This is a genomic window from Shewanella sp. SR44-4 (genome assembly GCF_014163715.1).
In the GTDB taxonomy this organism is placed as follows: Bacteria; Pseudomonadota; Gammaproteobacteria; order Enterobacterales; family Shewanellaceae; genus Shewanella.
Genome location: NZ_JACJDU010000043.1, coordinates 1 through 44,634, shown reverse-complemented (window position 1 = coordinate 44,634; position 44,634 = coordinate 1). Strand labels below are relative to the sequence as shown.

The 44,634-nt window shown below is 41.5% G+C and carries 44 protein-coding genes; 24 read left to right on the top strand and 20 right to left on the bottom strand.

Going from position 1 to position 44,634, the window contains the following annotated elements:
* Nucleotides 1-555: 555 nt before the first annotated feature.
* From H5125_RS17205 to punC, 7 genes are all read right to left on the bottom strand, one after another.
* Entirely contained in the window at nt 556-2,091 is a 1,536-nt protein-coding gene (locus H5125_RS17205; protein WP_162022493.1) for an MFS transporter, read from the bottom strand.
* A gap of 282 nt (nt 2,092-2,373) precedes the next feature.
* On the bottom strand, nt 2,374-2,712 hold the full coding sequence (locus H5125_RS17200) for a PBPRA1643 family SWIM/SEC-C metal-binding motif protein (RefSeq protein ID WP_011636389.1): 339 nt from the start codon (nt 2,710-2,712) through the stop codon (nt 2,374-2,376).
* A 218-nt stretch (nt 2,713-2,930) separates the two neighbouring features.
* Nucleotides 2,931-5,837 (bottom strand): valine--tRNA ligase, encoded by a 2,907-nt coding sequence (locus H5125_RS17195; RefSeq protein ID WP_182744839.1) that lies wholly within the window; start codon nt 5,835-5,837, stop codon nt 2,931-2,933.
* A gap of 33 nt (nt 5,838-5,870) precedes the next feature.
* Nucleotides 5,871-6,320: a DNA polymerase III subunit chi gene (locus H5125_RS17190; RefSeq protein WP_011636391.1), complete on the bottom strand. Its 450-nt coding sequence runs from the start codon at nt 6,318-6,320 to the stop codon at nt 5,871-5,873.
* Between the two features lie 466 nt (nt 6,321-6,786).
* Entirely contained in the window at nt 6,787-7,479 is a 693-nt protein-coding gene (locus H5125_RS17185; protein ID WP_182744838.1) for a hypothetical protein, read from the bottom strand.
* A gap of 234 nt (nt 7,480-7,713) precedes the next feature.
* Nucleotides 7,714-8,496 (bottom strand): ABC transporter substrate-binding protein, encoded by a 783-nt coding sequence (locus H5125_RS17180; protein WP_182744837.1) that lies wholly within the window; start codon nt 8,494-8,496, stop codon nt 7,714-7,716.
* 190 nt (nt 8,497-8,686) lie between these two features.
* Nucleotides 8,687-9,970 carry a purine nucleoside transporter PunC gene (punC, locus tag H5125_RS17175; protein ID WP_101085825.1) on the bottom strand — a complete coding sequence of 428 codons (1,284 nt, stop codon included), beginning with the start codon at nt 9,968-9,970 and terminating at the stop codon, nt 8,687-8,689.
* 203 nt (nt 9,971-10,173) lie between these two features.
* Between punC and punR the strand changes: the two genes are divergently transcribed.
* On the top strand, nt 10,174-11,076 hold the full coding sequence (gene punR, locus H5125_RS17170; protein WP_101085824.1) for a DNA-binding transcriptional activator PunR: 903 nt from the start codon (nt 10,174-10,176) through the stop codon (nt 11,074-11,076).
* A 110-nt stretch (nt 11,077-11,186) separates the two neighbouring features.
* Here the strand turns inward: punR and pepA are convergent, their stop codons facing one another.
* Nucleotides 11,187-12,695 carry a leucyl aminopeptidase gene (pepA, locus tag H5125_RS17165; protein WP_101085823.1) on the bottom strand — a complete coding sequence of 503 codons (1,509 nt, stop codon included), beginning with the start codon at nt 12,693-12,695 and terminating at the stop codon, nt 11,187-11,189.
* 272 nt (nt 12,696-12,967) lie between these two features.
* Between pepA and lptF the strand changes: the two genes are divergently transcribed.
* Nucleotides 12,968-14,080, top strand: coding sequence for an LPS export ABC transporter permease LptF (gene lptF, locus H5125_RS17160; protein WP_101085822.1), 1,113 nt, complete (start codon nt 12,968-12,970; stop codon nt 14,078-14,080).
* Complete coding sequence (gene lptG, locus H5125_RS17155; protein ID WP_101085821.1) at nt 14,077-15,135, top strand: LPS export ABC transporter permease LptG; 1,059 nt, start codon at nt 14,077-14,079, stop codon at nt 15,133-15,135. Before lptF ends, lptG begins: the two co-directional genes overlap by 4 nt.
* Nucleotides 15,136-15,268: 133 nt before the next feature.
* Here the strand turns inward: lptG and H5125_RS17150 are convergent, their stop codons facing one another.
* The 4 genes from H5125_RS17150 to H5125_RS17135 all read right to left on the bottom strand — a co-directional run bounded on the left by H5125_RS17150 (nt 15,269) and on the right by H5125_RS17135 (nt 17,295).
* A complete protein-coding gene (locus tag H5125_RS17150; protein ID WP_101085820.1) occupies nt 15,269-15,778 on the bottom strand; it encodes an RDD family protein in 510 nt (169 codons plus the stop codon).
* A 27-nt stretch (nt 15,779-15,805) separates the two neighbouring features.
* A complete protein-coding gene (locus tag H5125_RS17145; RefSeq protein ID WP_011636402.1) occupies nt 15,806-16,060 on the bottom strand; it encodes a DUF2960 domain-containing protein in 255 nt (84 codons plus the stop codon).
* A gap of 72 nt (nt 16,061-16,132) precedes the next feature.
* The gene (locus H5125_RS17140) at nt 16,133-16,408 is read right to left on the bottom strand and encodes a DMT family protein (RefSeq protein WP_277949081.1); all 276 of its coding nucleotides are present in this window, start codon (nt 16,406-16,408) and stop codon (nt 16,133-16,135) included.
* A gap of 392 nt (nt 16,409-16,800) precedes the next feature.
* A complete protein-coding gene (locus H5125_RS17135; RefSeq protein WP_101085818.1) occupies nt 16,801-17,295 on the bottom strand; it encodes a GNAT family N-acetyltransferase in 495 nt (164 codons plus the stop codon).
* Between the two features lie 115 nt (nt 17,296-17,410).
* Here H5125_RS17135 and H5125_RS17130 point away from each other — a divergent pair, with 115 nt between their 5' ends.
* Nucleotides 17,411-17,983 (top strand): DsrE family protein, encoded by a 573-nt coding sequence (locus tag H5125_RS17130; RefSeq protein WP_101085817.1) that lies wholly within the window; start codon nt 17,411-17,413, stop codon nt 17,981-17,983.
* A gap of 18 nt (nt 17,984-18,001) precedes the next feature.
* Here H5125_RS17130 and H5125_RS17125 read toward each other — a convergent pair whose 3' ends face one another.
* From H5125_RS17125 to H5125_RS17115, 3 genes are all read right to left on the bottom strand, one after another.
* Nucleotides 18,002-18,745 carry an ABC transporter substrate-binding protein gene (locus H5125_RS17125; RefSeq protein ID WP_101085816.1) on the bottom strand — a complete coding sequence of 248 codons (744 nt, stop codon included), beginning with the start codon at nt 18,743-18,745 and terminating at the stop codon, nt 18,002-18,004.
* 51 nt (nt 18,746-18,796) lie between these two features.
* On the bottom strand, nt 18,797-19,441 hold the full coding sequence (locus H5125_RS17120) for a DUF2913 family protein (RefSeq protein ID WP_101085815.1): 645 nt from the start codon (nt 19,439-19,441) through the stop codon (nt 18,797-18,799).
* 157 nt (nt 19,442-19,598) lie between these two features.
* Nucleotides 19,599-20,132: a DUF4136 domain-containing protein gene (locus tag H5125_RS17115; protein ID WP_182744841.1), complete on the bottom strand. Its 534-nt coding sequence runs from the start codon at nt 20,130-20,132 to the stop codon at nt 19,599-19,601.
* Between the two features lie 238 nt (nt 20,133-20,370).
* On the opposite strand from H5125_RS17115, the gene H5125_RS17110 reads away from it, so the two are divergent.
* On the top strand, nt 20,371-20,682 hold the full coding sequence (locus H5125_RS17110; protein ID WP_182744840.1) for a DUF1289 domain-containing protein: 312 nt from the start codon (nt 20,371-20,373) through the stop codon (nt 20,680-20,682).
* A 9-nt stretch (nt 20,683-20,691) separates the two neighbouring features.
* On the opposite strand, the gene H5125_RS17105 is transcribed toward H5125_RS17110, so the two are convergent.
* Together H5125_RS17105 and H5125_RS17100 are read right to left on the bottom strand one after the other, a co-directional pair.
* Nucleotides 20,692-21,279, bottom strand: a complete 588-nt coding sequence (locus H5125_RS17105; RefSeq protein WP_162022504.1) for a TetR/AcrR family transcriptional regulator — start codon at nt 21,277-21,279, stop codon at nt 20,692-20,694.
* 163 nt (nt 21,280-21,442) lie between these two features.
* Nucleotides 21,443-22,864 (bottom strand): coniferyl aldehyde dehydrogenase, encoded by a 1,422-nt coding sequence (locus H5125_RS17100; protein WP_182744836.1) that lies wholly within the window; start codon nt 22,862-22,864, stop codon nt 21,443-21,445.
* Between the two features lie 257 nt (nt 22,865-23,121).
* Here H5125_RS17100 and H5125_RS17095 point away from each other — a divergent pair, with 257 nt between their 5' ends.
* A complete protein-coding gene (locus tag H5125_RS17095) occupies nt 23,122-23,553 on the top strand; it encodes a universal stress protein (protein ID WP_101085810.1) in 432 nt (143 codons plus the stop codon).
* Nucleotides 23,554-23,594: 41 nt separating this feature from the next.
* Here the strand turns inward: H5125_RS17095 and H5125_RS17090 are convergent, their stop codons facing one another.
* Genes H5125_RS17090 through H5125_RS17080 form a run of 3 tightly spaced genes read right to left on the bottom strand, consistent with a single transcriptional unit; the run spans nt 23,595 to nt 26,566 of the window.
* Nucleotides 23,595-24,155, bottom strand: coding sequence for a DUF924 family protein (locus H5125_RS17090; protein ID WP_182744835.1), 561 nt, complete (start codon nt 24,153-24,155; stop codon nt 23,595-23,597).
* A gap of 4 nt (nt 24,156-24,159) precedes the next feature.
* Nucleotides 24,160-25,842 carry a PH domain-containing protein gene (locus H5125_RS17085; protein ID WP_182744834.1) on the bottom strand — a complete coding sequence of 561 codons (1,683 nt, stop codon included), beginning with the start codon at nt 25,840-25,842 and terminating at the stop codon, nt 24,160-24,162.
* Nucleotides 25,835-26,566 carry a PH domain-containing protein gene (locus H5125_RS17080; RefSeq protein WP_182744833.1) on the bottom strand — a complete coding sequence of 244 codons (732 nt, stop codon included), beginning with the start codon at nt 26,564-26,566 and terminating at the stop codon, nt 25,835-25,837. Before H5125_RS17080 ends, H5125_RS17085 begins: the two co-directional genes overlap by 8 nt.
* 252 nt (nt 26,567-26,818) lie before the next feature.
* Here H5125_RS17080 and H5125_RS17075 point away from each other — a divergent pair, with 252 nt between their 5' ends.
* The 18 genes from H5125_RS17075 (at nt 26,819) to bfr (H5125_RS16990) (ending at nt 44,133) form a co-directional block, all read left to right on the top strand.
* A complete protein-coding gene (locus tag H5125_RS17075) occupies nt 26,819-27,145 on the top strand; it encodes a winged helix-turn-helix domain-containing protein (RefSeq protein ID WP_182744832.1) in 327 nt (108 codons plus the stop codon).
* A 40-nt stretch (nt 27,146-27,185) separates the two neighbouring features.
* A complete protein-coding gene (locus H5125_RS17070; RefSeq protein WP_162022509.1) occupies nt 27,186-28,154 on the top strand; it encodes a magnesium transporter CorA family protein in 969 nt (322 codons plus the stop codon).
* Between the two features lie 111 nt (nt 28,155-28,265).
* Entirely contained in the window at nt 28,266-28,844 is a 579-nt protein-coding gene (locus H5125_RS17065; RefSeq protein WP_194956155.1) for an alpha-ketoglutarate-dependent dioxygenase AlkB, read from the top strand.
* A 361-nt stretch (nt 28,845-29,205) separates the two neighbouring features.
* Nucleotides 29,206-30,627 (top strand): DASH family cryptochrome, encoded by a 1,422-nt coding sequence (locus H5125_RS17060; protein ID WP_182744831.1) that lies wholly within the window; start codon nt 29,206-29,208, stop codon nt 30,625-30,627.
* Between the two features lie 119 nt (nt 30,628-30,746).
* Nucleotides 30,747-31,046, top strand: a complete 300-nt coding sequence (locus H5125_RS17055) for a BolA family transcriptional regulator (protein WP_101085802.1) — start codon at nt 30,747-30,749, stop codon at nt 31,044-31,046.
* A gap of 163 nt (nt 31,047-31,209) precedes the next feature.
* Nucleotides 31,210-32,334: a TRAP transporter substrate-binding protein gene (locus H5125_RS17050; protein ID WP_162022512.1), complete on the top strand. Its 1,125-nt coding sequence runs from the start codon at nt 31,210-31,212 to the stop codon at nt 32,332-32,334.
* Between the two features lie 87 nt (nt 32,335-32,421).
* On the top strand, nt 32,422-32,931 hold the full coding sequence (luxS, locus tag H5125_RS17045; protein WP_011636421.1) for an S-ribosylhomocysteine lyase: 510 nt from the start codon (nt 32,422-32,424) through the stop codon (nt 32,929-32,931).
* A gap of 201 nt (nt 32,932-33,132) precedes the next feature.
* Nucleotides 33,133-35,208 (top strand): TonB-dependent receptor domain-containing protein, encoded by a 2,076-nt coding sequence (locus H5125_RS17040; RefSeq protein WP_182744830.1) that lies wholly within the window; start codon nt 33,133-33,135, stop codon nt 35,206-35,208.
* A gap of 458 nt (nt 35,209-35,666) precedes the next feature.
* On the top strand, nt 35,667-37,001 hold the full coding sequence (locus H5125_RS17035; RefSeq protein ID WP_101086299.1) for a Na(+)-translocating NADH-quinone reductase subunit A: 1,335 nt from the start codon (nt 35,667-35,669) through the stop codon (nt 36,999-37,001).
* Entirely contained in the window at nt 37,001-38,200 is a 1,200-nt protein-coding gene (locus H5125_RS17030; protein WP_101085799.1) for an NADH:ubiquinone reductase (Na(+)-transporting) subunit B, read from the top strand. The genes H5125_RS17035 and H5125_RS17030 overlap by 1 nt, the downstream gene beginning before the upstream one ends.
* Entirely contained in the window at nt 38,193-38,978 is a 786-nt protein-coding gene (locus H5125_RS17025) for a Na(+)-translocating NADH-quinone reductase subunit C (RefSeq protein WP_101085798.1), read from the top strand. The genes H5125_RS17030 and H5125_RS17025 overlap by 8 nt, the downstream gene beginning before the upstream one ends.
* Nucleotides 38,978-39,610, top strand: coding sequence for an NADH:ubiquinone reductase (Na(+)-transporting) subunit D (locus H5125_RS17020; protein ID WP_101085797.1), 633 nt, complete (start codon nt 38,978-38,980; stop codon nt 39,608-39,610). The genes H5125_RS17025 and H5125_RS17020 overlap by 1 nt, the downstream gene beginning before the upstream one ends.
* 5 nt (nt 39,611-39,615) lie before the next feature.
* The gene (nqrE, locus tag H5125_RS17015) at nt 39,616-40,224 is read left to right on the top strand and encodes an NADH:ubiquinone reductase (Na(+)-transporting) subunit E (protein WP_101085796.1); all 609 of its coding nucleotides are present in this window, start codon (nt 39,616-39,618) and stop codon (nt 40,222-40,224) included.
* A gap of 46 nt (nt 40,225-40,270) precedes the next feature.
* On the top strand, nt 40,271-41,518 hold the full coding sequence (nqrF, locus tag H5125_RS17010; RefSeq protein ID WP_101085795.1) for an NADH:ubiquinone reductase (Na(+)-transporting) subunit F: 1,248 nt from the start codon (nt 40,271-40,273) through the stop codon (nt 41,516-41,518).
* Between the two features lie 122 nt (nt 41,519-41,640).
* On the top strand, nt 41,641-42,654 hold the full coding sequence (locus H5125_RS17005) for an FAD:protein FMN transferase (protein ID WP_182744829.1): 1,014 nt from the start codon (nt 41,641-41,643) through the stop codon (nt 42,652-42,654).
* Nucleotides 42,655-42,724: 70 nt separating this feature from the next.
* Nucleotides 42,725-42,949, top strand: coding sequence for a (Na+)-NQR maturation NqrM (nqrM, locus tag H5125_RS17000; RefSeq protein ID WP_011636430.1), 225 nt, complete (start codon nt 42,725-42,727; stop codon nt 42,947-42,949).
* Nucleotides 42,950-43,182: 233 nt separating this feature from the next.
* Entirely contained in the window at nt 43,183-43,653 is a 471-nt protein-coding gene (gene bfr, locus H5125_RS16995; RefSeq protein WP_101085791.1) for a bacterioferritin, read from the top strand.
* A 12-nt stretch (nt 43,654-43,665) separates the two neighbouring features.
* Complete coding sequence (gene bfr / locus H5125_RS16990; RefSeq protein WP_059746496.1) at nt 43,666-44,133, top strand: bacterioferritin; 468 nt, start codon at nt 43,666-43,668, stop codon at nt 44,131-44,133.
* Nucleotides 44,134-44,634 lie beyond the last annotated feature (501 nt).

Sequence of the window (44,634 nt, the reverse complement as noted above, 5' to 3'; positions counted from 1 at the left end):
CTCAAACTCAAACTCAAACTCAAACTCAAACTCAAACTCAAACCAATTTAACCGAGTCTAATCAATCCCAATGTAATCAATCCAACCAATGCCAGTAGCTTTAGTTATCGCTATTTAATCGACCATTGAAGAGGTTAATGACATTTCAACGTCAACTTAACCATCTAACCTAGTGGCGCTTTATCTAAACTGATTATGACTTAATGGGCCAGACACTTCGGCATGTAAATCGTTGAGACTGCTGACACATTATGTCTGTTATTTGGTGTGTCATTTGATGTATATGGGCTACCAATTGGCAATGGACTGTGTAGATAATAAACAGAGTAGGTAATAAATAGAGTAGGTAATAAATAGGGTAGATAATAAACCATAGTCGGTAATAACAACGGAGTTAATGCGTTATAAGTTAATGAGAGGTAAGTTAACGAGGGGTTGTATTATTGCTTCATTAAAACCTATTAACCTATTTTGGATGAAAAACAAAAGGGAAGCATTGCTGCTTCCCTTATATCAAATCGGTACTTTATGGTAAATACTCTACAGTCTGCTCAACTAAGCTACTTGTTGGCGCTGCATCCTTAATAGCCATTTTCCGTAGATGAAAATACCTACTGCAGAAATAATCCCAATGGCGGCGATAATATACCAAGCCATGCCGATATTGTTGGCTTGATATAAAGCTTGGGTTAATGCCTGTGGGTCTTGACCTGTGGTACTGACTAAGCGACTAAATGCTTCACCTTGAGGGATGTTAGCAATATCGGTTAAGTTCATACCATGTTCAGATAGCGCTTCACGGGCGATGCGTTCTTTTGACGCGTACATGTCATAAAGCTTAGGGCCGAAATAACCTTCTAACGTCCAACCTATGCCTTGAGGAAGCATGACAAAGCCTAAATACATGGCTTTTTTACCTTCAGGTGCGATGTTACCCATAAACTCGTTTTTCTTTGGGCTGATCATCATTTCGCCGACAGAGAACATGGCAATAGCCAATACAATCATCCAAGCCGCATTAAATGCACCGACCAAGGCAATGGCTAAAATACTCAATAAGCAACCGACAAACATGGTGGTGGTAATGCGATATTTAGCCGTAAGCGCAGCAACAATAAAGCAAGTGGTCATGATCATCCCCGCGTTGAGGTTAAGCATGCCCTCTGGCATCACTTTGGTACCGTCATTATTCAACCCTAGCCAAAACTGCAATATGCCGCTGCTGGTGCCTTCTGGGCCAAATAAGGAGGTGACAATGACGCTGGTATCAACCCATTCCGCAATGTGAATAGGCAGTACATCAAATAATGAGTTGTATAAAAACCAAAAACCGGCAAACACCAGCATGTAGTAAATCACCACAGGTTTCTTTAGTTCTCTTAAGGCATCCTTCCACAGTGCTTCTTGTGTGATTTCACCATTTTTCACTTGGCGTGCGCGCTCTAAGCGCTCAGCTTTGCCGGGCTCTTTGTAAGCCAATAAGAATAAAAAGTTAAACGAAATAATGGCTGCACAGGCGTAAAACACGTTATCCCAAGATAATTGACGCATATGTACCGCCACCAATGGACCTAAAAATCCACCGATGTTAACCACTTGGTAAAAAATGCCCCAAGCCATTGAAGTATTATTTCGGTTGGTTGACAGTACTAAAGTGCCTTGAATACCAGGTTTGAATACCCCTGTACCCATGGCTAGCAACATGGCGCCAGCGAGAAAACCCCAGAAGCTAGGGAAGAATGCCATGGTTAAATAGCCACAGATTTTGATGATGGTAGAAACGAAAATGGTTTCTTTGTAACCGACACGGTCAGAAATTCCGCCAGTTAGCACAGGTACGAAGGTTTGTAGCAACGCCCACACGGATATAATAATACCGTAATCGCTTAAATTAATGCCCAGTCCGCCTTGTGATACTGGCGCTTTAGCGTATAAGCCAGCACTGGCTTTGACACCATAATAGGCAATGCGTTCTATTAGCTCCATACCACCGACAAGCCAAAATATATAGCCTAAACTGGTGATCGCGGCCCACATGCCTAACTGTTTTACTTCACTCAAATCATTGTCTGAGTGCGAATTAGTGCTCATAAGTCACCCTTTTATTTTATGGTCTGTTTCATTTTTATAACAAAGGCTGACACTTTACCTAAGTTCGTGATTAATACCAAACCCTATCCATAAGTGATCCGCCAAGAGTGCCGCTCATTTGTGAATTTGTGATGTGGTTACATAGGTAAGCCTCGATTGTTAAGTGTATACAACGTTAACGTTAACAATCTAAAGGCAATAAAAAAGCGGATCGTAAGATCCGCTTCAATATTTAATCATTGGTCCGTTAGTGACCAACGAGCCTAACGTTGGTATTTTGGTTTAAGCACCGCAACACTTTTTGTACTTTTTACCACTGCCGCAAGGGCAAGCATCATTGCGGTTTGGCTTAGCTTCAGAAGTAACCGCTTTGGGTTTATTCAATAAACCAGTTAAATCAACAATGTTTTCAGGCTTATCTGCATCAATAGTGATATTAGCAAAGAGTTGCTGTTCAGCGACCATAGCAGCCACTTCATGTTGGCGAGCTTCGGTTTGAACTGACAATATTAACGGTAACGCTTCCGTGCCCAGTTTGGCGGCACGTTTGGTGTTATAACCACTTTCACCATAAGCTGGCTTAGGGGTTCTACGACCTTTAAAAAAGTATTTATCAGACATGGTTTTGACCCATTAGATAGAATGATGATATTGGCCGAAGCTTATACACCAAAAATGTAAGTTGAGATATCAAAGTTTCAATTTTGAACCAAATAAACCTAATATTATCGCCATGGGTCACATCAACGAAGATAAAAAACCAGCGAGTTATTCGCTGGTTTTTTGAAGAGTGCTTTGTTAAACAAAGTAAACCTTAAGACAACAACTTATGGTTGCCGTTAAATCTTAGCTAATTCGACTTTTTGTTCGTTTAACTTTTCAATGTCACGAGTTAAATCGGTCATCTTAGCGCGTTCTTTATCAATTACCGCAGCAGGGGCTTTAGCCACAAAACCTTGATTAGATAATTTACCTTCAATACGGGCAATCTCTTGAGCAAGCTTTTCTAACTGTTTATCGATACGGGCCATTTCTGCGCCTACATCGATCAAACCTGCCATTGGGATTAATAGCTCCATATTGCCGACTAACTGAGTGCTCGACATTGGCGCCGTTTCACCTTCAGATAAAATGGTCATCGTTTCGAGTTTAGCCAAACTTGCAAAGAATGTTTGGTTTGCTTCAAGACGAATACGATCTTCGTAACTCACACCACGCAGTAACGCATTAAGCGGCTTTGATGGGGCAATATTAAGTTCAGCACGAATATTACGTACAGCCACAATCACTTGCTTAACCCATTCAAGATCGGCCATCGCGGTCGCATCAACTTGATCTGCTTGATAAGTTGGGAATGATGCTAGCATGATGGTATCGCCAGTTACGCCTGCTAACGGTTTGACACGTTGCCAAATCGTTTCAGTAATGTACGGCATAAATGGATGCATTAGACGCTGCATTTTTTCAAGCACATTGACCAAAGTGTGGCGAGTGCCGCGCATTTGCGCTTCAGTGCCATTTTGCATAACAGGCTTGGTTAATTCTAAATACCAGTCACAGAATTGATTCCAAGTGAACTCGTATAAGGTGTTAGCGGCTAAGTCGAAACGGTAAGCAGCCATATGGTCTTCAACTGTTTTCACGGTTTGGTTAAATAAACCAATGATCCAACGATCGGCTAGCGACAATTCCATCGCACCTGGTTTGCCATCAACCAATAGTTGACCGCAATCTAAAGGCTCGCCAGCTTCATCGCTATCTGGATCTGTCTGCACTTCAGTGTTCATTAACACGTAACGTGACGCATTCCATAACTTGTTACAGAAACTGCGGTAACCATCAAGACGTTTCATGTCCCAGTTGATGTCGCGGCCGGTTGAAGCCATTGCAGCTAAGGTAAAGCGCAGTGCATCGGTACCATGAGCTTCAATGCCGTCGGCAAACTCTTTACGGGTACTTTTTTCAATTTTTGCCGCCAGTTGCGGCTGCATCATATTGCCAGTACGCTTTTCAACTAAGGTTTCAAGCTCGATACCGTCAATCATGTCTAATGGATCAAGGACGTTACCTTTAGACTTTGACATTTTATTGCCAACTTCGTCACGGATAAGACCGGTAACGTAAACGGTTTTAAATGGTACTTGTGGCTTGCCATCTTCATCTTTAATGAAGTGCATGGTCATCATGATCATCCGCGCAACCCAGAAGAAGATGATGTCAAAACCTGTGACCAACACGTCGGTTGGGTGGAAGGTTTTTAAGTCTTCTAAGTTGTCAGGCCAACCTAAGGTTGAGAAAGTCCATAATGCCGAGCTAAACCAAGTGTCTAATACGTCATCGTCTTGACGTAATATTACTGAGTCGGCAAATTTGTGTTTAGCGCGCACTTCTGCTTCGTTACGGCCAACGTAGACTTTACCGTTTTCATCGTACCAAGCTGGAATTCGGTGTCCCCACCATAACTGGCGTGAAATACACCAGTCTTTAATATCGCGCATCCATGAGAAGTACATGTTCTCGTATTGTTGCGGCACAAACTTAATTTCACCGGTTTCTACTGCTTCAATGGCTGTTTTAGCCATTGACTGCACAGCCACGTACCATTGGTCGGTTAGTAATGGTTCAATCACCACACCAGAGCGATCGCCATAAGGTACTTTTAAGCCGTGCGGAGCGACCTTTTCAAGTAGACCTAAGCTGTCAAATTCAGCCACGATAGCATCACGGGCTTTAAATCTGTCTAGGCCAACATAACGCTCTGGCAAGGCAATCTCGACACCTTTGTTTGGGGTGCCATCAGTGTTAATCACTTCAACAAAACTACGTACGGCGGCATCTAAGGTGAAGATGTTGTACATAGGCAGTTGATGACGTTTACCGACTTCATAGTCGTTAAAGTCATGGGCTGGAGTGATTTTTACACAACCGGTACCAAATTCCATATCGACATAATCGTCGGCAACAATCGGCACTAAACGGTTAACGATAGGCAATAGAATGAATTTACCAATTAATGACTGGTAACGTTCATCATCTGGATGCACGGCTACTGCGCTGTCACCTAACATGGTTTCTGGGCGCGTAGTGGCCACTTCTAGGTAATCTTTACCGTCGGCTGTTAATGCGCCTTGGGCCAAAGGATAGCGGAAGTGCCACATGTGGCCTTGCTTCTCTTTGTTTTCAACTTCAAGGTCTGAAATGGCGGTGTGTAGCTTTGGATCCCAGTTAACTAGGCGCTTACCACGATAAATAAGTTCATCATCGTATAGACGAACAAACACTTCTTGAACCGCTTTTGATAAGCCCTCATCCATAGTGAAACGTTCGCGATCCCAATCAACCGATGCGCCCATACGGCGAAGCTGTTTGGTAATCGTGCCACCAGACTGTTCTTTCCAGTCCCACACTTTATCAATAAAGGCGTCACGGCCTAAATCATGGCGAGTTTTACCTTCTTCGGCTTCAAGCTTACGCTCAACCAACATTTGAGTCGCAATACCCGCGTGGTCGGTGCCGACTTGCCATAAGGTATTTTTACCTTTCATCCGCTCAAAGCGGGTAAGGGTATCCATGATGGTGTCTTGGAAGGCATGACCCATGTGCAAGCTACCGGTTACATTCGGTGGCGGGATCATGATGCAGTAATTGCCTTTTGATTCATCACCATGCGGCTTGAAGTAACCTTGCTCTTCCCAGTTTTGGTAAAGGGCTTGTTCGATAGACTTTGGGTTGTATGTTTTTTCCATAGGAGCGTTATGTTCTCTATCTAAATTAAGTGTTTATTCAGCTAATGCTTGAGTGCTGGGCGTAATGCCTACATTCTGATATTGACGGTAGCGATTGCGAGCAATGCGCTTAAGTTCGTCATCATTAGCGACAAAATCGATAATATGGGGCAAGTTTACCGCAAAACTGGGCATTTGGTCTGCAAGATTAATCAGAACTTGACGACTTTTATTTGGCCCTAAAGTGTCAAAACCTATTTCCACAGGTGCACCTGTTACTGGGCCTTCACCTTTTAAGTTGTGTGGTACAAAGGCGTTTGGCTCAAATTGCCACAGTAATTCGTCAATGGCATAAGCTTGCTGTTTGTCTTTGCAGTGAATGTAGACGGTTTTTTGTTGACGATATTGTTGTTCAGCTAACCTGCAAGCAGCTAAATAGAGCGCATCTAATGCACTCATTTGATTATGATTATCAGGCATAAGGTAAAACAAGGCTTGAGTCATGTGGTGATGCTTATAACAGGTTAATAAGTTGGGCTCGAGTTTACACTAAAATCGTCTGCGGGTTAATGGCCTCGTGATGCGATATTCATATGACGTTGGAATAGATTAATATCCCTAGCGTCAGTTTAATACTGCTAATTAATCCTAAATATATCGCGATCATAATGGATTTTCTACGCCGTTCAGGCAGAAGTTCTATAATTGTAGGATGGCGGTCTGACTGCTGAGTAGGGGTTAAACTGGATCGCCACAATAAAAACCAAATGATGGTTAAGTTGTATGGCGTGTTGTTTATAAGGATTTGTTGCTTTCGCCATGGGCTTAACAGCAGTAGTCGACTATAAACCTGTTGCTGATTTATGGATAAGCTAAAACGGGTGGTGACACGATTGTAATAGACATCTATTTTCTGATTATCAATTAAATGTGTTTTGTGTTGTTTGGGTTCAAATCGCATTGGTTTGCCTTAACGGATTAACTCACATTTTACATGAGTAGGACGAGTCCCTTTGGTGCACTCTTTTAAAGCTCTGCGTTGTGCTTTTAACATTGAGTCATAACCATAACCGTATCCATATCTAACATTACCCATATCGTTAACCGATACAGCCAGTGCTTTATGGTTTTTAAAGCCTTCATACTTGATTAACACATCAATAAGTTTCTGATCATTTGTCACAAACTGACACGCTTTAGGTTGCGGCGTTTGTTCACAGGCTAATGGGTAATGGTCAAATACAGGGTAGGAAATATCGATACTGTCAAACCAAGAGGACCAAGTCGTTTCTTGAGTCTCAATTACGATATCAGCTGGAATATGAATTTGCAGTTGTTGGTCGTCAGAATCTTGTTGTCCTAACCAGACTAAGTTGAGTTTATTATCGTTAGGATGGTCATTGGCAACGAACACGTCGCCAGCACAATTGTCACACAGTTGCTCGTCAGCTTTTATGATTGATATTTGAGTTGAGTAGCCAGAAGCGCCACCGCAACTTCTTTCAAAGATAACAGCCTTGTACATTTTATCTAATGAAAGTGATTCGGTGTAAACGTTATTACCGCACATGGAACTGAGTAGCCAGCCCAATAAAATAGCCATTAACCCAAAAAGCGCCAACGCGCTGACTATTGAAATGAGTATGACTTTCATCGCCTTCATCTGAACATTCCTTTCAGTGAGTTTTATTTCATTAAATTATACATTTAAGCTATTTTGGGTTTTATATTAAATTTGTTACTTACATGTAACAAGTTAATCATTGTTTATTCTTAGTCAGTTTGGTTTAGAGAGGATCTTTTGGGGATATTGCATTAAGCATATTTAGCGGATAACGAAAATTCGATAGTAAAAATTATCTATTGCAGTTGTTATGTATTGGAAATTAATGATCCGTTATCGCTTAGCAATATCGGTATCAGTTGGAAAATAATCTTGATAAATGGTCTGGTACATACCTGATGATTTTAACTCATCAAATGCTTGCTGCCATAGTGCAATAACCTCATCAGAAGTGTCGTTTGAAAATGCGATATACAAGGTAGAGTCGTATAACTTAATCGGGGTACGTTCTATTGAGTTGATATCGATATCGGCTGCTTTTGCCAAAAATGGCATCACTAGTTCGCTCATTGGCGCAACATCAACTCGGCCATAACTGAGCATTTTGAGCGATTGTAATTGGGATTTATCAGTACTGAGGTTAGTGAATCCTTGGGAATCCAAATAGGTGTGATCAGCATTACCAAGTACTACACCAACATTTCGGACACGTTTTAAGTCTTCTAAATATGCTAATGAGAGTCCGGAATTACGTTTTTGGTAAAAATACACTCCGCTGCTAATAATGGGACCTACCCATTTCATGTTTACTTCTCTTTCTGGCCTTTTAGCAATGACAAACAACGCAGTGTTTGGTTGTGATTTCAATATCTGAAATGCTCTATTAAAGGGATACATTTCAATGTTGGCTGTGTGCTGGGTATGTTGCATCATCGCTTGAACAATATCGATAGAAAAACCGCTTAAAAGATCATTGTCAAGATAACTAAATGGGGGTAAAGGATGGGTGATAAATCGAACTTGCGGATGGTCTTTTGCAAATAGCTCGCCCGTTGGCGTGAGTGCAAAGCAAACGCTGAGGAAGATGATATAAAGCGTTAAAGGCAAGCGTTTCATTTATTGGTTTGCCAACGCTAATGACATTATCAAGCGGTTGTGTTGCGTCATTCAACCCATTCCTTGTGATTGTTAATTTGATGATTAATTAGAACATTAAATTGTTCAATAAATAACCTAGCATATGATGAAGTTATAGACAAATTTATAACCTCATCATATAAGGCGTTATTTTATCGCCAGACCACGGTTACTGGTCATTTTTAGTTGAGGCTTGAGATAATCTTGCTGGATCAGGAAAGGTAAAATTCTGATGTATTTGTGCCCAAGAATCATGGCTTTTAATTATGTGGCCAACGGCAACCAATACTGAACAGGCCAGAATTCCCCAACCAATAGCGTTATCACCCGCACTTGCCCAAATTGCCACCAGACTTGATGCCCCAAAAGAGATAGTAATCTGCAAAAAGTTTTGTAATCCTGCAGCTTTAGCCGCGTTATTGCTGAACTCTTGCAGAGCATTATTGACCACAATAGGATAAATAGCGCCATTGCTTCCTGCTAGCAAAGAGAATGCAATGAGCAGTGGCAATATTGTTTCTGTATCGAGGATCACACTGGAGGTGAAAATGGCCGCAACACACAAACCAAACAATATCAGTAAACAGTTTAGGCTGCCTTTGGTGCCAAATTTGCGGATCAGTAATTTACTTGAGTAGCCACCGACAATAAACATGATGGTTTGGGGAATAAAACTTAAGCCAATTTCTGTCGCGGCGTAACCATACTGCTCCATCACTGCAGGCCACAACGTTAAGTAAGCAAAAAAAGCCCCTGAACACGCACCAAAAATTACTACATTACCTAGATATTGGGTATTGGCCAGTAGTTGCTTATAGCGGATATGAGTTTTGCTTTTGTGTACGCTAGCTTTTTCTTTTGGCACAAAAAAATACGTCATGGCAATGAGTAATACTGCAATGATACATAAGCTAATAAACACCGCACGCCAACCAAAACTATTCAGTATCAGTGCGCCAGCAATGGGCGCTAATGCTGGAGACAATGCCACTAAAGGCATAATATTAGAGAAAATATTTTGAGCTTTATCGGCTGGGTATTGTTCTATCACAATCGCTTGCCAAATAACGGCTGCACTGCAAGCACCAATGGCTTGGAAGAAGCGGGCAATATTCATCATCAACATGCTGTCACTGAACGCAATGAGTGCACTTGCCAGCATAAACAGGCTTAGACCCGCAAACAGTGAATTCCGTTTACCTATTTTATGCACTAACGGCCCATACAATAACTGTCCGATAGCGAGGCCAGCCAAAAAGCTGGTTAACGAGATGGCCACTTCTGAGGTACTTGCATTAAAAGTCCCTTCAATAGATTTGAATGATGGCAGGTACATGTCGGTAGCGACAAAACCTAACATACTCAGTAAGGCTAAATAAAACAGAAACAAGTAGAATGTTATATTTGTTTGTTTTGTGTTGATTAATATATTGTTATTGTTCAAATTAGGCATATCTATTTTCGTCAGTTCAATAAAGGCCGCTAGCTTAATGGTTTACTAAATTAGCTGGAAACGTTTATTTTTGACAGCTGCTATCAAAAATATTGATACCATGATGTAATTACAGGCATGGAGGGTTTCAGTTCAATATTAAACCTCGAATGCGTTATTCATCTTGTGCTGTTACCGTACATTTTCTAGCGAGTTAAATTGATATGCTTTCACAGCAAGTTTTTGAGCTAATAGACGTTGTCGCCCAAACGGGCAGTTTTACCGCCGCTGCGAAAAAATTGCACAAGGTACCGTCAGCGATAAGTTATTCAGTCAAACAAATTGAAACTGAACTGGGAGTCGAGTTATTTATTCGCCATCATCGCAGTGTCAGCCTAACCCCAGCAGGAAGGCATTTCGCCGTAAAAGCGCGCCAGTTTCTTAACGATATGGAGTTGATGAAACGAGACACTCAACGAGTGGCTAATGGCTGGAAGCCTATGCTCTCTATTGCATTGGATAATATTGTGAGAACGGATAGCGTTCATGCGTTAATTGCAGATTTTTATAGACAGTTTCAAGATGTTGAGCTGATTATTCGGATTGAAGTATTTAATGGCGTATGGGAAGCACTTGCCGCAGGAAGAAGTGATATTGCCATTGGTGCGACAACCGCAAATCCAGTCGGTGGGGCGTTTAAATTCACTAATATGGGCAATATTGATTGGCTGTTTGTGGTCAGCCCTGATCATCCATTGGCAAATATTATGGGTCCACTTCATGATGATGAGTTGCGTGTTTTTCCGTCTATTTGTCTTGAAGATAGCTCTCGTGATATTCCTAAACGGATTACGTGGTTGTTAAACAGTCAACGACGCTTAGTGGTGCCCGACTGGCACAGTGCCATTAACTGTTTTGTCGAAGGTTTAGGGATAGGCTACATGCCGCAGCATTTGGCTGGACCGTTAATTGAGTCAGGTAAGTTAGTCTGTAAAACGCTCCATAGAGTTAAACAACCTAGCGCCTGCTGTTTGGCGTGGAATGATGAACAAATGTCACCCGCGCTGGCTTGGGTATTGGATTATTTAGGCGATGAAGAGCAGTTACATCGTCAATGGTTAGCCTAGTACAGATGGTTTTAAGGGTTTACTTTACAGGTTAATTTATTGGCGTCTTCCACAATAAAAAAAGGGTAAAGCCTTAAGCTTTACCCTTTAATATGCGTCAAAGTTAATACTTATTCGCTAATTTCAACACCAGCACGATTAATTAAGAACTGGCTTAAAATGGGTACCGGACGACCGGTAGAGCCTTTGTTTGCACCGCTGTTCCAAGCTGTACCTGCGACATCTAAATGTGCCCAGTTGTACTTTTTAGTAAAGCGAGACAAGAAACACGCTGCAGTAATCGAACCTGCCGGACGACCACCTAAGTTAGTCATGTCAGCAAATGGGCTGTCTAGCATGTCTTGGTATTCATCCCATAACGGCATGCGCCATGCGCGGTCACCACTTTGCTCACCAGCATTTAGCATTTCGTGTGCAAGCGGGTTATGCGAACTGAATAAACCAGAAGCGTGCTTACCTAATGCAATAACACAAGCACCGGTTAAGGTAGCGGTATCAATCACTAATTCAGGGTCAAAGCGTTCAACGTAAGTTAATACATCACACAACACTAAACGACCTTCGGCATCGGTATTAAGCACCTCAACCGTTTGGCCCGACATAGTGGTTAAAATGTCGCCTGGACGATATGCGTTACCAGCAGGCATGTTTTCACAACCCGCTAATACACCAATAACGTTGATAGGCAATTTCATTTCACACAATGCTTTCATGGTGCCAATAACACCAGCAGCGCCACCCATGTCATATTTCATTTCATCCATGGCTTCGCCAGGTTTTAATGAAATCCCGCCAGAGTCAAAGGTTAACCCTTTACCGACAAGGACAATTGGCTTTTCAGTACTGTCAACGGCGCCCTGATATTCCATCACAGTCATGATAGATTCATTGGCACTAGCACGACCCACAGCAAGGTAAGCGTTCATGCCCAACTTGGCCATTTGCTCTTCGCCTATCGTCGTGACTTTAAGGTTTTCATACACTTCAGCCATTTGACGCGCTTGAGATGCCAAATATGCAGGGTTACAAATGTTAGGCGGCATGTTGGCCACGTCACGACATAAATGCATACCAGCAGATACGGCTGTTCCGTGTTCAATTGCACGCTCACCAATGGTGAGTTCACGGCGTGTCGGCACGTTGAATACCATTTTTCGTAATGGACGACGAGTTTCGCCTTTACGGGTTTTTAATGCATCAAACGAATACAGACTATTTTGGGTGCTCTCAATGGCTTGGCGAACTTTCCAGTAGGTGTCGCGGCCTTTGACATGCAGTTCAGTTAAGAAGCACACAGCTTCCATTGAACCGGTTTCATTTAGGGTACTGATGGTTTTTGTGATAATTTGTTTGTATTGGCGCTCGTCTAACTCACGCTCTTTGCCACAACCAACCAGTAAAACACGTTCGCTTAGTACGTTTGGTACGTGATGCAATAGCAACATTTGCCCTGGTTTACCTTCAAGGTCACCCCGACGAAGTAGGTTACTAATGTAACCTTCACTGATTTTATCCAATTGCTCTGCGATACCAGACAGACGGCGAGGTTCGTACACGCCGACAACGATACAGGCTGAACGTTGTTTTTCTGGGCTGCCGCTCTTTACGCTAAACTCCATGAGCACTCCTAGATTCTTAAAGACAAATTTTTATATTTATTAGATAATGTTTGCATTAGGCCATCTGGCATATAATCAACGAAAAGGTGATAACTGTTTGGGATTATTAACGAAAAGAGGCGTAAATTGACAGCCAAAATAGATGTTAACCATGACCCCAAAGCACCTTCCGCGCTGGTCAGAAAACTAGCAAAACTGCTGAAAGTAGACAGTTTACATGAAAGTTGCTCTGATACCAGTAAAAAGATAAGTTTAGCCACCGGATCCTACTTGTGATTGTATTTAGATATCTTATTAGTGAAGTTTTAAAAGCACAATTTGCGGTACTTTTGGTGCTGTTAACTATTTTTATTAGTCAACAATTTGTGCGCGTGTTAGCCGATGCATCTGATGGTGAATTCCCCGCTTCGTTAGTGATGACATTATTAGGGCTAAATCTGCCTCAATTGACGGTGTTAGTGTTACCGCTGAGCTTCTTTTTAGCGATATTATTAGCTCATGGGCGAATGTATGCTGAAAATGAAATGGTGGTATTGCATGGCGTCGGCGTGAGTGAATGGTATGTCACTCGAGTAACCCTGTTGCTTGCTTTTGCCAATTTATTATTCACAGCTTATTTGTCGGTTTATGTCGGACCTTGGGCCGAAGAACGTCAGAATCAGGTATTAGAAAAAGCCCAATCTGAAGCTGGATTAGCAGCCTTAACACAAGGTCGTTTTCAAGCTAGTCCGAATGGTCGAGCCGTTTTGTTTGTTGAAAAAATAAATAAAGACAATAGCTTAGATAAAGTTTTTGTGGCGCAGCTTCCTGATCCTGAAGATGAAAATGGCCTGACAAATATTGTCGTCGCTAATAAAGGCCGTGTGATTGAAGATAATATTGGCAGCCAACAGTTACAACTTGAAAAAGGCTTTCGTTATCAGGGCAGTCCTAAATCACTCGAACTGCAAGTGATTGAGTTTGGTGGTTATAAAATGGAGATTAAAGAACAGGAAGTGGATGAGCGGCGACGTAAATTATCTGCAATGCCAGTTGATCAATTATTGGATACTCCAGGACCTGAAGCTGCAGCTGAATTTCAATGGCGCTTAGCTATCCCTATCGCGATCCCATTATTGACCTTGATTGCGGTGCCGTTAGCGCGGGTTAATGTTCGCCAGGGTAAGTTTGCTAAAATGGGTCCCGCTATTTTGCTGTATTTAGGTTACTTTGGATTAATGATTGCAGGCCGAAAAGCCCTGCAAGATGAGGTGGTGCCGCAGTATTTAGGCATGTGGTGGATCCATGGCTTTGCGCTGTTATTAGGATTGTTGTTACTTATTAAAGAACGCCCGACAGGGATGAAGTTCTTAGGCTTATTTAAACGTAAGCAGGTGACGGCATGAAAATATTAGACCTTTATATCGCACGTATGATCGTGAGTACATCAGGCTTGTGTTTACTTATTTTGACTGGGCTATCAGGCATCATTAAGTGGGTTGATCAATTACGTTTGGTCGGGCGCGGTGCTTATACCATGCTAGATGCCGGTATTTACGTGCTGTTTTTAGTGCCACGTGATATTGAAATGTTTTTCCCAATGGCGGTACTGCTTGGTGCGTTAATTGGTATGGGCATGCTGGCATCAAACTCTGAATTAGTGGTGATGCAAGTTTCTGGCATGTCACGTTTACAAATCACTCAATCTGCGATGAAAACGGCAATTCCGTTGATGATTATGGTCATGGCGCTGGGAGAGTGGGGCGCACCCATTGCGGAGAAAAGCGCAAAAGAGCTTCAAGCGACTAAAATATCCGGTGGCAGTTTGATTAAGTCTCATCGTGGTATTTGGGCAAAAGATGGTGATTTATTCGTTAATATTGGTGAGGTTCAAGACGTTAATACGCTCAGTAACATCAGTTTATATGAGTTTAACGATCAACAAGAATTAACCCGAGTGACCCATGCGAATACCGCGGTATTTATTGACGATGCTTGGCAGTTATCTGTGGTTGAAAATACTACGGTTAAAGATGATCGGGTTATTCGTGATCACCTTGATACCGATGTGTGGCAATCTTCGTTAACACCAGATAAGTTGAGTGTAGTGTCGGTTAAGCCAGAGGCATTATCCATTAGCGGCTTAATTGACTACCTCGATTATTTGAAGGTTAACCAACAAGATCCTAGTCGTTATGAACTGGCTTTATGGCGCAAGGTTATGCAGCCGGTAACGGTAGCTGTGATGATGCTGGTGGCATTATCGTTTGTGTTTGGACCGTTACGCACGGTGACCATGGGAGCTCGTGTACTACTGGGTGTTGTGGCAGGATTTAGCTTTTATATCAGTAATGAGATATTTGGCCCGATGAGCATAGTATATGAATTGCCAGCGGCGGTGGGTGCAATTGCGCCCAGCATGTTATTTACTGGCTTAGCTTTGTATTATATTCGTAAATAATCACTTGGTTGTTTAGTCTATATTGAAAGTGAAAGTGTATATAAAAATGGCAACCCAAGGGTTGCCATTTTTATTACTTGTTTGATGCGTGTTTATTCGTTTTGCAGGTAAGTTAGTTTGGTATGTGGCTTATTTATGCACCACGCCAGTTACGCATTTGATTGGCTTCTACTGATAACACGACAACCTCAGAACGAGTCATCATGTCTTGTAGTGCTAACTTATCAGCATTGATGATAATCCACAGATTACCAACACCTAATAAAGACCAAATGACGCGAGCACAGGCCGTAATAAAACTTAAGTTCTGACCATTAGGGTGCTGAACCTTAAGTCGCCAAGCTCGCATACCTAAAGTTTGTCCACCTCTGCTCCAAAACATGGCGTAAAACCCACCAACACAAATGGCTATCCAGAATTGATAAATACCATGGTAAAGCGGGGTGTTGTTGAGCAAGTCTGACACATGCTCGTACTCACCCATCGCGATAAGTCCGGTGCTCTGCAGACCAAAGAAAAACCCAAAACCTAACGCACCAGCAAACATATAAACGGCAATAGCAAGCATTGAGTCATACGCCATTGCACCTAAACGTCGAACAAAACTCGCTCGTGGGAAATTAGCATGATCTGAATTCAACATAGTTAGCCCTTACGTAAACCAAAATGATTAAATCTCATCATCTTCACGAACAAATTTGATACTCGTAAAACCAAAACGTGCAAACTCGGTTTTACGAAATTCTTTCTCTGCTTTAGCGCCTTTTTTGGACGTTAACGCAATTTGCTTTTCCAAGATTAGAAACTTTTTTAAATCAATCCCTTCAGCTTCAGCTGCTGCTTCATAAAGATCATGATGTACGTCATAGCTAAAGGCGATAGTTTTGGTTTGGCCTTTAAAGGTATAGATCACTTGGCGCGCCATGGAGAACTCCTGAAATTAATGTAATTCACTTTTAAATATAAATAATACGGCACCTAAAAGGCATAACCCAGCCTATAAACAGTTAAGCTTTAAGGGGTGTTTGAGATACCTAACGGCAAAAGGGATAAATACACATAAGGTGATGACCTCTTGCACAATCTTTAATTGTCCCACGTTAATCACGGTATAACCAAGACGATTCGCAGGAACTTGCAATAAATATTCGAATAAGACGATACCTCTGCTCACTAAAGCCGCGATAATCCAGAGTTTGCTATTTAAGGTTTTTAAATGACCATACCAAGCAAAAGTCATGAAGATATAACTAATACCAATCTCATTAAATATCTGCTCAGTTCAGAGTCTCTCAGGTTTTTCAATTCAAGGCGCATTGATGTAGAAATGGTTGTTCCCTTTTAAATCGATGCAACACAGAAGTGGAATACCTGAGAGACTCCATTCTGGCGGGTTTCAAAGTACTTTATGCTGCGTTAGATGTTTTCAAAATACGACGGCATGGTCTATTTTTTTCCATAAAAAATAAGACATTCCCACCATCCATGGCGGTCAGATGCTGGAGGTAGAGTAACGCAGGAGCTTGTTACCGAGAATCACTATTCGCTTCAATCATCTGCCTTGCCTACAGCACTTTGAACTCCCGCTGAAAGAGCACATATTTAATAGGATTGGTATAACACAATAAACCGATGGTGATGACAGATGGGTGCATGAGATAGACCTTATGATAAGGATAAATACAGGTAACATGCACCAGCAGGATAACTGTCGAGTGACTTTGTCAGTTTTGCTGAGGTGGTGCTTGGTGTAAACCCTTGTTGCTGCCAATAAGTTTGTGCACCTTGCACAGCCACTAGCCCAATGCCATTAACCGCCGCTGATTTAGCCTGATTGACTATATGATTAAACAGCTTTTTACCTATGCCTAAACCTTGAGCGTTGGGTGAGATGGCCATGTCATGTAAATACCAGCTATCGGCATTAATCTGGCCACTTATCTCGGTATCCAGCGATGGGGCATCGCCTTGCAACCAAGGATGAACAAGCGCGTAGGCTAGCATGTTACCTTGTTGTTCAAACACCACACAGCTAGCGGGCGAAGATCGCCATTTACTCTGCATGACAGATAGTGATTCTGGCGTGAGTTCGACATAGCATTGTGCTTGTATCGCCATAATAGCGGGCCAGTCTGTAGCGGTAATTGGGCGGATTGACATATCACTCAGTGTTCATATTATTTAAGTGACAATTATACTCAGAAACAGCCTAAAACCTAAGCGTTAATCTGTGCTAGAGTAAGTATAAAAAATAGATATAAGGAATATCAACATAATGAAACTCGGTTTACGTTCAATGAGTAAAAACCTGTTTACATCGACAATAGTGACGTTAATTGCATGTTCATCATTTACGGCAACAGCGGGTATTGATGCATTTAAATCGGGTTCTGTGATTAAAGACTATGGCAAAGTGGCTGAAGTAAATAGCGGCTTAGTCATACCAGCCGGTATGAAGTTTAAAGTCGCTTTTGATTTAAGTAGTGCATCTAAACCAGCAGAATTAAATCGTAGTATCGATACCCTGGCGCGCTTTATTAATATGCACGTCGCTGCTGGAGTTAAGCTTGAGGACATTTCTGTTGCGATGGTGGTGCATGGTAAAGCGGCTAATGATATGACTAAGGACAGTTTTTATCAGCAACTTAATGCAGGGCAAAAGAATGCTAATAAAGATTTAATTGCGCAGCTGATTAATAATCAAGTTAGGTTTTATGTGTGTGGTCAAACAGCTGCATATTACGGCATTACACCACAAGACTTATTACCAGGCGTTACCATGGCATTATCCGCGTTAACTGCACATGCAGTATTAGCCCACGAAGGCTACAGCGTAAACCCGTTTTAGCGTAATTGTCTTATTGAATTATCGATTAAATACATCTTGCTTGGTGTATTTGTCGATAATGCTTTGAGTTGTACCATTTAGTTCAAGTTCTGCTATAGCGGCATTAATTTGTGGCAGTAAGGCCGCATGCTCTTTACGAAGGCGCATAACTAAGTGGCCTTTTGAATGAATAGCAGCGAGGGTAATTGGGTTGTTGAGTTTTTTGGCCCAATACAACGCTGGTAAATCACCAGATATAGCAGCACCAACGCGATTTTTATAAAGTGCTCTTATGAGGTCGCGTTCAGAAGTAAAATCGACTCGAATAAATTCAGCATCATCATGGTACAAATAACCACGTACTGTGCCTATTTCTTTACCTTTAATGTTATCAATACTTTGCCAATCGTTGGCTTTTTCTTCTAAGGTAATAATGTTTTCTTGGATAGCGATAATGGGGTTTGACTGGACAAAAAGTGTGCCTAATTCTTGATTAGGAAACCAACCAGGGCTCACAAAGTCAAAGTCTAATAAGCCATTATCGAGTGCATAGTTTGTTCTTTTCGGCGGAAAATTGTGTTTTTCAATTTCAATATTAGCTTTGGCAAGCAATAACGGAACCAACTCCCCTAATATTCCAGGCTCTTTTGGCGATTCTGTAATGTAGTAGGGCACCCAACTGCTTGAAGCGTTGACGTTGTACTTCAGCGCTGTGTTCGCTTGAACGGTGGGACCACAAAAAAACATCACAAGGCAGGTGAGTGCAATAAAGCATTTTTTCATGGTGTTTCCTTATTCTTACCGTTGTATTAATACGACACCAACTTTTAATACTTAATATAGATCAAGACACAGTAAGCATAAACTCTGGTGTAAATTGCTTGGCATTAATACGTAAGTTTTATGGTGTTTGATTAATGAGGTTTTTTTATTGCCTGGACTGAGTAATATACCTTGCTCTAGCGCTAAACGAGCCACCAGCTTTTCATCTCCCCGAATGTACATTGAGATGGGTTTTACTATTTTGTCATCTACAATGTGTTGATTAAAATCTTTTGCTGAGATAATTAAACTGGATTTACCATCACTGTCGAGTTTCAGTTTTGCATCAATATCGGTATCGGTGATCACTACCCATTCTTGTGCTGTGAGCCCCGCTAACATGTTCTTAAGACCAACACCTGTAGCGATGTCACTGTTGTTAGCCTGTTGGTATTGATCGGCAATACAGATTAATAATCGTTTTAGTTGAGCCCCAGCTCCTTGACTACGCGCTTGACGGATCCAGGCCGTTAAGTCGTCGGCCATTAGTTTTGAAAAACGTTTTGTTTTTAACGACTCAACCATCCAGTTACATAAAAAATGGCTTTCTTGTGCTGGCGTTCTGACCGCTTTGTGCTGTGACGCGGAGGTGTTTATGGCTTCTATTCCAGCTAGCGCAAGTGTTAATAAAGCTTGGTTATATGTTTCTGTCGTCATTTCAACTGGGTCAATAAAGTAGTGTGATGGCTAGTTTACCGTGTAGTGGCAAATTGCTAAATAGATATTTGTGTTTAGTCGCTTAGTTGAGCGGTAGTCTCTATTTGAATAAGCCGCAATTCACTTATGAGTAAGTTGCGGCTAAATCGATGGTAGATTATTTTTTGGGTGGAAATTGCGCCAAAATAGCAGCAACCGTTTGATTAATACCTTTGGCTTTATCTTCACCGCCCTCGTCAAAGTGGTACTGACCATTACCACGCCAAATGAGGCGTTTATCTGTGGGATCGATAATATCAATTTGAATGGTTTGAGTTTTAGCGGTGTCACTGCCTAGCGGGATACCAATACTGGTGCCAAGACTAATACCGCCACCAGACCCCCAAGTACCCGAACCTAAGCCAATAGATAATCCTGAATCTTTTTCTTTGTTTTCAGTCACAAAAGCATAGTTCACTACAAAGTCGGCATTATCGGCTTTAAATACATAACCTTGGCTAAGTAATGATTGTTTAATATCATCATTAATGCGATCTGCAGTTAACGGATCATCTGTTTGCTTTACAGTGAGTTGGTTGAATGTTTTGAGTGTTGAAAAATCATAATTAACATCATAATCTTGCTTTGGTTTTGTTGCACAAGATGCAAGTAGTACTAAGCCACTTAACAGTAAAATAGTGTTAATCCACATTGGTTTACGTGTTGAATCTTGCCCTGAACGTCTTAAATTTATCATGAGACCCTCCTTATTAACTTGCAATAATGTACAAAATTAGCTCAATTAGTATAACCTTAATATAACAATGTTTAATGCTGGCTTTGGTTGATATGGCAAGCAATTGCTTTCTATCTCAGTTACAAATGGCTATATCGTGTATTTAAATGTTAAGTTCCAAATTCAATATTAGCTGAGGTTAAGTATTCTAATGATGGAACAGTTAAGTTTTTTTGCGGTGCCCAGTCCATGTATCGGCGTTTGTCAGTCAGACAGTCGTGGGTATTGTATGGGCTGTCTTCGAAGCCGTGATGAACGTTTTAACTGGATGAGTTACAGCGAATTGCAAAAACAAGATGTGATCCGTTTGTGCACACAGCGCAAACGTCGCCGTCAATATGCCTTACATAAAGCTAAGCAGCTGGAGTTACAAACCCAGCAAACGTCACACACTCCACAATTAGATTTTGATAGTGCGTCAACACCTGCTGATGATGTTGATTTAACCAACTTTAGTTTAGATTAATACTTTCTATCACGCTTTCATTGCCTGCCAAAATAGTCTGAAACTGGCGTGTCTGTATATTTCGTCATCACCTAAATGCGGGTTGTCAGTAAAAAAGCGGATGGCAGCTAGGTATTGACCATGGCAATTTTCGAGCAATAAGGCGTTGGGAATGTCAGCGATAATTTGCTGTTGTTTACCTTGAGTAATCAATTCGACGACAAATCCAAGAATGCTGTTCATTGCTTGCTTTCTGACCTCAGCATCAATGTCTGCTGACATCGAGTATTGTAGAAAAAAAAGTTGCTTTAAGGGTTGTGCAATGGCCCAGTCGATGGCTTTTTGCCATAACGTATTGGCATCTTGTTCGATATCGCCACTAAAATCGGTACTGCTCACCATGTTGGTAGCAAACTCTTGTTTAATCGATAAAAAAAGCTGATTCATGATGTCTTTTTTTGTCGGGAAATGATGAAATAACGTGCCTGTTGCCACGCCAGCTGCTTTTGCTATGGATGCCGTCGATGTCGCATTGAAGCCTTTGTTAACAAACAGCTGTAAAGCCGCGTTTAAAATGGCTTGTTTTTTATCGGTGTTCACAATCGATTTACTGCTCATGGAGTCAACATACCTACTTTATCTATGGAGCTATTAATCTTTGGTCTATTTATCTATGGATTTATTAGGCTATGGATAATTTATCTAGTCATATTTTATGACAAACTTTGCTCAGCAAGTATCGCTAACAACAGCAATACTTGCAGTCGCGACTATGAGAGAGTTAACGTAAGAAAAACTTCATCAATAATTTTTGAATCACGCCGCCATAAGGAGGGTGAACAAAAATGCCAGTATTGATTTTGCCACTGTTCAATATGGTCTTAGCATGACTAAAGGTTAAGAAACCTTCCTTGCCATGATAGTGCCCCATGCCAGACGGACCAATACCGCCAAAGGGCGCGTCATCCGCGGCCACATGGAATACTGTGTCATTAATACAAACGCCACCAGAATGAGTTTGCTGCAATACTTGTTGCTGCGTTTGTTGTTCAAAACTCATGAGATACAAGGCTAATGGTCGGTCATTTCGGTTGATATAACCTATTGCTTCATCTATCGACTGATAGCTAATAATGGGTAATAAAGGGCCAAAAATTTCATCCTGCATAATGAGCATATCGTCTGTGGTATGTGTGACTAGTTGAGTGGCTATTTTTCGCTGAGTTGTCGATATTGGACCATCAATTGCGGAGGTGACTGTTGCACCTTTGGCTTTGGCATCTTCTAGCACCGCTAGCAGACGCTGGTATTGGCGATCATTAATGATATTGCCGTAATCTTGGTTGGTGTCGAATTTAGGGTACATTTTATTAAAGCGACGTTGATAAGCAGCAATAAACGCGTCAACTTTTTCCGCAGGGCACAACACATAGTCAGGCGCGACACAAATTTGGCCAGCATTTAAACATTTACCAAAAATAAGTCGTTCTACAGCGGTATCGATTGGCATGTCGGGAGCGATGATGGCTGGAGATTTACCACCTAATTCTAATGTTACAGGTGTCAGGTTATCAGCTGCTGCACGCATAACATGGCGGCCAACAACGGTTGAGCCGGTAAACAGAATATGGTCAAACGGTAATGCTGAAAATGCAGCGGCTACATCAGCTTCACCTTCCACTAGCTCAACTTCAGTAGGGGCAAAAATAGTTGCTAACATTTTGCGTAATACGGTGTTGGTCGCCGGCGTAAATTCTGACATTTTCAACATTGCCCCGTTACCAGCAGCAATGGCGGTGGTTAACGGACCCATAGATAACATTACCGGGAAGTTCCACGGCACAATAATACCGATTACGCCCAGGGGCTGATATTGCACCGACACTTTGGCAGGGGAGAGTAATAAACCGGCATGACGACGACTGGGTTTCATCCATGTTTTAAGATGCTTGATAGTGTAATTGATGTTATTTACACAAGGCATAATATCCGAAATGATGGTGTCGTTTGGCGATCTGTGACCGTAATCACTAATTAATGCATCGATGATGGGTTGTTGGTAATCAAGTAAAGCTTGTTTTAGCTTGGTTAATTTATCTACCCGTGATTGGTAATCAGGTGCCGGATTGGACTGAAAACGTGCTCGTTGATCAGTCAGTAACTGTCGTAATTGAGTTTGATTATTATCAACGGCCATATTCATATTAAAGCTCCAGCAAAAATAACGATGTTGATTTGATAAACCCTACATGAATCGAGCTAACAAACCGACTGATTAGTCGGTCTGATATTATGCTTGTTTATGATCCAAAGCAAGTTTTCGCATTTGATTTGATTTTGATCACTAAGTAAGTTTTTAATACTGACTATACTTAATTTGTTGAGATGGATCCGAGTGTGTTCTAGTAAAGGGTGTCATGTCGTTGCAAAAGCACACTTTGCATTGCGGAGGAGAATAATATGCGAACACGTAATATTTTATGGCCTACAGATTTTTCTGATACAGCGGCACATGCTTTACGATATGCCATTGAAATGGCAAATTTATATCAAGTGGGCATTCGTATTTTACACGTAGTAGATCAACCTTTCGGTGATGAGAATTATATGATTCTTGCGATAACGCCCGAAGAGTTGGCTAAAAGTATGGAAGATGCAGCGGCGAGTAAAATGCACGAGTTATTAGGTCAGTTGAATACTAATTTAAAGATTGAAACGGTTATTCGACGTGGTGATGCCATTGATGAAATTTTGGCCGAGGCCAACAGCGGTGACATTGGTATGGTGGTTATTGCCAGCCATGGTCGAAGCGGACTGTCTCATTTTTTGCATGATAATGTGGCTGAAGCGATTGCCAATAAAGCTGATTGCCCGGTGTTAGTGGTTAAATAAAATCGACATTTATCGTTTATGTCGTGGTGATTTTCGTCTGCTTAAAAGCGAGAACCGGGTTGAGTTAAAAATGTGAGTTCGGCAGCCGTAGACTCGCGGCCTAATAAGACATTGCGGTGTGGATAGCGATTAAATTGAGCAATAATCGCTTGGTGTTGTCGCTGGCTGCGTAAATTGTCGGGTGCATATTGTTCAAATAAAGGCAAAGCTTGCTGGTGGATAACTATTGATTCGCTATGCATGTAGGGCATGATTAAAAATGCAGCCTGTTGAATGGGTAACTCTGCTAAACAACCTAGTGCAACGGCTTGTTGCGCAAGCTCTAACGCGATATTGTCAGCGGCAAACGCGGTTGGAGTATCGCGATAAATGTTTCGCGAAAATTGGTCTAATACGATTATTTCGGCCAATCGACCTTGGGCATCTTTACGCCAATGTTGTAACTCACCCTTGATGGCCGCCTGTAACGTGGCGCCATATGTGTTTTTTATGTGCAAATCTAACTCGATATCTTTTACCCACCATTGTTTAGGGGATATTTGAACAAACCAAAACTCGATAACATCGTCGACGCTGACATTTGTTGTGTGTATTTCATTCATTATATTAAATCCAATTGTGATTATTATGGACCGTGGCATTGAGCGACTGGGCCACTATTTGTTGTGCAACCGATATGGGAATATACGGGAATATCACACTGCCACTGGCTAATCCGATTTCAACATAGGCTAGCTGAGCATGTTTTTGGCCTTTAGTTTGGGTAATTTTAACATGTTGAACTTTGTCAAATGCGACCCGTTTCCATTGTTGACCGAAAAAGCCGCTATGCTGCCAAATAACCTTATCTGCTAATACATATCCCCATTGTTTATAACGAATATAAACCGCTAACATCATCATTGTTGTAGCAAACCAAGTAAACTCAAAAAACTCATGGCTATGATGACCACTGTAACCCACAATGGTAAGTACGATGGCTACAAACAGCGGTAAAACGATTCGCTTTGTGAGCCAATTAATATGGATAGGCTTATAACTACTGGGTAATGCACTTGCACCGCCACTAATATTTGGAATGCTAGCCAAGAGTGATGCTATTTCAGCTGACTTTACACTAGGAACTAGCATGTGCTGCTTGGTTTTTTGTTCAACCTCATGGCCTTTGACTTGTTTAAAGTATAAGGTCCAGCGGTTAAATAAACGTGCAATAGCAGGTTGTTGAACCTGGATTAGTTGAATGCGTTTTATGGCCAACGCATCTTGTTGATGCGAAATGACACCGCCACTTCGCTGTAGGGTTTCATCATGTTTGTCGAGCTGATATGGATGATATTTTAAAATGGCTGCCACAATTGAAATTAACGAAAACAAGCTGTAAATCGCAAATAACCCCACGATGACCATGATGGTTTGCAAACCAATGTTTTGATGGGTTTGCTGCTGGACCCATAACCAAAACTGCTGCGCGAGCGGTGAGTCGAATATGTTATCCCAATCTATTTGGCCTGCAATGGGACCAGCGATAACCGCAAACCAAATAAAATTGTTTTGATAAAAACCAAATAAGACTAAATCAGCTAAACTTTTACGCACAATGGGTTGGGTGTTATCAACGTTTTGTTGACTGTTTACGTTTGGAAGCTCATCTGTCGAGGTTGCTTTTGTATGGCTTAAATTTAATAGTAAACGTTTTAACGTTTGTGCCTGTAATGTATCTAAGGCTGCTAAATGAGCTTCGTCTTTTTTAGAACCAGCGGTTTCAATCACCAGAGTGCCGAGTGACAGCGGCTTAAAGTAAAACGGCTGTTCATAACGAATATTTTGTATTCGGCTTAGCGGTATTTCATCCTTTTTGATAAATATTAAACCACGTTTAACTTCAAGCTGATGGTTATGAAGACGAAAACGAAATTTACGCCATTCTATTATCGCGAAAATTGTCACCAGTAATAATAAAACACTCGACGCCAATATGCCCCACTGCATATCAAAACCTTGCTGCCATCCGGTATAGGCAATTGGCACGATAGCGAAACCATTACTAAGAATGTTTTTCAAGGTACTGAAAATATTGCTGACAATAGACCAAGCCGACAGTGCTTGCCATTGTTGTAAATCACTTATTGAATTGCTGTTCTGCTCCCTTGTATCGGCGCTATTGTTTTCTATTGTCGTATCAAGGGTATTGGCCACCTCAGCAATATTGGCATCGGATGAACTATTCGTTGCGATGCCATTGGTATCAACAGGCTGGGCATCATCTGATGATGTTGATGACTTATCCATTGTGATTATCCTGTTGAGGAGGTTGAATGGATAACGGATCCGTTTCAGCGTCAGATGGCGTTGGATCAACAATTTCTGTTTCGGTGCTGAGTAATTGATGACTTGCTGCTGCTTGGCTCAATAAATGTTGACGTAAATGTTCAGCTAAATCGGCATTAAGACCTGGCAGATCTATCTCAGCTAATCCGCTGCCGGCACTGAAGCATTTTAAGGTGACTAAGTTGTATTTTCGCTCGAGCGGCCCTTGAGACAAATTAACATGTTGCAGCCGAGTGTAAGGTAGTGCCGTTGTTGATACCCAAAATAAACCCTCACGAAACACCATTTCATGTTTAAACAATCCGTAAGCAATTTTATGTGCTTTAAGGTGGATAAGTTTAATCATCACAACGGCCAATAACATGGCTGAAACCAAACCAACTGAAGCTATCATCAATGGCAGCGGTTTAGTGATTAATAGAAATGCGCTTAAAACAGTTATGATTATCACCGCCACGACACTGCTAATGATCAATAATAGTTTAGGGTAATTAGGATCAGTATTGCTCAGTGGTAACTCGGTAAGTTGAATATACTCATCTTGGGATAAACGTGGCCCATGGTCATAAACGTGCGCTAATGTGTCTCCTGCAGAGGACGTAGCTGAGTTTGTATCACTTACCGCTGACGGATCAGTTGATTGCGGTTGTGCTATTGGGCTCTTTGACTGCGGCGGGGTATCCATGTCTATTGGTTTTCCATCTTTGATGCTATCGATTGTTAAAAACTATAACCAGATTGTCTCTACTTAGGTAGCGTTAATCATAATGGGTTATTGATAAATCAATCAATTATCCTTTGATCCATGATTAATTCAGTCGCAATGCTGCGATTAATTCAGTCACAATCGACTGACACTGGCAATAGTGCTTGCGTGATTGGCTACAGATGCAGTAATTTCTATTAAGTGATGAAGAGGTAATAGGGCGTGTGAAGGATGTTTTCGAATAATTACGTGATCAATAAATCGCAAAAAGCATTTTTACGAAAATTGTATTTAGCGCACCTGCTGGATGAAGAACAACACAACTTATTAAGCTTACATAAACTGACTTTTATGCCAAGAAGGACATTGCAAGATGCGATAGCTGCATTTGCTGATATTGGTATTGAAGTGGATTTTGTGCAGCAAGGTCAGCGTCATAATGAAGGTTATTATCGCATTTCAACTTGGGGCCCAATCAGTAGTGCTTGGGTCAATAGTCATTTTGAGCAGATTAAACAACACATTGAAACGGCTGGCGAGTCAGAGATGATCAGTTAGGCCATATATAGAGTAATAATGGGTTGTTGAAAGGGTTTTCATGGCGATACAAATACTATTATTTAATGGGCAAGGTCAGTTGATATCACAAGGTGATGAGACTCTCATGAGCCAGTATGACCCGCAACAGCAGCTAATATGGGTCGATATTTCAGGCCAGCACAGCCAAGCGTTTTTCAAGCAATATCCTTTGTTTGGGATTGACCACCTCGATTTTGAAGAAGCACAACGGGAGCGTCATCCCCCTCAGTTTGAAGAATATGATTCACATTCATATTTGTTAACCCACGAGCTTATGGCTAGAGATGAGTATCTTCTGCTCGAGCGCAGCCAGTTGTTATTGCATGTAAATGACCGTTTTTTAGTCACTCAGCACCTGAAACCTTCTATCAGTGTGAACAAAGTTATCCAACGCATTAGTGCACAAGGTAGCCTCGAAAGTTCAGAGATGAGCCGAGTCAGTTTTGAATTGATGCGCCAAATTGTGATTGATTATCTGGCGGTGATGTTGGCATTAGAAGAGCGTTTAGGGGAAATAGAAGATGAAATTTTTGATGTGTCTACAGATGATTTATTAGCAGAGCTAATCGCTTATAGCAGTAAGCTACAAAAAGCCAAACGTTCGTTTAGTTACCACGAAGAAATCTTGCAACAATTATTAGGCGATGACACCCATCTGCATATTAAGATGGACTATGAACAGTTGAGCTATTTATATAATCAGTTTGAACGCCTATCGAGTCGCGCCAGCCTTTACCAAGGTTTAGTGGACAGTTTAATCAATGGTTATATTTCGGTGAGTGCCCATAAAACTAACCGCGTGATGATGACATTAACAATGGTCACCGCGATTTTTTTACCATTAACATTAGTCGCCGGCATTTACGGAATGAACTTTGACAATATGCCTGAGTTAAAATGGCATTTTGGCTATTTTTCGGTATTAATCTTAATGGCAGTCATTGTGGTTTCAGGTTTATGGATTGCGAGAATCAAACGTTGGTATTAATTAAGGTAAACGAGATAAAAGGGTGATCGGGTGACAGGATTTCAACATGGATTAGATTTTGGTGAGCCACAAAGCGGCTTCACTCAAGATACCGTTGTTGTGCCAACAGCGATGAACCAAATCAGTCCACCAGTTACTTGGATTAAAGGTTTTTTGTCACCCAAGCAGCAACAGTTGTTAATGATGGAAGTAGAACAATACCCATTAGATCGCGTGGCGATTGAAGTCTATGGCAAGCAGCATTTTATTCCTCGCACCCAAGCTTGGTTTGGCGATCTGGGTTGCGATTATCACTATTCCAAATTGCACATCACCGCGCTCGCTTGGCCAAAAGTATTAAGTCGATTACGTGCAAAATTACGTAACGATCATCAAATAGACAGTAATTCAGTGTTAGTTAATCGCTATGCCGATGGCCGTGACTGTATGGGCTGGCACAGTGACGATGAACCTGAAATCGTCACGGGTTCGGCGATTGCGTCTATCACGTTAGGCGCCTGTAGAGATTTTGTTGTGCGCCATAAACCGACGCAAACCAAAGTTACTTTTCCCTTGGCATCCGGCGACTTACTGATTATGCATCCCGGTATGCAGCAACACTGGCAACATGCGTTACCTAAGCGTCTTAAGGTAACTGAACCGCGTATTAATTTTACTTTTCGACACATTATCCCTAATTACTATGGTTAACAAATCTCGTTAATGGCCATAGCTAAAAGCTAAAAGCTAAAAGCGAAAGGCCTAGAGGCTAGGACGCTGCGCGGCTAGATGCTATAAAACCTTAGCAGCCAAGCGGTTCCTATCCTATAAATGACAAGCGATAATAAGCGAAAAGCTAAGCACCTAGGATGCTGCGCGATTAGGTGCTATAAAATCTTAGCAGCGAAGCTGTTCCTAGAAGCGAAGCGCTCTATCCGCGAAGCGACTCTAGGACCTCGAAGACCGAAGGTCTAGCTAGTTTGGGGATATCGCTAAAATGGATCATTATTGAACCGTTAACCGCTATGTATACGTACTCATTAGCATTAGTACAAGCTGTGGTAATGAATAGATGAATAATGCTGATGGGCAAACTTTCGAAGAAACGAATTTACAATCGACATCACACTCTACTGTCAATGCACTTTATTGGTTAGGTGATGATCTGCGGGTAGCAGATAATGCCATCTTTGCAGATATAGCCCTGCATGCACAACAGTTGATGGTGGTGTACTGCATCGACCCTAACTGGTTTCGCCAAGCTCAATATCAGGCTGAGTATGTCGGTAAGTACCGACTGCGGTTTTTATTAGAATCATTGCGGGCTTTAGATGAAACGCTTAATCAATATGGTCAACAAGTGCATATTGTTTATGCCTCAGCGCAAAAATCGTTACCTTATATAATTCAAGCCCATAATATTTCAAGGGTATATCGTAGTAACCATAGTGGTGTTGATGAGCAATCGGCTTGGCAAGTCATTCAGCAGCAGTGCCCCAATGTTGAATATTCGACGATTACCACCCAAACTCTGTTTGATCTGCAGCAACTGCCTTTTGAATTAGCCGATCTGGCTCCGACATTTAGTCAGTTCCGTAAAAAGGTCGACAACGTTAATATCAGCCCTGCCATTGATGCAGTATCTTGGCTCCCGTCTACGGTCGCACTTAAGCCACAAGACAAACAACTTCAGTCTTGGCTGGCTTATCCTAGCTGGTTGCCACAAACTCAAACGATGAATAATGTCTTTTGCGGTGGTGAAGCACAAGGAAAATTGCAACTAGACAGTTACTTTTCGTCAAATTTAGCCCATAACTATAAAGCCGTACGAAACGAACTTGATGGCTGGGAATGTTCAACAAAGTTTTCGCCTTGGTTAGCCAATGGTTGTCTATCGGCAAGACAAGTCGTCGCAGCATTAAAGCAATTTGAGTTACAACAAGGTGCTAACGAATCGACCGAGTGTATTTTGTATGAGCTGCTTTGGCGTGAGTATTTCCATTTTTACGCGCATAAATTCAATACGTTGGTGTTTAGATTTTCAGGCATTAATGGACGTAAACCATTAACCAGTTTTTACGCCCAACGCATTCGAGCTTGGAAAACCGCCACTACACCTTATCCGTTTGTGAATGCATTGATGAAGCAGTTAAATGACACTGGCTATATGTCAAACCGCGGCAGGCAAATTGTAGCAAGTTGCTTGGTCAATGAACTGCAATGTGATTGGCGTTATGGGGCGGCGTATTTTCAACAGCAATTAATTGATTATGATTCAGCTGTGAATTGGGGTAATTGGCAGTATCTAGCCGGTGTTGGTGCCGATCCACGCGGTTCGAGACGTTTTAATCTGCAAAAACAGCAGCAGACATACGACCCACAAGGATTATTTATTAATGCATGGTTGGGACGTGAGGCATTACAGCAACACAATGAGAGTCATGCGTCATATTGTATCGATAGTGTTGATATAACCGATTGGCCAAGGAGTTAATTTCAGATCGACTTGAGAAAGTTGTGCTCAAACGTTAACTTTTACCCTGCTTGTTTGACCTTTATTCGGCAAACCAGTACCCTTTGATTTAATCGATATGGATTAATAAGAGTATCACTATGTCTGTCGAACAAATCATTACCGATAAATTGAATCACGCCTTTTCGCCTTTGCATCTTGAAGTGATTAATGAGAGTAATCGTCATCATGTGCCGCCTAACTCAGAAACCCATTTTAAAGTGGTTGTAGTTAGCGATCAATTTAGCGAACAGCGCTTACTTGCCCGTCACCGGTTGGTAAACCAAGCGCTAGCAGATGAATTAGCCAATGGCGTTCATGCGCTTTCCATAAATGCTTATAGCCAGCCAGAATGGCAAGCTTTGGATGAAGTGCCTAGGACTCCTAATTGTAAGGGATAACGATAAAGGTTAATTGTTATTAACTTGCTGACAGAACTATACAAAAAACCTCACATGTCCTGTGAGGTTTTTTATTTTGTATTGTAGTGAGGTGATGTTTGTCACTGGTTATGATTATGTTACAGTTATGAAAATAAGCGTGCGATTGAGATAGGATATTTACATGAGCAAGGTGATACAAACCTGCTGGTTGCTGGGCTTAACGTTATTGTTAGGCTGTCAACAAGATACGCCTTCGAAGACAAGTTCTGTTGCGCAAAATGATTATATTCCTCATCAAGTGATTGAATGGCGTTTAGCCACCTCATGGCCAAAAAACTTGCCCGGTTTAGGCATGGCTCCAGAAAGATTTGCTCAATTGGTCGAGCAAATGTCTAACGGTCGCTTAGTGATTTCCGTTTATGGTGCCGGCGAATTAATGCCAGCGTTGTCGGTTTTTGACGGTGTGAGTAATGGCACGATTGAAATGGCTCATAGCGCGTCATATTATTGGAAAGGTAAAGCGCCTGCCGCTCAGTTTTTTTCATCTATACCATTTGGATTAAATGCACAGCAAATGAATGCGTGGCTTCATTATGGCGGTGGCATGGAATTATGGGAGGAAGTTTATCAGCCTTTTGGCGTATTGCCGCTTGCTGGTGGAAATACTGGCATGCAAATGGGCGGCTGGTTTAATAAAATCATTGCAACCCCAGAAGATTTTAAAGGCCTCAAGATGCGCTTACCAGGCATAGGAGGTGAAGTGCTCAAGAAGCTCGGCGGCGTTCCTGTTGATGCACTCGCTGGCAGAGAATTATATGGCGCACTGCAAACTGGCGCGATTGATGCTGCTGAGTGGGTAGGGCCTTATAATGATTTGCCGCTCGGGTTGGATCAGGTGGCTAAATATTATTATTACCCTGGCTGGCACGAGCCGGGTTCGACGATGGAGTTTTTGATTAACAAACAGGCATTTTCCACTCTGCCCAATGATTTGAAAATGATTGTTAAAGTTGCAGCCAGAGCCATTAATCAAGATATGTTAGATGATTATACTCAAGGCCATATTGCTGCAATGGACGTATTGCTTAACGAGCATAATGTGCAAGTTAAACCTTTTCCCGACACTGTGATACGCGCATTAAAATATGCAAAAGATGATGTGCTTAACAGTGAAGCGGCTAAAGACCCGTTATTTAATAAAGTACTGAAGTCTTACATGGCAAACGAGAAGTCAGTAAAGCGCTACTTTAGTTACACAGAAGACGCCTTAAGTCGCTTTGAGTTAGATGGCAAACATCAACCGTAAACTCTCACTGTGACCATGCATAAATAGTGATATTATCGTGTTATTAGGCTTTATATTGTCAGATTATTATTTACTTTGGAGAAAGCAATGCCTTTATTAGACAGTTTTACCGTAGATCATACACGTATGAATGCTCCAGCGGTTCGCGTTGCCAAGCACATGAGCACCCCTAGTGGCGATGCCATTACGGTATTCGATTTACGTTTCTGTGCACCCAATAAAGATATCCTCAGCGAACGTGGCATCCATACACTTGAACATTTGTTTGCAGGTTTTATGCGTGAACATCTAAACGGTGATGGTATAGAGATTATTGATATTTCTCCGATGGGATGCCGTACCGGTTTTTACATGAGCTTAATTGGTCAACCGACAGAAAGTAAAGTTGCAGATTCCTGGCTAGCGGCAATGGTTGATGTAACCAATGTGATTGATCAGAAAGATATTCCTGAGTTAAATGAATATCAATGTGGTACTTACGAAATGCATTCATTAGAACAAGCGCAAGATATTGCTCGGATGATCATTGCTGCAGGCGTGAGCGTCAACCAAAACGATGATTTGAAACTGAGTGACGAAATTTTAGGGAATCTTTAATCTAATCGATTAACTGATATCTTGATAAAAAAGCGGCTTTAGCCGCTTTTTTTTGCGAAGCAACGATTAATATGTCGAGTAAACGTTAACAGTACGCTATTTTTATGTAACTGAAACCGTTATTGTAATGAACGATTTTTACTAAGTGATTCGCCATTTTAGCGATTTTTTGCGTGAACAGACACATATACGGAGATTAATATGTCTAACCACCCATTTAGCCTGTCAGTGATAGCAGCCGCAGTGCTTTATGTTTGCCATTCTACCAATGCCGTTGCAGAAACGGTGACCGAGTCTATTGATAACCTTAATAATCAACTCGATTTACAACAGTTATCGATAAGCCAATTTCATTATCGCCAAAGTGATATTGCACTAGGGTTGACGGGCGCGACAGTGTTACCTACCGGACCACATCAGGATGTGACGATCACACATGCAGGTGCCACTGACGGTGTTGCCATTTTACAAGATGGTATATTCTTTTCTCCAGCGCCGTATTCTGGACAACATTTAGTATTGCAGCCCAATTTATTGCACCAGCAAAAAGTGTCTTTTTCAAGCATGACCAGTGTGACTGAAAGTTCACAAGCTGCTTTTGGTAAGCTTGATTATCAGTCTGTACAAATTAGTCCGCAAAAATATGCAACCGATATCAACGTTGAAGGCAGTGACAATAATGCCATCAATGGTGGGGTTGTGCTAAGTGGTACTTCGAAGCAAAATGGCATGTTATTAGCCGTGGATTATCAATCTGCAGCTGACGATGTGGGTTATCGTGTCGCCCGAGATGCCGACACGACACAAAAAGATATTCTGTTCAAAATCGCTGCCGATAGTTTACCCGGAGCACGCAATGAACAAATGACCGAATTTAGTTATCAGTACTCATCGCAAGAAGCTGACCGCGGAACGTTGGGGTTAACCAGTGTTGATTTTTCGGTAAATCCGACTCAATTATATTCAGCAGCCAGCACCGACAATACTGAAGGCGAGCGTCAACGCTACGTGTTAGCACATAAGCTAATCATGTCATCCACTTCGACGATGGCTACCGACTTTTATTATCAAACCTATTCACAACAATCTCAAGCAATGCAATTTGTTGATGGCGAACAAATTAATAGTGCGTTGCTGTCTCGGATTGCCATGTTTGAAGCAACACCTACCGCCGATGGGATAAACTTAGGATCGTTAACCCAAAATAACGATTTTGCTGGGTTTGGTATGCAAACTAAAGGTGTCAGCATGTACGGTCAGCATCAGGTGACTTATAGTGCGCGCTACCATACAGATAAAGCTGAAATGCGTTTAGGTCAACGTGATTGGTCTTGGAACAATGATTTATCATTGACGCCGACAACAGATGATGAATATGCACTGACGTATACTGATGATGCTTCGGCATTTTCATCAGCGGTAGACACTAAATTAAATTATGGTCAGTGGTCTATTAATCTCGGTTTAGGTTATGAGCATGTCAGCGTTTCTCGTGAGCTTGGTGATGTAAATACGAGCCTTAATGCTGCAGACTTTTCTGATGATGGCTGGTCGCCTTCTATTGAAGTGGCTTATCAGAGTGGGCCATGGTTAGCCGCGTTACAAGCTAAACAAGCTTGGACAGCTGCTTCAGCCGGCAATATTGAGCAAACAGCGCAAGAAGCGCTGCAATATCAATTAGCATTAAGCTACCAACAAGATGCTTTATCGATTGCCATGACGGCTTATATGCATGATTACGATAACCAACATGTAAGCTGTATGCAGGGCATGATATGTGATTATGAACAAATATCATTACAAGAGAATATTAAGGATGTCTCTGTTGTCGGCGCAGATTTGAGCATAGCGTATGGACTAACATTTGATCACTTTTCAATTCCATTCAAAGCCAAATACCAATATACCCAAGCAGAAACAGACAGTGCTAATTGCAATGAATTGATGGCATGTTTTGCTGCCAATAGCCAACTACCTTGGGTGTCAGAACAGCAACTGGCGTTAAGTTCTGGTGTTGTTTATGGTGATATGTCCGTTATGGCGCAAGCTTTATATCAATCTGAGTTAGGTTATCAAGGTGGGTTCACCAATGAACGTGCTATTGATAGTCAGTGGAAGGTTGATATCGCTGCAACTTACCGTTTGACTGAGCAGCACGAGTTGTATTTACGTGTAGATAATTTGTTAGACGAAGAGTTAGTGGCAAATAGCACCGCAATGGGATTTCAAGCACAATCTGAAATGACTACGTACTTTGGTTACCAAGGCCATTTCTAAGTGGTTTTTTCCAGACATAGGCAGTGTTGAACACTATTTGAACGCTGCTTGCTGTGCCTTTTATTCCCAAATACTAATACTGCTCAAGTGATGACTCATTTGGGCGGTGTTATTTGAGGCGCAACTGTTCTTGTAAACAAACAACTAAAATTATTTCTTTAAAAATTAATGCTATATTTTTTTTAAATCAGAATTCAGCAGATAACATTCACTCCTAGGTTCTAATTTAATTAGTCTGATCTAAAAGCCACCGATTGTGTTAGGTATTGGTTTGAAAACACCTATAATTTTCGTGGCGATAGTCTCATATTTGCGGTAAAATGCGCGCGACCAGCGTGATTATGATCGCATTTTCGAGTTAAATCTGCGCTAGCTCAAATGGCAAGTGTTTGTTAACACTTTGTTTTTGTAGCGGAACGTGGCGCATTGTCTTTCCTTCAAACGTAGTGCTTGTGGATATGATTACAATTAAGAAAGGATTGGAACTGCCTATAGCAGGCGGACCAGAGCAAGTTATCCATAATGGCCCAGCCATTAGACACGTAGCGACTTTGGGTGAAGAGTATATTGGCTTACGTCCAACGATGAAAATCAAAGTGGGCGACAAAGTACAAAAAGGCCAAGTTCTTTTTGAAGATAAAAAGAATTTAGGCGTTAAATATACGGCTTTAGCCAGTGGTACTATTTTAGAAATCAACCGAGGTGCAAGACGTGTACTTCAGTCAGTTGTTATTGCTGTGGAAGGTGACGATAGCGTTGCTTTTGCTCAATACGATGCTGATAAGTTAGACACGTTAGACGCACAAGTTGTTCGTGATAATCTGATTGATTCAGGTTTATGGACTGCTTTGCGTACACGCCCTTTCAGTAAAGTGCCAGCTGTAGATGCTACTGCTGCGGGTATTTTTGTGACTGCAATTGATACTCAACCTCTTGCTGCCGATCCTGTGGTAGTCATAGCTCAACATAAAGAAGATTTTGCAAATGGCCTAAAGGTCCTAGCACGATTAACTGAAGGTAAAGTTTACCTATGTAAAGCTCAAGGTGCCGATATCCCTGCAGCTAATGCCCAAGTTCAAGAGTTTGCGGGTAAACACCCAGCAGGTCTTGCAGGTACGCATATTCACAACGTTCTACCAGCTTCTGCAACACGTACTGTTTGGCATATTGGCTATCAGGATGTGATTGCTTTTGGTCAACTGTTCACTCAAGGTGTGTTAAACACTGAACGTGTGGTTGCTATTGGTGGTCCTAAAGCGAAAAACCCTCGTCTAGTTCGTACCGTTTTAGGTGCTAGCATGACTGAACTGACTGCTGATGAAACAGTTGGTGATGGTGTTCGTGTGATTTCGGGTTCAGTGTTAAGCGGCCGTACTGCGGTAGGACCTCAAGCTTATTTGGGGCGTTATCATCAGCAGGTGAGTGTACTGGAAGAAGGTGATGAAAAAGAATTATTTGGTTGGGCTATGCCTGGTGCTGACAAATTCTCTATTACACGTGCATTCCTAGGCCATTTAAGCCCATCGCGTCTATTTAATATGACCACTAGTACTGGCGGTTCAGACCGTGCAATGGTACCTATTGGTAACTATGAACGCGTGATGCCTCTAGACATTCTACCTACTATGCTACTTCGTGATTTACTCTCTGGCGACTTTGATGGCGCAGTCCGTTTAGGCGCATTAGAGTTAGATGAAGAAGATTTGGCATTGTGTACGTTCGTATGTCCAGGTAAGTATGACTATGGTTCATATTTACGTGATTGTTTAGATACGATCGAGAGGGAAGGCTAATGAGTTTGAAAGATTTTATCGAACGTATTGAGCCGCAATTTGAAAAAGGCGGCAAGTACGAAAAGTGGTATGCCCTTTACGAAGCGGCAGCCACAGTATTTTATACTCCAGGTAAAGTGAACAAAGGGGCAACCCACGTTCGCGATAATGTCGACCTAAAACGTATTATGATTACGGTTTGGGCATGTACATTCCCAGCAATGTTTTTTGGTATGTACAACGTAGGTTTACAGGCTCAAGTAGCGATGGTGGCCGGTTTCGGTACACCAGATGTTTGGCAAGTAGGCTTATTTGAATTATTTGGCGCTCAACTCTCTGCAGACTCGGGCATTACGTCTCTGATGTTCTATGGTGCGTGTTTCTTCTTACCTATCTATGCAGTGACTTTCATTGTTGGTGGTTTTTGGGAAGTACTCTTTGCGTCAGTGCGTGGCCATGAAATTAACGAAGGTTTCTTCGTTACTTCAGTGCTATTTGCATTAACTCTACCGCCAACAATTCCTTTATGGATGGTCGCTTTAGGTATTACCTTTGGTGTGGTTGTAGCAAAAGAAATCTTCGGTGGCACAGGGCGTAACTTCTTAAACCCTGCATTAGCTGGTCGAGCTTTCTTGTACTTTGCTTACCCATTAAGCATGTCTGGCGATACCACGTGGGTTGTTGCTGACGGTTATTCTGGGGCAACGGCCTTAAGCCAAGCAGCGCAAGGTACATTTGACTACGCCTCAACGGCTAACTGGATTGACTCATTTATGGGCTTCATTCCAGGTTCTGTTGGTGAAGTGTCTACCTTTGCTATCTTGCTAGGTGGTCTAGTTATCATTTACGCCCGTATTGCCTCTTGGCGAATCGTTAGTGGTGTTTTCTTAGGTATGGTCGCTATTGCGACGTTGCTTAATATGATAGGTAGCGACACCAACCCGATGTTTGCAATGCCTTGGTATTGGCACTTAGTGTTAGGTGGATTTGCATTCGGTATGATGTTTATGGCGACAGACCCGGTTTCTGCGTCGTTTACCAATACTGCAAAGTGGGCATACGGTTTCCTCATTGGTGCAATGGTGGTGTTTATCCGTGTGGTTAACCCTGCATTCCCAGAAGGTATTATGTTAGCTATTTTGTTTGCTAACCTATTTGCTCCATTATTTGACCACTTTGTCGTACAGTCAAATATCAAGCGGAGGATTGCTCGTGGCTAGTAATAAAGATTCGTTCGGTAGAACGCTATTTGTTGTTGTCGGCTTATGTCTTGTTTGTTCAGTACTGGTTTCGACTGCTGCCGTGGTGTTAAAGCCTATTCAGCAAGAAAATAAGTTACTCGATAAGCAAAAGTATATTCTTGAAGCGGCGAGCCTGATAAACACCAAAGAAGGCAAAGTCACAAAGAAAGAAATTCTAAGCAAGTATGAGCAATATGTTGATGCTCGCTTAGTTGACCTTAAAACCGGTGAGTTTGTTGAGGGTAATGCTAACCTTTACGATCAACGCAAAGCGTCTCGTGATACTGACACTTCGTCAGTGCCAGAAAACGATATTGCTTCGATCAAACGTGTTGCAGATACCGCCGTTGTATACCTTGTTCATAATGATGAAGGTAAACTGACTAGCGTCATTCTTCCTATTCACGGCTATGGTTTGTGGTCAACGATGTATGCACTTTTGGCACTTGAGGCTGACTTAAACACAGTTCAAGGACTTGTTTACTATGACCAAGGTGAAACACCTGGTTTAGGTGGCGAAGTTGAAAATCCAAAATGGAAAGCATTGTGGAAAGGTAAAAAGTTATTTGATGAGCAAGGTAACTTGGCCATTAGTGTAACTAAAAACCCTACAGTGGCTAGTTCTGTTCATGGTGTCGATGCTCTTTCAGGTGCAACACTTACCAGTAACGGTGTACAACACTCATTGACGTTTTGGTTAGGTAAAGAAGGCTTCGCAAACTTTATCGCTAAAGCACGCAACGGAGGGTTAAGCTAATGGCTGACGTTAAAGAACTTAAACAGGTTCTGACCGGACCGATTATCAATAATAACCCAATTGCATTGCAAATTTTGGGTGTGTGTAGTGCTCTTGCTGTTACTAGTAAATTAGAAACAGCATTAGTAATGACGATTGCATTAACTGCGGTAACAGCGTTTTCTAACCTGTTTATCTCACTTATTCGTAACCACATTCCAAGCAGTGTGCGTATTATTGTACAGATGACCATTATCGCTTCATTAGTGATTGTAGTTGACCAAGTATTACAAGCTTATGCTTATGCCATTTCTAAACAGTTATCGGTATTCGTAGGTTTGATTATTACTAACTGTATTGTAATGGGTCGTGCTGAAGCTTACGCAATGAAAACCCCTCCAATGATGAGCTTTATGGATGGTATCGGTAACGGTTTAGGTTACGGTGCAATTCTATTGTCTGTTGGCGTTGTGCGTGAACTATTTGGTAATGGTTCATTATTTGGCGTAGAAATCCTCAGCAAAATCTCTGACGGCGGTTGGTATCAGCCTAACGGTTTATTACTACTGCCACCGAGTGCATTCTTCTTGATCGGTGGTCTGATCTGGTTGATCCGTACGTATAAGCCAGAGCAAGTTGAAGCAAAAGGGTAAACGCAATGGAACATTATATTAGTTTATTAATTCGCTCCGTTTTCATTGAAAACATGGCGCTAGCGTTCTTCTTGGGTATGTGTACTTTCTTAGCTGTATCAAAGAAAATCACTACTGCAATGGGCCTAGGTGTTGCAGTTATCGTGGTACTGGCTATTTCGGTTCCTGCTAACCAAATTATTTATCAAGGTTTATTAGCTCCAGGCGCATTAGCTTGGGCTGGTTTTCCTGATGCTGATTTGAGCTTCTTGAAGTTCATCACCTTTATCGGTGTGATTGCAGCACTTGTACAAATTTTGGAAATGGCTTTAGACAAGTACTTTCCACCTTTGTACAACGCGTTGGGTATTTTCTTACCTTTAATTACCGTGAACTGTGCGATTTTTGGTGCAGTATCTTTCATGGTTGAGCGTGATTATAACCTTGGCGAGAGCGTAGTATTTGGTATTGGCTCTGGTATTGGTTGGGCGTTAGCAATTGTATTGTTAGCCGGTATCCGCGAAAAGATGAAGTATTCTGACGTGCCAAATGGCTTACGTGGCTTAGGTATTACCTTTGTTTCTGCAGGTCTTATGGCTCTAGGTTTCATGTCATTCTCAGGTGTTTCTCTTTAAGAGACCTTGAGAAGACGCATTAATTTGAACCTTTAAGGATAAGTGAATGGGTATTCTTGAATCTACTCCGCTAGATGTCTATCTAGGTGTGAGTATGTTTACTGTGATTGTCTTGGTTTTGGTGTTAGTGATTTTATTTGCTAAATCAAAACTAGTGGCAAGCGGTGATATCATGATTGGTATTAACGGCGACGCAGATAAAGCAATTAAAACAGGTGCTGGTGGCAAACTACTTAGTGTTTTAGCTGACAACGGTATCTTTGTATCGAGCGCGTGTGGCGGTGGTGGCTCATGTGGCCAGTGTCGTGTACACATTAAGTCTGGTGGTGGTGATATTCTACCTACTGAGCTTGATCACATTAGTAAAGGCGAAGCACGTCAGGGTTGTCGTTTATCTTGTCAGGTAAATGTAAAAACTGACATGGAAATCGAACTTGATGAAGAAATTTTCGGCATCAAGAAATGGGAATGTGCGGTTCTATCTAACGATAACAAAGCGACGTTCATTAAAGAACTTAAGCTGCAAATTCCTGACGGCGAATCTGTGCCTTTCCGTGCCGGTGGTTATATTCAGATTGAAGCTCCTGCTCATCATGTTAAATATGCTGAGTTTGAAGTGCCTGATAAATACCGTGGCGACTGGGAACACTTTGGTTTCTTCAAGTTAGAGTCAAAAGTAGACGAAGAAACCATTCGTGCCTACTCAATGGCTAACTACCCAGAAGAGTTCGGCATTATTATGTTGAATGTGCGTATTGCTACGCCACCGCCACGTAATTTAACCTTGCCTTGCGGCAAAATGTCTTCGTACATTTGGAGCTTAAAAGCCGGTGATAAAGTGACGATTTCTGGTCCATTTGGTGAGTTTTTTGCTAAAGACACCGAAGCAGAAATGGTATTCATTGGTGGTGGTGCTGGTATGGCTCCAATGCGCTCACACATTTTTGACCAATTAAAACGTCTTAAATCTAAGCGTAAAATGAGCTTCTGGTACGGTGCGCGTTCGCAACGTGAAATGTTCTATGTTGAAGATTTTGACGGCTTAGCGGCTGAAAATGAAAACTTCAAATGGCACGTGGCGTTATCAGATCCGCAAGCTGAAGATAACTGGACTGGTTATACCGGTTTCATTCATAACGTATTGTATGAAAACTACTTGCGTGACCATGATGCGCCAGAAGATTGTGAGTTCTACATGTGTGGACCTCCAATGATGAACGCAGCAGTTATTGGTATGCTAAAAGATTTAGGTGTCGAAGACGAAAACATCTTACTAGATGATTTCGGTGGTTAATGAGTTAATCCATAACATCGACATGTAAGTCATGAGATTGCAGCAGTGCAGACAGGGTGGTTAAACACTGGTCTTGCACGCTGCAATTTTTTTTGTTTATTTATTACAAGTGTAAATTTGACATGACTGTAAATTCAATCAAGTTATTGCTATTGCCGGCGTTATTGCTATTGGTGAGTGCTTGCAGTTCACCAGAGCCCATTATTTCATTATCTGGTAGTACGATGGGGACCACTTATCATATTAAAGTAGTCAACAATGACCGCTTGCCAGAACCGCAGTTACTGCAAGCTGAAATTGATATGGCATTGGAAGTGGTAAACGATCAAATGTCGACTTATCGTTCGGACTCAGAACTGTCTAAGTTCAATCAATTACAAGTTCAACAAAGCGTTAAAGTATCCGCTGATACCATTAAGGTTATCGAAGAAGGTATGCGTCTTTATCAAGAGACTGATGGGGCGTTAGATATCACCTTAGGACCAGTGGTTAATTTGTGGGGCTTTGGTCCCGATAAACGACCTATAACCATCCCGACGCAAGCTCAAATCGATAACGCTAAAGCTAAAATGGGCATCAAGGAACTGTCGATAAAAGGCTTAACATTAACTAAGCATAATGCAGACCTGTATGTTGATTTATCTTCAATAGCAAAAGGTTTTGGTGTCGATAAAATTGCCGCGCTATTAGACAAATATCATGTGTCTGGTTATTTAGTCGAAATAGGTGGTGAGCTTAATGTTAAAGGTACTAAAGCCGATAAAACTCCATGGCGAGTGGCTGTTGAGCAACCTACGAGTGAAGGACAAGCCGTTCAGCAAGTGATTGAACCTGGCACCATGTCATTAGCAACATCGGGTGATTACCGTAACTTTTATCAAGAGAATGGCGAACGTTTTTCACATTTAATCGATCCTCGTAACGGTTATCCTATTAAGCATCAACTTGCCTCTGCAACCGTGTTACACTCTAGTTGTATGACCGCAGATGGATATGCCACCGCTATGATGGTGTTAGGTACTGAGGCTTCATTGGCACTTGCTAAAGAGAAAAATTTAGCAATAATGTTGATTGAGAAGCAAGAACAGGGTTATCAGGTCTATTACAGCGATGCGTTTAAATCGTATGTTAAGTAGGTTCTTTATTTTAAACTGATTGATTAAAAAAGTATTATACCCTTATCTGAATGAGTAATTGGAGTTTGTAATGAGTACATTTATAGCAGCATTTGTAGTGTTATTATTGTTCTTTTTGTTAATGTCTATCGGCTATATCGTAAAGAAGAAAGCGGTAGAAGGTAGTTGTGGTGGTTTAGGTGTTTTAGGAATTGAAAAAGCGTGTGACTGTGATGATCCATGTGACAAACGTAAACGCCGTATGGAAAAAGAGCAAGCTCGCAATGAGTTGCTAAATCAAAATCGAATTATTTAACACCGTTAATTGCCTAAAGCTTAAGTTAATAAACTGATGCTTTGTAAAGAGCCTTCATTTTGAAGGCTTTTTTTATGTTTATGTATTGCTAACGAGTTACAAAGCTTAGTTATAATGATAATGGTTATCAATTGTAAGTGTGTGAAAATAAAGGAAAATTTGCAATTACCCCTATAGTGTTTTATCCTGTTTGTAATTGATCGAGATCACATTATTTATCGAGGGACATTACTATGAAAGGTCATCCTAAAGTCATCAGCCAACTCAATCGTGTACTTACCTGTGAGCTGACCGCCATTAACCAATACTTTTTACATGCTCGCATGTTTAAGCATTGGGGATTGGAAAAGCTTAATGAGAAAGAGTATAAAAAATCGATTGAAGACATGAAGCATGCTGACAAGCTGATTGAACGTGTATTGTTTCTTGAAGGTTTACCTAACCTACAACAGTTAGATAAATTGCGCATTGGTGAACATGCTGAAGAAATGCTTAGCTGTGATCTAACTGCAATTACGGAACAAATTGCCATTTTGCGTGAAGCCATTAAGGTATGCGAAACTCAGCAAGATTATGTTAGCCGCGATTTATTTGAAGATTTACTCGAAGACGAAGAAGAACATCTAGATTGGATTGAGTCGCAGCAAGAGCTAATCAATCAAACCGGTATTCAAAATTATCTTCAATCACAAATTAACGACTAATAGGAAATTATCATGAAAGGCCATCCAGAAGTCATCGACGCTTTAAATAGTTTATTAACCGGCGAATTGTCTGCCATGGATCAATATTTTGTCCATGCTCACATGTATGAAGACTGGGGGTTCAATGAACTGTATACCCGTATTCTGCATGAGTCAGACGACGAGAAGTTGCATGCAGCTAAATTAGTTCAACGCATTTTGTTTTTAGAAGGCACTCCAGATGTTGGCAGCCGTGAAGCGCTGAATATTGGTAAAGATGTGCAAGAAATGCTGAGAAATGATCTTGCATACGAATATCATGTAGCTGATCATTTGCGTAAAGTTATCGCGCTATGTGAAGAAAAAGCTGATTACCAAAGCCGTGAAATTTTAGAAGTGTTATTAGATGACACTGAATCTGACCACATGTACTGGTTAGAAAAGCAACTCGGTCTAATCGAACGTATTGGTTTACAAAACTATTTACAGACCAAAATGTAATGTCTTAATTGCTATGTTACATGTTAATAAAGCCCAACTGCGTTTGGGCTTTTTTGTGTCATTTCAACACTCATGTGGAGGCTCTGGAAGACAGGTTAACCGCATTAGTGCTTGCTTTTTGAACTATTCGTTTAACCTGCAAACAAAAAATAGTCCAAGCCATGAAGATTTTATGGGTTATAACAACTCATTAAATAAACTATTTTTGTTTAAAAAACGTTCGGGGTCTTCACCCTGCTCTGGAAGAGATACATTAAAAGTGATAATGGTTTTTTTCTAATTAAATTGATATATTTAGTTTTTAATAGGACGTATTTTAAACTATATGGAAATGGAAATGGAAATGGAAATGAATAGAAATGTACACCTTAAAAACCCCCCTGTGTCAGGATAGTTGTCGCCTCAATTAATTTACAAATAAACAGGGAGCGGTAAGTTACAGCAAGTGAATTATCAAAGGCATTCCGGTCAATTTAAAGAAGCTATATTAAACAAGTTTAG

Bases quoted from the DNA above. Each gene is read 5' to 3' on its own strand.
- H5125_RS17205 (WP_162022493.1), bottom strand. From the start codon at position 2,091: ATGAGCACTAATTCGCACTCAGACAATGATTTGAGTGAAGTAAAACAG.
- H5125_RS17200 (WP_011636389.1), bottom strand. From the start codon at position 2,712: ATGTCTGATAAATACTTTTTTAAAGGTCGTAGAACCCCTAAGCCAGCT.
- H5125_RS17195 (WP_182744839.1), bottom strand. From the start codon at position 5,837: ATGGAAAAAACATACAACCCAAAGTCTATCGAACAAGCCCTTTACCAA.
- H5125_RS17190 (WP_011636391.1), bottom strand. From the start codon at position 6,320: ATGACTCAAGCCTTGTTTTACCTTATGCCTGATAATCATAATCAAATG.
- H5125_RS17185 (WP_182744838.1), bottom strand. From the start codon at position 7,479: ATGAAGGCGATGAAAGTCATACTCATTTCAATAGTCAGCGCGTTGGCG.
- H5125_RS17180 (WP_182744837.1), bottom strand. From the start codon at position 8,496: ATGAAACGCTTGCCTTTAACGCTTTATATCATCTTCCTCAGCGTTTGC.
- punC (WP_101085825.1), bottom strand. From the start codon at position 9,970: ATGCCTAATTTGAACAATAACAATATATTAATCAACACAAAACAAACA.
- punR (WP_101085824.1), top strand. From the start codon at position 10,174: ATGCTTTCACAGCAAGTTTTTGAGCTAATAGACGTTGTCGCCCAAACG.
- pepA (WP_101085823.1), bottom strand. From the start codon at position 12,695: ATGGAGTTTAGCGTAAAGAGCGGCAGCCCAGAAAAACAACGTTCAGCC.
- lptG (WP_101085821.1), top strand. From the start codon at position 14,077: ATGAAAATATTAGACCTTTATATCGCACGTATGATCGTGAGTACATCA.
- H5125_RS17150 (WP_101085820.1), bottom strand. From the start codon at position 15,778: ATGTTGAATTCAGATCATGCTAATTTCCCACGAGCGAGTTTTGTTCGA.
- H5125_RS17145 (WP_011636402.1), bottom strand. From the start codon at position 16,060: ATGGCGCGCCAAGTGATCTATACCTTTAAAGGCCAAACCAAAACTATC.
- H5125_RS17135 (WP_101085818.1), bottom strand. From the start codon at position 17,295: ATGTCAATCCGCCCAATTACCGCTACAGACTGGCCCGCTATTATGGCG.
- H5125_RS17130 (WP_101085817.1), top strand. From the start codon at position 17,411: ATGAAACTCGGTTTACGTTCAATGAGTAAAAACCTGTTTACATCGACA.
- H5125_RS17125 (WP_101085816.1), bottom strand. From the start codon at position 18,745: ATGAAAAAATGCTTTATTGCACTCACCTGCCTTGTGATGTTTTTTTGT.
- H5125_RS17120 (WP_101085815.1), bottom strand. From the start codon at position 19,441: ATGACGACAGAAACATATAACCAAGCTTTATTAACACTTGCGCTAGCT.
- H5125_RS17115 (WP_182744841.1), bottom strand. From the start codon at position 20,132: ATGTGGATTAACACTATTTTACTGTTAAGTGGCTTAGTACTACTTGCA.
- H5125_RS17110 (WP_182744840.1), top strand. From the start codon at position 20,371: ATGGAACAGTTAAGTTTTTTTGCGGTGCCCAGTCCATGTATCGGCGTT.
- H5125_RS17105 (WP_162022504.1), bottom strand. From the start codon at position 21,279: ATGAGCAGTAAATCGATTGTGAACACCGATAAAAAACAAGCCATTTTA.
- H5125_RS17100 (WP_182744836.1), bottom strand. From the start codon at position 22,864: ATGAATATGGCCGTTGATAATAATCAAACTCAATTACGACAGTTACTG.
- H5125_RS17095 (WP_101085810.1), top strand. From the start codon at position 23,122: ATGCGAACACGTAATATTTTATGGCCTACAGATTTTTCTGATACAGCG.
- H5125_RS17090 (WP_182744835.1), bottom strand. From the start codon at position 24,155: ATGAATGAAATACACACAACAAATGTCAGCGTCGACGATGTTATCGAG.
- H5125_RS17085 (WP_182744834.1), bottom strand. From the start codon at position 25,842: ATGGATAAGTCATCAACATCATCAGATGATGCCCAGCCTGTTGATACC.
- H5125_RS17080 (WP_182744833.1), bottom strand. From the start codon at position 26,566: ATGGATACCCCGCCGCAGTCAAAGAGCCCAATAGCACAACCGCAATCA.
- H5125_RS17075 (WP_182744832.1), top strand. From the start codon at position 26,819: ATGTTTTCGAATAATTACGTGATCAATAAATCGCAAAAAGCATTTTTA.
- H5125_RS17070 (WP_162022509.1), top strand. From the start codon at position 27,186: ATGGCGATACAAATACTATTATTTAATGGGCAAGGTCAGTTGATATCA.
- H5125_RS17065 (WP_194956155.1), top strand. From the start codon at position 28,266: ATGAACCAAATCAGTCCACCAGTTACTTGGATTAAAGGTTTTTTGTCA.
- H5125_RS17060 (WP_182744831.1), top strand. From the start codon at position 29,206: ATGAATAATGCTGATGGGCAAACTTTCGAAGAAACGAATTTACAATCG.
- H5125_RS17055 (WP_101085802.1), top strand. From the start codon at position 30,747: ATGTCTGTCGAACAAATCATTACCGATAAATTGAATCACGCCTTTTCG.
- H5125_RS17050 (WP_162022512.1), top strand. From the start codon at position 31,210: ATGAGCAAGGTGATACAAACCTGCTGGTTGCTGGGCTTAACGTTATTG.
- luxS (WP_011636421.1), top strand. From the start codon at position 32,422: ATGCCTTTATTAGACAGTTTTACCGTAGATCATACACGTATGAATGCT.
- H5125_RS17040 (WP_182744830.1), top strand. From the start codon at position 33,133: ATGTCTAACCACCCATTTAGCCTGTCAGTGATAGCAGCCGCAGTGCTT.
- H5125_RS17035 (WP_101086299.1), top strand. From the start codon at position 35,667: ATGATTACAATTAAGAAAGGATTGGAACTGCCTATAGCAGGCGGACCA.
- H5125_RS17030 (WP_101085799.1), top strand. From the start codon at position 37,001: ATGAGTTTGAAAGATTTTATCGAACGTATTGAGCCGCAATTTGAAAAA.
- H5125_RS17020 (WP_101085797.1), top strand. From the start codon at position 38,978: ATGGCTGACGTTAAAGAACTTAAACAGGTTCTGACCGGACCGATTATC.
- nqrE (WP_101085796.1), top strand. From the start codon at position 39,616: ATGGAACATTATATTAGTTTATTAATTCGCTCCGTTTTCATTGAAAAC.
- nqrF (WP_101085795.1), top strand. From the start codon at position 40,271: ATGGGTATTCTTGAATCTACTCCGCTAGATGTCTATCTAGGTGTGAGT.
- H5125_RS17005 (WP_182744829.1), top strand. From the start codon at position 41,641: ATGACTGTAAATTCAATCAAGTTATTGCTATTGCCGGCGTTATTGCTA.
- nqrM (WP_011636430.1), top strand. From the start codon at position 42,725: ATGAGTACATTTATAGCAGCATTTGTAGTGTTATTATTGTTCTTTTTG.
- bfr (WP_101085791.1), top strand. From the start codon at position 43,183: ATGAAAGGTCATCCTAAAGTCATCAGCCAACTCAATCGTGTACTTACC.
- bfr (WP_059746496.1), top strand. From the start codon at position 43,666: ATGAAAGGCCATCCAGAAGTCATCGACGCTTTAAATAGTTTATTAACC.